Raw genomic sequence first — 41764 nt, 5'->3', positions numbered from 1 at the left:
GGCAAAGACGTCGCGGGCGGTCTTCGGACCTCGACCCTGATACCTACTGACGCGCTGAAGACCGCCCGTCTCCCCCCCATTTCAATGACCAGACGCGTTTTCGCGGGCGTGGTGAGGATTTTGCTTATTCAAGCAACTGGGGCTGAATCACGCAAACATCAAAGTTAAGGTAAGGCGTGAAGAAGCTGCATAATGTCCGCGTCGAGCTCCAGCCCCTCTGCCAAAGCCTGGCGCCTCCGGGCGGCGCCACGCCTCCCTGGAAGGCGCGCACCCGGGTCATCGCCGATCATCTCGGCCAGCATGGAGAGACGCGGCAGCATGTCCCCACCGCCGGACGCTTGCGGATCGATAACGATTATCGTCTGGCCGAGCGCGGGCGGGGGCCCTTTGTCGTCGAGCAGGGATGAGGCTTCATAGGCGAACTGCGCGCCTGTTATGCCGGCCGCAAGGATCTCGACCATCAGCGCCAGAGCTGCGCCCTTCGCCTCTCCGAGCGGCAGCATCGTCCCCTCCAGCGCCATTGCCGCATCCGTCGTCGGATGACCATCCTTGTCGAGGGCCCAATCCGGGGGGATGCCGACGCCCTTCTGCTTGGCTGCAACGATCTTGCCGCGGGCGGCCTTCGAGAGGGCGAGATCGATGACGACGGGGTCAGCGCCGGCCAAAGGGGCGGCAAAGGCAATGGGATTGGTGCCAAACATCGCAGTCCTGCCACCCCAGGGGGCCATGGCCGCGGGCGCATTGGCGACCATCAGCGCCACAAGTCCTTGTTCGGCGAAGCGTTCGACGGTGAGCGCCATGACGCCGGCGTGATGCGAGCGGTGAATGGCTGCAAGAGCGATGCCGTTCCGGCCGGCCAAAGGCGCCAGCTCTGCTACGGCCATATCCAGCGCTGGATAGGCGAAGCCGAAACCGGCATCGATGCGCAGCACGGCCTCGGCCGTCTTCGTGGCGACGGGAATGGCGAAGCCATCCACCTTCCCGGCCAGCGCTTGCGCGGCATAGGCTGGAACGCGACGCAAGCCGTGACCGCTCTGGCCGGCCGCCTCAGCGGCGACAAGAGCCCTGGCGGTGGAACGGGCATTCCCGGCCGCCACCTTGTTTCGGGTGAGGATGGCAACGACCATATCCTCCGCTTCAGAAATGCTCAGACGCATGGGGCACCTATTTTCAGGATCCTAACAGTTGCAGCGCGGCGGCAAGCCCCGGTATGGCCAGTGAGGCTCCCGACGCGCAGAGGAGAACGAAGATGATGAGCTTCAGATGTTTTCCCGAAATCGGCAGCGGCAGGCGGCGGGCAAGCTGCGTGCCGGCCATGACCGGGACGATGGCAAAAAAGGCAGGCCAATAATGACGGTCCGGGAATGTGCCGTCGGCGATCACGACGCCAAGCCGGAGCAGTGCGTTCACGCCAAAGATGGTCACCAGCGTTTCCCGGATTGCCACAAGCGGCAGCGGTTGCCGATAAAGGTGGTAGACAAGCGGCGGACCACTGGTGGAGAACATTCCGCTCATCAGGCCGGAAAAAATGCCGAAGGTGACGAAAGAGCGATCGCTGGCGGGCTGCTTCTCGCGCTTCGGCGGCAAGACGAGTTGTAGCGACGAGACGATGATGATCGCGCCGAGGAGGATTCGCATGAGGACGACGCCGTTCTCGGCAAGGTGCTCGATCAGCAGATAGCCGATCACCAGCGACGGCAGGCTGCTCAGAAGGACGAGCACGAGCGTTTTCTTCAGCACTTCGTTCCAACCCTTGCTCAGCATCATGGAGGCATTGACCAGGGTGAGCACGCTGGTCACCACGGCCGCGTCCTGAAGCGGCATCATCGCGCCCAGTGCAACGGCACCCATCAGAATAAGGCCGAAGGCGAAGCCGGTTAACGCCTGCACGTAGGCGGCAAGGCCCGCCGTCACCATGAAGGCCAGAGCCTGATTGATGGTCAACCTGCTTGCCTCCGCCCGGCGGCCGATGCGCCGGTTCCTGCCTGTGTGCTCATACCTTGCTGTCCAGCGACGCGATCAGGTTGGCGAGCAGAGCCGTTCGCGGTGCCAGGCTGCCGATCAGGATATGTTCCTCGAATGTATGCGCTCCGCCTCCGTCGGCACCCAGTCCGTCAAGGGTCGGAACGCCAAGGGCCGCCGTGAAGTTTCCGTCCGATCCGCCGCCGGTTGTCATGCCTTCCAGTGCAATGCCGAGTTCGCTCGCGATCCTGGCCGCGTGATCGAAGAGGCGGCGTCCCTCTCCGCTCTGGGCGAAGGGTGGTCGATTGATGGCGCCCGAGATGTCGAAGGTGATGTCGGGATCGACCGGCGTCATGTTCCTGATCTTGCCGATGACTTCGGCTGCCGTTGCTGCGTCCGGCAGGCGCAGGTCGAGTTGCAGGCGGCATTCCGCCGGCACGGTATTGCGCCCGGTGCCGCCCTCGATCGTGCCGGTGGTTACCGTGATGCCGCGATCGGGATCATTCAGCGCTTCGAGCTCCAGAACCAGCCGGGCTGCGGCACGAATTGCCGAGCGCCCGTCAAGCGGGTGGACGCCGGCATGCGAGGCGCGGCCGCGCACGACGACGTCGAACATTCCGACGCCTTTGCGCGCAGTGACGATCTTGCCGCCGTCCCGCGCCGGCTCGACGACGAGCGCGTAGGCGGCATTCGTTGCGAAATCCTCGATCACCGGCCGCGAGCTTTTCGAACCCACCTCCTCGTCCGGAACCACGAGCAGCTCGATCGGGAGGTTATGCCCCGCTTTCATCACGAGCGTCATGGCCTCGATCGCCATCAGCACGCCTGCCTTCATGTCATAGATGCCGGGGCCGTAGAGCCGGTCCCCCTCCTGTCGAAGCGGCAACTTTTCGCCGATCGTGCCGATTGCGTGTACCGTATCGATATGCGCGAGAATCAGGACGCTCTTGGCGTTGTAGCCCTCAAGGCGTGGCGTGCGGAGCGCGACGATGTCGCCGAAGCCGAGCGTGCCCGGCCTACGTTCGACGGCGAGGCCTGCTTTGCGGCCCACCTCTTCCAGGCGGTCCGCCAAACGATTGACCGCTGCTGCATCGCTGCTCGGCGTCTCCGCCCTGACCCAGAACCGGAGTTCCTCGAGCAACCGCTCGACATCGACATCGCTGACCGTGATTGGCAGGTTCATTTGCGGGTCACTCCATCATTTCGGCGGGCACGAGCCGGATCAGGTGCGTCGTCGCGGCGTCGACTTTCTCCCGGCTATAGAGCAGCGGCACGTACTCGCCACGCGACCAGCATTCGGAAAGATCGGCATAATGCGACGACCGCGGATCGCCCGACTGGCCGGGTGTATTGACGCAGACGCTGTTGTCCCATTGGCCGACATCCATCACCAGCCGCACGGAGGCGCCGGCATTGACGCCGAAATCGCTGATCCGATACGCCGCATGCATCGGCGTGGAGCGGCTGCCACCGAGCGGCAACGGACCCACGTTCCATTCCGTATCGGTTTCCGGCTTCACACGGCTCGCCGCATGCTCGAAAAGCGCCTGGTGGAGGTTTCCCCACCGCCATGCCGCCGGATCCGGCCCAAGCCGGGCAGCGCAATCTTGCCAGCCCTTCGTCAAGGTCGAAAGGACCAGCGCCTCCCGCTCTTCGACGCTCCAGAACCGTTCGGGCATCTGGAGCAGGGAGAGAAGCCGGTCAAAATCGCCAGGCAGCAGGAGCTGGCGGACGGTCTCGTTCGGCGCGAAGCGCGCCAGCAGGCCGGGCCGCAGGTGCTTCATCCACCAAACTTCAAACAATGCGGCCGGTGCGCTCCCTGCCTCGAGGCGGTAATCCCAGCCCTCGAACAGTTCAAGCCGACTGGCCTGCGCCCCATCCATCTGCACGCGCAATGCAATTTCCCGGAGCACGCCGATGATCAGCTTGGCGGGCCGCGAAAATACATCTGTCTGCAGGGCCATCGATGCGGACAGCGTATGGCTGTGATCACCGCCGAGCACGGCCTTGATGCGCTTTGCCCGGCTGCCTTCCGCCCATTCATGGCCAATGGACGGTGCGCCAGGATCGCGATCCGCGGGCAGGTTCATCTCGTTGGCTGAGGCCACGAAGCCAGCGGCTGGATTGAAGCTGCGCGGAAGCTCCGTCGCCGGCAGGAAGCCCTCCCATTCGTGGCTGCCGTCACCCGGCACCGGCAGGAGACCCTGCCAATTGCGGCGCATCGGCGAGAAGCCAGCGGTGAACCAGCCGATGTTGCCGTCAACATCGGCGCTGACATGATTGACCGAGGGCGTGCCCCAATGGTCAAGGGCATCCGCGAACCTCTGTGTCGAGCGGCTTCGCATGTAGGACAGACTGCCGAGATAGGCGGCCGAGCCAGGAGAATGCCAGACGGTGCGCATGGCGACCGCCCGGCGGCGCGCCCTGTCCTCGTGCAATACCGGTCCATGGCGGGTAAAGCACAGCGTCAGCACCTGCTCTGCACAACCGCGGACGGCGAAAGCTTGCTGGATCCGCTCGATCTGTTCCCAGCCGGTGCCATAGCGGTATAGATCCGGCTCACCCTCCTTCGTCTCGTAGACGTAGATGTCCTCCTGGTCCGCGCCGAAGATGGTGAGGCCGAAGGCGGTGCGCTCGTTATGGCCAATCGAGACGCCCGGTGCGGTTGGCTCGCCCGTGCCGATAATATTGATGCCCGGGGCCTCCAGGTGCACCAGGTAGCGGAGCGAAGGGACAGCATGGGCCCGGTGCGGGTCGCTCGCCAGGATTGGTCGGCCGCTCTGCGTGCGCGAGCCGTGGACCGCCCAGTTGTTGGAGCCTTCCTCGGCACTGCGCTGAACAACCTCGCCGAGATCCGTCACCTCAGACCAACTCCAGGCATCGGCAAGGCTTGCCGACAACCGCTCCTTTTCGAACGTGACCGGCGCCGTCGCAAGCTTGAACAGCCGCACGGCCTCCAGAGGAATATCCGCGTAGGCCAGTCCTTCCGCCAGTTTCGGTTCCACCGGCGGATCGAGCTCGAAGCGCAGCAGGTCGGTTGTCGCATCGGTCATCGCCATGACATTGGCGCGCAGAATCTCGGAGACGCCGTTGCGGGTCAACGCATGGGAGCGTATCCGCACCACGTCCTCCGGCTGCCAGCGAGCAGGGTGCGTGCCAAAGACCGCGAACTCGGGCGGCAGGCGCTCCGCCTCCCGCTCGCACAGGGCGATGTAGGCATTCACGCCGGCGGCAAAGGCAGTACAGATCACCTGCGTGTCATCGGCATAGGCAAGCCACTCGGCTGCCATGTCGCCGCGGTAGAGGAAGTGCCGCGCGGCATGATCCTGGGCGAGATAACCCGGACCGAAATCGGCGGCCAGCAGACCCAGGCCGCGCTTGCGCCACAGGTCGAGCTGCCAGAGCCTGTCGCGTGCGGCATTGAATCCCTGCAGGAGAAAGAGGTCGGCCTCGCTCGCCGCCCGGATGTGGGGGATCCCCCAGCGGTCGATCCGGATTTCCGCCTCGGCCTCCAGCCCGGAAAGTCCAATGGTTTCTTCAGTTGCACGGTCGGTCATGGCGGCATTTTCAAACATGATGGCAGGCGACGCTTGCGCCGTCAGGACGCGGCGTCAGCTCGGGGCGGACTTTCGAACAGATTTCGGTCGCCAGCGGGCAACGCGTATGAAAGGCGCAGCCGGAGGGGATGTTTGCCGGGCTCGGCAGCTCTCCCTGCAGGATGAAGCGCTGCTTGCTCCGCTGAGCTATCGGATCTGCCTCAGGTACAGCCGACATCAGCGCCCGGGTGTATGGATGCTTGGGATTTGCGAAGAAGGTGTCCCGATCTGCCATCTCCACGAAGCGACCGAGATACATCACCACCACCCGGTCGCAGATGTGGCGCACGACACTCAGGTCGTGCGAGACGAAGAGGTAGGCGACGCCCATGCGCTGTTGCAGCGCGACGAGCAGGTTGAGGATCTGCGCCCGCACCGAGACGTCGAGCGCCGAGACCGGCTCGTCGCAGATCAGGAGATCCGGCTCCAGGGCAAGGGCGCGGGCGATCACGACCCGCTGGCGCTGACCGCCGGAGAACTGGTGGGGATAGCGGTCGGCATGTTCTGGTCTCAGGCCAACCTGCGTCAGCAACTCCGCCACGCGGTCTTTCAGCGCCTTGCCCTTGGCTATGCCGCGCACGATGAGCGGTTCGGCGATGGTCGCCCCGATGGTCGAGCGCGGATTCAACGAAAGAGCAGGGTCCTGGAAGATCATCTGCACCTTTCGGCGAATGTCGTTGAGCTTGCGGCGATCAGCCCCGACCACTTCGTCTCCGCCAATCTTCACGCTGCCGGAAACCGGGGCCTGGAGTCCGACGATCGTGTTGGAGAGCGTTGACTTGCCACAGCCCGATTCGCCGACAAGGGCTACAGTTTCCGCCTTTCTGATCTCCAGATCAACGCCGTTGACGGCCTTGACCACCGCCCCCGAGGAACCGAGGAGCCCGGCGCGGCCACCGAAATGCACGGCCACATCTTTCAACTCGAGGACAATCTGCAGGTCATCGATCATGCAGCCACCTCACGGATTTCGGCCATGCGGTCGATGTGCCAGCAGGCGGAGCGGTGCCCGCCGCCGCGATCGAACAATGGCGGCTGTTCGGCACGACATTTTTCGGTCGCCAGCGGACAACGGTCAGCGAAGCGGCAGCCGGCCCCGAACTCGTTCGGCGTGGGCACCCTCCCCTCGATCGTCGCGAGGTCCGCCTTCGGCGCGTCGCTGAGCTTGGGGATGCTGGCGAGCAGGAGCGCCGTGTATGGGTGCTGGGGCTTCTCGAAGAGTATCTGGACGGGAGCAATCTCGGCGATGCGGCCGGCATACATGACCGCCACATCGTCGGCGATATCGGCGACAACGCCCATGTCGTGGGTGATGATGACGATCGAGGTGCCGCGTTCGGCGACGAGCTTCTTCATCAGGTCGAGGATCTGTGCCTGGATAGTCACATCAAGCGCCGTGGTCGGCTCGTCGGCCACCAGTACGCGCGGACTGCAGATCAGCGCGATCGAGATCATTATGCGCTGGCACATGCCCCCCGACAGTTCGAATGGATACTGGTGGAACCGCCGGTCGGGATCGGGAATGCCGACATCGGCAAGCATCCGGCGCGCCCGAGCATGGGCCTCGGCGCGGGGCACGTTGTGATGCGTCCGATAGGCGGCGGCGATCTGGGCACCCACCGTCGTCAGCGGATCGAGCGATGCGCTCGGCTCCTGGAAGATGATCGAGATGTCTTTGCCCCGTGTCTTGCGCATGTCACGCTGCGACAATGCCGTAAGGTCACGATCGTCGAGACGGATGTGACCGCCGGAACGCCGCGCTGCGGGCGGCAACAAGCCGAGCATGGCATAGCACGTCAACGATTTGCCGCAGCCGGATTCCCCGACCAGGGCCATCACCTTTCCCGGTGCGACGGAGAACGATATTCCGTCGACAACATTGGCTCCGGCGATCTCGACCGTCAAACCCTCCACGGAAAGCAATGGGCGCGGGTGTATCTCCATCCGGCGCTCCTCTAGCCTGCGCGTGCCGGTGGGACCGGTTCGGGGCGCTTGTAGTTCCCAATCGAATTGCCGCCGTCGACGCTGAGCACGGCACCGGTAATGAACGCCGCCTGCTCGGAACAGAGATAGGCAATCGCACTTGGCGCATCGTCCGGACCGCTGGAGCGTCCCAGTGGAATGTTCTTCAGCATGTTCTCGACATAGGCCTCGTCGAGGGCCGAAACCTCGCTGCCCGGCGCAAAGCCCGGCTCCACGACATTGACGCGGATTCCATGATGGGCAAGTTCCATCGCAAACCCCTTGGACAGACGCTCGATGGCGGTCTTGGAGGTGCAGTAGGGCACCGAGTTCTGGTTCATCTTGCGGGCAGCGCCGGAAGAGATGTTGACCACCGATCCCTGCTTGCCCTCGGCGATCATCAGCTTTGCCATCTCGCGCGTGAGTACGAAGGGCGCCCGCAGGTTTACGCCGAAGACGCGATCCCAGTCGGAAAATTCCATATCGAGCAGGCTGAACCGGGTGTAGATGCCGGCATTGTTGACGAGGATGTCCGGCGCCTTCCATTCGCGCCGCACCAGTTCGACAAGGTCGAGCATTGATACATCGCTCGTCAGTTCCGTGGCATGCAGCAGGGTGGTGGCGGGATTGAGATTGAGATCCGCCGCCACCTTCTCGAGCGCGTCCATGCGGATGTCGCTGAGGCAGAGCCGGGCGCCGCGCTTGGCGAAATAGGCCGAGGTCCAGCTGCCAAAGATGCCGGCGGCACCCGTGATGACCATTGTTTTATCTTGGAATTCCATGGGATAACCTCAGCGGGAACGGGAGCGCGGGTCGAGCTGGTCGCGCAGCCAGTCACCGAGCACATTTACGGAAAAGACGAGAAGGAAGAGGCAGACGCCCGGGACGGCAACGATCCACCACGCGCGTTCGAGATACTGGCGGCCGACGCTCATGATCGAGCCCCAGCTGGCCGACGGCGGCTGGATGCCGAGCCCGAGGAAGGAGAGACCTGATTCCATCAGGATCATCAGGCCGAACTCCGCGGTTGCCACGATCAGGATCGGGCCGGCGATGTTGGGCAGGACATGATGGAACAGGATGCGGACGGCCCCCGCCCCGGCCAGTTCCGACGCCTTGATGAAGGGGAGGTTCGACACCTGCAGCGTCTGGGCATAGGCGACGCGGGTATAGCGTGGCCAGCGGGTCAGTCCGAGGACGAGGACGAGCTTCAGGAACCCTGGGCCAAGCACGGCAACCGTCAGGACGGCCAGCAGGATGGCCGGGATTGACATCATGATGTCAACGAGACGCATGATGATCGTTTCGGTCCAGCCGCGGAACCAGCCGGCGAGCATGCCGAGCGAGACGCCAACCATGGTCGATACGATGACCGAGAGGGCTGCTACTCCCAGAGAAACCCTGGCGCCGTAGACAGTCCGAGAAAGAAGGTCGCGGCCAAGGTCATCCGTTCCCACCCAATAGGTGACGCCCCGATAGGTGAATCCCGGCGCCTTCAGGCGGGCCAGCAGTGTCTGGTTGTTGGGGTCGGCAGGGGCCACGAGCGGCGCAAAAACCGCCAGGAGGACGATTGCCGCCAGCAAGACGGAAACGACGATCACCGAGGGTGGGACACGGCGAAGGCGCTGGCGGATGGCATGGGCGCTTGCGGTCACGATGATATCCTTACCTTACCAGGCGGATGCGCGGATCAACCACCACGTAGACGAGGTCGGCCAGTACGCTGGTCAGCACATAGACGAATGAAATCAGCAGCACGATTACCTGGACCACCAGGAAGTCGCGCGACTGGATCGATTGAATGGCGAGTTGCCCGATCCCAGGCCAGGCAAAGACGGTCTCTATGATCACGGCGCCGGCAAGCAGATTGCCGATCTCCAGCGCGGCGATGGTGATGACCGGGATTGAAGCGTTGCGCAGGACGTGGCGGAAGACCGTCTGGCCAAGCGACAGCCCCCGGGCAAGCCCCGCCCGGACGTAGTCCTTACCCAGTTCGTCGATGATGGCAATCCGTGTCATCCGGGCAAAGGTGGACATCGAGAGCGCCCCCAGTGCGATCGACGGCATGATCATCGCACGAAGCTCGCTCGCTCCGGAGGTCGGCAACCAGCGCAGGGTGACGCCGAAAATGAAGATCAGCAGGATGGCCGAGAGGAATGTCGGCACGCTCTGTCCCGTCACGACGATGGCGGCAAGAATGCGCTCGATGGCGCTGCCGCGCATGGTGGCCATGATGATGCCGGAAGGAATGCCGATGCCGATCGCCACCATCAGCGCCCCGGCCGCCAGCTGAATCGTATAGGGTAAGCGCGAGGCAACGATGTCGAGGGCGGGCACGCGCTGGACGACGGACATGCCGAAGTCCAGCTGCGTCAGTCCATGGAGATAGTCGATATATTGAACCCAGATCGGCCGATCGAACCCGAGCTGATGCCGCAGTTCGGCGATCATTTCGGCCGAAGCGTCCTGGGGGACCAGGAGAAGCGTCGGATCCCCGGAAAGATGCATGATGACGAAGACGATCGTGAGCACGCCGAAGATTGCAACGAGTGCCTGTATCAACCTCTGGACGGTGTAGTTCAACACGATCCCGCCCTCGCCCTCAATGCTGCCAACTCATGTCCATGACGAACATGGCTTCATTGGCAGACGGCGTCCATTGCAGGTTCTTGGCTGCGCCATAGAGCGCATAGACCTGATAGAGGCCGAGACCCGGGACGTCCTCGCGCAGAATCTCATAAGCCTGGGTGTATAGCTCCTTGCGCTTTCCCTCGTCGAGGATGGCGCGCGCCTGGTCCACCAGCGCGTCGTACTTCTCGTTCTTGTACTTCGCCCAGATGCTGCCGCTGCGGAAAAGCGGAAAGATGATGCCGTCCGCATCCTGGCAGGCGCATGACCAGGCGCCGAAGGCCATACCGCCGGCATTCTCTGCATCACCCTGGCGACGCTTCAGGAAGGTGGCCTGGTCGCTTGAGGAGATCGTAACGTTCAGGCCGACTTCGTTTACCATCTGCTGGATGGCTTCCACGAGCGCGCGCGGATAGGACGGTGAGGTCAAGAACTCGACAGTCGCCCCTTCCGCACCGGCTGCCTTGACGAGTTCGGCTGCCTTCTGCGGATCATAAGGATAGCCTTCGACAGCCTCCGTGTAACCAAAGATGGGTTCGGCGCCGACGATGTTGATAGGCTTGCCGTAGCCCTCCAGCAAGGCATCCACGAGGCCCTGCTTGTCGATCGCATAGGCAATTGCCTGGCGCACGCGCACGTCCTTGGTCGGGCCCGCCTCGGCATTCAGGTAAAGATAGCCGACGCGTTCGGTCTCACCCGTCAGAAGCTTGGTGCTGTCGCTCTCGATGGTGGATGCCTGGTCCGGTGGCACGTCGCGGATGAGATCCGCCTTGCCGGTTTTCAGATCGGCGATGCGCGTCGAAACGTCCGGAACGGCACGGAATACGACCTTCTCGAAGGGCGGCTCGCCGCGCCAGTAATTGTCATAGGCCTCGAGCTCCGTCTGGATGCCCTTCTTCCAATCGGCCATCTTGTAGGGCCCGCTTCCGACCGGATGGAGGTTGAAGTCCTGGTCGCCGACCTTCTCGACATAGGCCTTGGGCACGATCGACAGCTTCACGAGCTGGGCCAGCAGCGCAGGATATGGCGACTTCGTCGTCACTTTCACCGTCGTCGGATCGACAACCTCCGCCGTCGCGATCTGGTCGAACTGGGACAATTGCGGGCTCTTGAGTGCCGGGTCGATAATGCGATTGATCGAAAAGGCGACATCTTCCGCCGTCAACTTCGAGCCGTCCTGGAAGGTCACGTCAGCGCGGATCTTGAAGGTGATGGTTGTATCGTTTTCATAGGTCCATTCGGTGGCGATCTGGGGGACGATCTTGCCCCCGCTGTCGCGGGTCAGGAGATTGTCGAAAATGTTGCGATACACCGTGTAGCTGTCGGTATTCCATTGCAGATGCGGATCGAGCGTTGCCACATCGTTCGGCAGGTCGATAGTCAGCGTCTCCTTGGTCTGGGCAATGGCCGTCGAGGCCATCAGGGCCAAAGCGAGGGACGCGATGAATGCTAGTCCTGGTTTCATGTCTTCACCCTCTCATTATTCATTATTCCAGCGTCATGGAACGAGCGTCATCTGGCAGGTCCGCCAGCGACAAGGCCGCATTCTTGGGCGCAGTAGCGGGCCAGCTCCGCATGGGTGCAGAACCAGACATCGCTTTTCGACTGCGCGAGCCGTATGATTTCCTCCAGAATGAAAATGCGGGAGCGATGACCCACGTGGTGCGGATGCAGAGTTACCTGGAAGAGACCGCCCTCCTCCCAGGCAACCTCCAGTTCGCGCTGCAGTATGTCAGCGACCATTCCAGGGCCGCCATAGGGGCGCGCACCAGTCATCCTGTCCATCGCCACATAGGGCGCATCGTCGCGGATCCACTCGACAGGGATCTCCACCAGGCCGGTCGGCTCACCATCTTCGAGCAACTCATAGGGCTCGTCGTCGGCCATCAGCGAAGAATCGTAGAGCAGGCCCATCTCTCGGGCGATCGCCAGCGTGTAGGGACTGAAATCCCAGGACGCGGTACGCATGCCAACCGGACGGACGCCCGAGAGCTTCTCCAGCACATCGGCAGCCCTCAGCGCCAGGTCCCGCTCGGTTGCGTGATCGAGCCGCGAGTTGAACTCGTGGATCCAACTGTGCATTCCAAGCTCGTGGCCGCCGGCAATGACGGCCTCGACCTCGCGAGGATTGATCATCGCCGACACTGCCGGCATGAAGAAGGAGGCCGGCACGCCATACTTTGCCAAAAGCGCCAATATGCGCGGCATGCCGCAGCGGGCACCGTATTGCCCCTGGCTCAGCCTGCTGATGGAGATGCCGCCATTCCTCAGCTCGAAGGTCTCGTGATCACTGTCAAATGAGATCGCTACAGCCATGCGGGCACCGTGCTTCCATGACGCCGGCTTCAGAGATCGTCCGGCTCTTGCCTTGAATATCTTCTGGTGCCAGATTTCCTCCGCCCACATCCAGGGCCGGTGCTGATCGTGCTCTTGGGTGGCGCTCATTCGTAACCTTCGTCTTCTGGCGCTCTGCGTATCGCCTCTGCTCCAAAAGTGTTACAAGCTCAAGAATTAGTTAGCAAGCGAGGTATTGTTCACATATATGAACTCCGAAGTGAAGAGTGCCGGCCGTATCCTCGACCTTCTCGACTATCTCTCGCGGCGGCGCGAACCGGTGACGCTGTCGCAGATCATCCGGGACCTGGGCTTTCCGAAATCCAGCGCGCACGGCCTCTTGCAGACGCTCGCCGCGCGGGGCCACCTCACGCAGGACACCCGCGGCCGCTACATCCTGATCGAGACGAGCCATGGCTTTCCCTTCCGGCAGCACGAGGAGCCGCTGGTCGTTACCGCGCGACCGTTCATGGAGCGCCTGCGCGACCGGTCCGGCGAGACCGTCCTGCTTTCCACCATGAACGCTCATTGCGAGGTCCGAAGACTCGCCAAGTGCGTGAGCAACCAGCCGATCCGCTATGATGTGAACATGGACGCGGCAATCGCACCCTACTGCACGGCCACCGGTCGCCTGCTGCTTGCCCACGCACACCCGGACGTGCGCGACGATTACCTCTCACGTGTGCAACTGCTAACCTACACCCGCCACACCGTCACGGACCCTCAGCAGTTGCGCAGGCTGTTGAAGAGTATCTGCAATGACGGATATGCGGTGAACGATCAGGAATTCGTCACTGGATCCACTGGCATCGCTGCGCCGGTGCGAGATCGCGATGGAAATGTTGTCGCCGCCCTCAACCTTGGCACCTTGACATCCCGGTTTGTTGAACGCCGCGAACTGCTGATCCTGATGGTGCGCAGTTTCGCCCACGATATCAGCCGCGCCCTGGGCTATCAGGCACCAAGACCAGGGCGGACCTTTGACGAGGGCAGACCTTAGCGAGGATAAAGAGCAGCAGGCCGCAGGGCAGGATCACGCACCCGCGACTTCGCCCGTACCGCTGAACACGCACCCGGCGTTATGCTGTTTTTCAAGAACAGTATAACCGCCGTGAGGATAAACTCGCAGGACGGCTGGGGTGCTGTAACGTTATTGGTGGATTGCCATGAGATCCTGCCTCGATCCAATTGATCTCTGGTCGAGGTAGCCCCTCGACATTCACTGGCCGAGTCGGGCGCGAGCACTTGCCTGTGCCGACCGGATCAGGCCCTGGTACTGGGCGTCCTTGCCCGGATACCAGGGCATACGCCCTATATCGGCGAAGCCCGGGATCGTCTCCATATGCTGCACCATGCGCCGGCGCATCGGCTCATCCGGCAGCGCGCCATACATGGCCTGCACATTGTCCTCCGCATGATCCGGGTTCGAGGTGCCGCACAGCACTGTCGTGACTGCCGGATGCGCCATCACCCATTTGAGGAAGAACTGCGCCCAGGTCACCGCTTCGAACTCCCGGGCAAAATCCGGCAACGGGCGGCCTTCGACCACCTTCATCAGCCGCGCCTTCTCCAGCGGCAGATTGATGAGAACGCCGACACCGCGGTCCGCCGCCGCCGGCAGCAGGCGCTGCTCGGCGCCGCGGTTGAAGATGGAATAGTTCGTCTGGATGAAATCGACGCCGTCGCGCTCGACGATTTCGGCAAGCTGGTCCTGCGCGCCGGTTTCATGATGGGTGACGCCGACATGGCGAATGCGGCCTTCCTTCTTCCAGGCCTGCATCAGCGGGATCACGACCGCCGCGTTGACGATGCTGTGGCACTGCATGAGGTCGATCGAATCGCGCCAGATACGCAGCCTCGACTGTTCGAAGCTCGCAAGCGCATGGCTCTCGTCACCGAGATATTCGCCGGTCGACCAGATCTTGTTGGCGACGAAGATGTCGGCTGCCTCCGGTGCTCCTGCCAGGAACGCGCCGACCGAGACCTCTGCCGATCCGTAGAGGGGCGTTGTATCGACGACCCGGCCGCCGCCGGCGACGTAGCGCCGGAAGACCTCGCCGAGATGGCCACGGTCGTCACCCGGGCGGGCGTCGAAGGTCAGGAAGGTGCCAAGGCCGAGCGTGGTAAGCTTCTGTTCCGTTCGCGGTATGGTCCGTGTCCGTGCCGTTGCCGTAGCCGCCGCAACGGACGCGCCTGGCTCGCCCTGGGCTTGCGCCGCAGTGGAAAGCAGCGGCGTTGCGGCCAGCATGGTGGCGCCGGTCCCCAGAGCGCCGATGAAGCCGCGTCGGCTGACGCCGAAATCCTGTTGTTCGCTCATGTTTCTTCTTTCCTGGGACGGTTGATTTGAATGGCTTGGTGTTTCAGCGGTCAGAACTGCCAGTTGATCGGGACCCAGGCATAGGACGCATCCGTCCTGAGCATTCGGCCGAGGCCGGGGAACGGGTAATGGAAGCCGAGGACGAGAAGCCGGTCCGCCGCCGCCATATCGAAGATGCGGCGGCGGGATGCGAGGGCCGCATCCTTGTCGCGATCCGGCCCCGGCAGCCATGGCCGGTCGATATTGACGATCGGATGGTAGGCGAGGTCAGCGGTCAGCAGCAGCTGGTCGTTGCCGGACTGGACGAGGAAGTTTGCCATCCCGGGCGTATGGCCGAATGCCGGAAGCGTGACGAGGCCGGGAACGATCTCCGCACCGGGTTCATAGAGTTCGATGCCGTTGGTTACCGGTTCGACGCTGCGCTTGATCGCCGCTGCGAAATCGCGGCGGAAATCCTCCGGCACCGGCATATAGGAAAGGTCGGGATCGTTGCGGATGAAGAAGTCCCAATCGGCACGCGGTGCAAACACGATCGCCCGCCGGAATGCCCTGCCGCCATCCGGGGCGCGAAGATTGCCGACATGATCCGGATGCGTGTGCGAAACGACGACGATATCGATGTCGTCAGGCTGCAGGCCAATGGCGGCGAGGTTGGCGAATATGCGGCCACCTTGCGGGCCCATGGTCAGTCCCGCACCGGCTTCGAGCAAAATGCGCCTTCCATTCGTCTCGATGAGAAGCGTATTGAGGTTCAGCGTCAGGCGGTCGGCGGGCAGGAAAGCCTGCCTCAGGACATCCTGCAGTTCCGACTCCGGCGCATCACTGGCATAGACGCGCGGCGGGCCTCCGATCAACCCGTCGCTCAGGACGGTGGCGGAGATATCGCCGATGCGAAAATGATAATGGCCGGCATTTCCACTCTTGATCGGGGGCGAGGCGGTGGGAGCGGCTTGGGCTAGCGCCGCGCCGGTTGGCAGGACCAGCCCTGCCGCGGCCGACGCGGCCGTGAGCATGATCTTCCTGCGGTTCAACGTGATCTCGACCATGTTCCTCATCCCGTCTCGATGCCTCACCGCGGATGATGCGTTGCGCGGCTTCACAAGGGATGACACGGATCGGTCGTACGGATAAGCTAATCAAAATAGATCAGCTTATTAAGCAGGGCTTTGCAATGCGGCCACTACGCCTGGACAGTCTGGAAATATTCGAGGATGTGGTGCGCCGTGGCGGCTTCAGGGCCGCAGCGCTTTCACGGGGCGTATCGTCGTCGGCGGTCAGCCAGTCGATCAGCGTTCTCGAGGAGGCGTTGGGCATCCGCCTGCTGAACCGGACGACGCGCAGCGTCGCGCCCACTGAAGCCGGTGAGCAGTTGCTCGAGCGCCTGCGGCCCGCTCTCCACGATATCCGGACCGCGATCGACGATCTGAACCAGTTGCGCGAGCGCCCATCCGGCACGGTGCGCATCAATGCACCGGGGCCGGCGGCCGACCATATCCTGTGCCCCCTCGCCTTCGCCTTCATGGAAATCTACCCCGACATCAATGTCGAAATCATCAGCGATGCCGCCATCATCGATATTGTCGAACAGGGTTTCGACGCCGGCGTGCGCTTTGGCAACCAGCTTGCACAGGACATGATCGCCATGCCGCTCGGCCCTGCGCTGCGATATGCCATCGTCGCCTCGCCCGATTATCTGCGCGGGCGCGGCCATCCAGAAGTGCCGGGCGATCTCTTGCAGCATGACTGCATCCGTCGCCGTTTCCCCGGCGGGACCATGGCGACGTGGAGATTCGGGCAGAACGGCGAAGAGGTGGAGATCACGCCGAAAGGCCGGCTGACGCTGAGTTCGGCCCATCAGGAATTACAGGCTGCCCGCGCGGGGTCTGGCATTGCCCATCTTTTCGAGGATTATGCCCGCGCCGACGTCGAACAGGGCCGGCTCGTCGAATTGCTCGGCGACTGGAAGCAGGAACTGCCGAGCTGGTATCTCTACTATCCGAGCCGGCGGCACACCAGTGCGGCCATGCGGGTCTTCCTCGACTATGTCCGCCATCATAAATGGCCGTAATCGAGAAGTCATGGCTAGGTGCCCATCAGCATCATTCGATTGGGTAAAGTCAGCGCCGATCGAAGCCCGCAAAAGGCGGGCAATAGTCCTGGAGAATTGGCACCATCCGGTGGCCGGAGGGAAGCCCGTTGCCACGGAAAACCAACGTGACAACGCCAATGTGATGTTTCGCAATTCGTGCCTTTCATTGCAGCACTGGCGATTTTATCGATCTCGTACATTCTTCCAAAAACCATGCCTTGAAGGCCGTCACCACCATCTTCTTGACACTCCGTCGCGGTATGGTCAGGAAATAGGGTTGAGCAAGTTCAAGCGCGTGATTAACGGGTTTGATAAGCGTGCCGGTTTCGACTGGCCTGGCAGCAAACATGCCTTGCGCTAACGCTACGCCCAGTCCGCCCAGGGCTAGATCAAGGGCTGCCCTTGACGAGTTTGTCGTTAGGCCTTTGCGTACATCCCCAGTCGGCACTACCAATGCCGTATCAAACCAACTGCGCCACGACGGAAAACTTGCCGCGGCAGGTCCCCAATCCGTATGGATGAGCGGCACCGTCAACAGGCTCGCAGGCGTGTCCAATGATCCATGCTCGGCCAGGAAACCTGGTGAACAGACGGGATAGACGGAATCTGTCATAATCTCTTCCGAATCGTGGTCCCGATAATGAAAGCGTCCATAGGACAACCGGATATCGATCAGATCACGCTCGAAAGGGACCGGATCCTCCTCACCTTTGAGTGAAATGTCGACCAAACCATGTACCGCAATGAAGTCTGGCAACCGGGTTGAAAGCCAGCCCATTGCGACAGACGGTGGTACCGACACGACCAGCGAGGGTCGTCGTTCACCACCACTCAATTCGCGAGAAACACTCCTTAATTCGTCAAAGGCTATCGCCAGCCGCGGCAGAATTTCCCTGCCCGCTTCCGTGAGTACGGCGCTCCGATTGATCCTGTGAAACAGTTTTCGAGCCACCTGGTCCTCAAGCGCACGAATAAGCTGGCTGATGGCGGCTGGCGAGACCGAAAGCTCCTTCGCGGCCGCTACGAAACTGCCGCAGCGAGCCGCAGCCTCGAAGGCCTCTAAACTACGGAGAGAAAAGGCGCTCATACGAGAGAAATAGATAAGTTCATCTTATCATAATCGCATAAAACGTCGTTTTGGAAAAGGCACCTCGTTGCGTAGGGTCCAATCTCTCGATCTGTTCAACCTGGGAAAGTCCGATGGATCACCGAACCATTATCGCATCATTGACGCCGGAGGAACGCAACCATCTGACCGCCAAGTCAAATATTGCGGGTATTATTCAACTGGCGGGACATTGGGGCGCTATCATTGTCCTCGGCTGGCTAATTGCCGTGCGTGTGCCCTTGTGGCCCTTGCTTGTTCTGCCGCAGGGCATTTTGATCGTGTTCTTGTTCACCCTTCTACACGAATCTGTGCACCGTACGCCTTTCAGGACGCAGTGGCTGAGCGACATTGTCGCGCGGGTGTGCAGCTTCATGATTGTCCTGCCGGCGGACTGGTTCCGCTACTTTCATTTTGCTCATCACCGCTTTACTCAGGATCCGGACAATGATCCAGAACTAGCGGAACCAAAGCCTGAAACCGTGCGGGAATATCTCGTCCACATAAGCGGGATTCAGGTTTGGTACAGCCAGTTGAAGACGCTCGGAGTAAATGCCATGGGATATGGCAGCGAACCATTCGTACCGGCAAAGGGGCGCAACAAGGTCCGCCGCGAGGCACAGATGATGATCCTCGGCTACGCCGTTGTGACTGGAACGTCCATATATCTGCAGACGGCTGCCCTCATCTATGTCTGGATCATACCCGCAATATTGGGGCAGCCTTTCCTGCGCCTTTACTTGCTTGCCGAGCATGGTCGTTGCCCCTATGTCGCCAACATGCTGGAGAACAGCAGGACGACAACGACGACATGGCTGGTCCGTAAGCTCGCGTGGAACATGCCATACCATGCCGAGCATCACGCATATCCAGGGGTGCCATTCTATCGGTTGCCGGAATTCCATACACTCATCAAAGGCCACCTTAAGCAAACCGAGGCCGGGTACGTACGGTTCCACACCAAATACCTGACGCGGACACCATAGGAAAGCGCTTGCTGGGGTCTCGAGACCACGGCCGTTCCGGAGCGCCTCATCCGACGGTTTCCGGTCGATCAGGCCACCAGGGAATTCATCGCCAGGCCAAACCCGACGATCAAGGCCAGGAGCAGTACATCGACAAGCAGTTTGCGAACACCGCCGTAAGCTCTGCTTTGCACGCGGCTCACATAATCCTCGCGGTAATTTTCCATGACGTTACCTCTTATTTCTTGGGTCTTTATCGGCACGACGGCTGGGCCTATCGCGCGTTGCCGACCTCGGTTTCGACTTGAGGCAAGCCTACCGCAACCCTGTCCCAGGAATGTCCCCGGGGCGGTTTGAACTGTAATCAAGTGTAACGAGATGTCGCGGCGGCGGTAGCGAAGTGGAAACTATCGGAGGTTGAGTCCTGACGAATAATCTGCCCGCCCTCAGGATGAGCGGCAGTGCAGGATATGGGCAACAGATAAGCGCTGTCGTCTTCGGCTCTTTGGAACAAGGAGCCGAGAAATCGATCAGGACGAGATTGGGCTTGCCTGTCGTCCGCGGCGGAACCTCGTTGCCGCCGTCGCAAATCTCCAGCGCTTGGGGTCGATGGCATGCCCGCCCTCGCCTTCGTCGTGACGCGGCAGAGAAATAATCGTCTGCATTCCGACATCCTTGGAAACGAAGATGATATCGCCGCCATGTTGACGAGCGACTGCTCGTGCAATCGCAAGGCCAAGCCCGATTCCGCCAGTCTCCTTGTTGCGGGATGTCTCCAATCGGAAGAAGGGAGCAAAGACCTTTTCTCTCATCTCTTCCGGGATACCTGGGCCACGATCCTCGACGACAATATCGACGCTGTTTGCCGTTTGAAGAATGAGTACCTTGGCTTCATCACCGTATCGGACTGCGTTCTCGATGACATTGCGTATCGCACGTCTAAGCCCATCCGGCCGGCACCGATAAGCGATCTTGTCGGCAGGGATCAGGGTTACAGGTCGGCCCAGTTCCTCCTGATCGTCGCATATGCTGCCGATCAACGCCTCCAGCTGGATCGGACGGGTTTCTTCCTCCGTCGATTCGCCTCGAGCAAACGCGATCGCGGCCTCGGTCATGCTCTGGAGCTCTTCGATCGTCATCAGCATCTTTTGCTGTATCTCCACGTCCTTGACGAACTCCGTCCTCAGCCTGAGAGAGGTCAGCGGAGTGCGCAGGTCATGACCAATCGCGGCGAGCATCTTCGTCCTGTCATCGATGAACCGGTGCAGGCGCGCTTGCATCTGGTTGAAGGCAGATGCCGTCCGCCGAATTTCCTCGGGTCCCTTCTCTTCCAACGGAGGCAGGTTCTCCCCGCGCCCCAGTGCCTCCGCGGCTCTCGCCAGACTCTTGAGGGGATGGGCAATGCGATTTCCTATCAGGATACCGATTATCGCGAGCACGACGGCGGTCAGAGCAAGCGAGCTGAAGGATGTCGACGTCCACCAGCTATCCTGTTTCATGTAGAAGGCCGCATTCAAATACCGTCCGTCATCCAGTTTCACGACCATCCCGTATCCACGCGCTCCGTCGAAGTAGGTATATTTGACGGGTTGGGGCAGCGCCCATATGTCTTGATACGGAGTTTTCCAGTCTTCGCCATGATTGGAAGATGCAACCTTCTTGGCGCTGGGTATTTGTGCTACTGCCGTGCCACCTTCGAAGAGCCGGACGAGATCGATATAATTATCGAGCGGACGGGTATATTGCCTGACTGCTTCCATTCGCCATGAGGGCGCGTCTGCAGCGTCGCTATCGCTGATCCAGAATCGCGAATCGCCGGTTTCACTGGCAGAAAGGACCTGCTGCCGAAACTGGGGCACAGCCTCATTGACGAGAAGGGTCATCGTGCGCGCGCGACTGAAGAATTCGCTTTTTGCGGCCGCATCCAGCGCCTTCGAATGCTCTTTCCACGAGATTACGAATGTTATGGCCTGGGCTATAAGCAAAGCCGCGAGCGTGAACCCGATGAACTGCGCAGCAAGGCTTCTCGTCCAGATTCTTATCATTCCAGGGATACCTCTGCCGAAAGGCTGTATCCGCCACCCCAGTGCGTCTTGATGATCGTCGGGTTCTTGGGATTGTCCTCGATCTTCTTTCTCAGGCGGCTGACCTGGTTGTCGATGCTGCGATCGAAGATATCGGCGGTTCGACCGACCGTAAGATCAAGAAGCTGCTCCCGGCTCAGGACAAGACCCGGCCGCCCGATGAAAACTTTCAACAGACGGAACTCGGCTGAACTGAGAGGAATTCCGACGCCATCGTCACCGGAAATCTCCTGGCGCCCCAGATTGACGCGCCAGGGTCCGACGCGGACATTCTTCGGGTTTGCTCCCGTGAACTGCAAAGGCGTATTGCTGGATCTGCGCAGTACCGCCCGAATGCGGGCCAACAGCTCCCTCGGATTGAACGGCTTCACCAGATAATCGTCCGCACCGAGTTCCAGTCCGATGATCCGGTCCGTGTCGTCCGCCATCGCGGTCAGGAAAATTATGGGCGTCCCGCTCGATGCACGCAGATGCCGACAGACCGAGAGTCCATCTTCACCTGGCATCATCACATCAAGGACGATCAGGTCGACGACCTGCTTTTCCAGAAGACGTCGCAGCGCAGCGCCGCCTTCCACGGCGCTGACTTTGTAACCCTGCTGTTCAAGATATTGTTGAACAAGATCTCGAATATCGCCGTGATCGTCAACGACCACGATATGTGCGGCTTCGTCCATGCTGGTACCCTTTTCTCGATGAACGATACATTAAAAAGGCGGGGTTTCGCAGTCGAAAAAGTGTATCAAAGTTTCACAGCCTTTGTCCTTGGGGTCGGTTCCGCATAGCTGCCGCACGCGGCGCGAAGCGAACCTGGCTGCTACTCCGCCGGCGCATCGGCCAGCGGCCGAGAGCGGGGTGACCTCGATGATCCGATGCTGGTCAACGCCCGTGTTGCAACATACACTGCCGGGATCATGAATATGCCGAGAAGCGTAGCGGAAATCATTCCGCCCATCACGCCGATGCCAATCGAATTCTGGCTGCCAGCGCCTGCACCCGACGCGGTCGCCAGTGGCAAGACGCCGAGGATGAAGGCGAATGAGGTCATGAGAATGGGTCGCAGGCGTTGACGCGCCGCCTCTATCGTCGCTTCGATGAGTGTCTTGCCCTTCGACTCCTCCACCGTCGCAAATTCAACGATAAGGATCGCGTTCTTGGCCGTAAGCCCGATCGTCGTAAGCAAGCCCACCTTGAAGTAGACGTCGTTCAACTGGCCAAAATAGCTTGCCGCGGCCAAGGCTCCCAAAATGCCCACTGGAACCGAAAGCATGACGGAGAAAGGTATCGTCCAGCTTTCGTAAAGTGCCGCCAGTGCCAGGAAAACGACAATCACCGAGATGATGTAGAGCTGGAGCGCCTGGTTCCCTGCAAGCCGTTCCTCTGCCGACAATCCGGTCCATTGGTGTGAAAAACCCTCCGGCAGATCGTCGACCATGCGGTCGACCTCTTCCATCGATTGTCCAGAACTCACTCCCGCCGCGGGTGAACCCTGCAATTGCACGGCAGAGACACCATTATAGCGCTCCAGCCTCGGCGACCCGAAGCTCCAATCCCCGGTCGAGAACGACGAAAGCGGGACCATCTCACCTGCATTATTTCGGATATGCCAGCGCTCGAAATCCTCGGGCTGCATGCGAAATTCCGCGCCGGACTGCACATATACGCGCTTCACGCGGCCACGGTCCAGGAAATCATTGACGTATGTGCCGCCCCACGCGGTAGACAGCGTCGAGTCGATATCCGACAGCTCGATGCCCAAGGCACTTGCGCGGTCACGATCTATGGATACGAAAAATTGCGGCGTATCGTCCTGTCCGTTCGGACGCGTGCCGGTCAATCTCTCATTCTGCGTGGCAGCGCCCAGGAGCTGGTTCCGTGCAGCCATGAGGGCCTCGTGCCCGGCATTGCCCGTGTCGCGGAGAAAGAAATCGAAGCCGCTATTGTTTCCGAAGCCGGGGATCGCCGGGGGAGCAAGCGCGACCACGCGGCCATCTGATATACTCCTGAAAGCGGCCATGGCTCGTTGTGCAATCGCCGCCGCCGTGGACTCCGGTGTTCGTCTTTGCTCGAAGTCCTTGAGAGCCACGAACACGGTCGCAACGTTCTGCCCTTGCCCGCCGAAACTGAAGCCAACCGATCCGAAAATTCCCTCGACGTAATCAGCCTCGTTGGTCATGTAGTGTTCGATCACTTGATCGAGGACCCGCCGCGTTCGATCGGCAGTCGCACCGGGCGGCAGCTGAACCGCCGTGACGAGGCGCCCTTGGTCCTCTTCAGGTAGAAAGGCAGAAGGCAGGCTGGTGAACAGAGCGCCAACTCCAGCTGCAATTGCGATAAACAGGATGACACCAATCGCCATGCGGCGAAGAAGGGCCTGGGTCGTCCGCTGGTACATGCCAGTGAAGCTGGCAAAGCCGGCATTGAACCATCGGAATGGTGCGGCCTTGGCGCCCCCATGTTTCGGTTTCCTGAGGAGCGATACGCAAAGAGCTGGCGTGAGAACCAGCGCGACAAGAACCGACAGGACCATCGCCGTGACAATCGTAACTGAGAATTGCCGGTAGATGATGCCGACGGAACCCGAGAAAAACGCCATCGGGATGAACACCGCGGCCAGAACCGTCGTTATGCCGATCAAAGCGCCGCTGATCTCGCCCATCGACTTGATCGTCGCTTCACGCGGGCCGAGATCCTCTTCCTCCATTACCCGCTCGACATTCTCGACAACGACGATGGCATCATCCACCAGGAGACCGATAGCCAGCACCATGCCGAACATTGTGAGCGTATTGATGGAATAGCCGAACAGCCCCAGGACAGCGAACGTTCCGAGCAATACGACCGGAATGGCCAATGTTGGAATGATCGTTGCCCGGATGTTCTGCAGGAACAGATACATGACCAGAAAGACGAGGACGACGGCCTCGATGAGGGTCACCACCACACCTTCGATCGACAATCGGACGAAAGGCGATGTGTCGAACGGATAATGGACGTCCACACTCGATGGAAAATTGACGCGTTGCCGCTCGATCTCGGCGCGTATGCCCTCGGCCGTCTCCAACGCATTGGCCCCGGCCGTCAGTCTGAAACCAATCCCGGCAGCCGGCGTGCCGCTATATGTGCTCGAATTGTTGTAGCTCTCGGCACCGAGCTCAACCTTTGCAACATCGTTCAGGCGGATAACGGAGCCATCTGCGGCGCTATCCAATATGATCTCCTCGAACTGTTCTACCGTTTGCAGGCGGCTCCCTGCCGTGACCGTCGCATTGAGTTGCTGGCCACGTCGTTGCGGCAGGGCACCAAGCTGTCCGGCGGAGACCTGGGTATTTTGCGCTCGCACCGCCTGCGTCACATCGCTGGCCATCAGACCGTGCTGCGCCAGTTTGTCGGGATCGAGCCAGATACGCATGGCGTAACGGTCGGAGCCCAGAAGCCGCGCCTCGCCAACGCCCGGCACCCTTCTCAACGTGTCCATTAGCGACGTATCGATGAAGTCGGCAATATCGTTCCCGTTGAGACTGCCGTCGGAAGATGCGAAAGCGGCAATCAGGAAAAAGCTCGCCGTCGATTTCGAGACCGTCAAACCGCTGTCCAGCACGGCTTGCGGCAACCGCGCCTCGACGAGTTGAAGGTTGTTCTGGACCTGCATTTGCGCCACGTCGGGATCGGCATCATTTGTGAATGTGAGCGTGATCGAAGCTTCACCGGTGGCTGCGGAGTTCGATGAGATGTAGTCGACATTGTCGATCCCGGTCATGCCTTGCTCGATTACCTTGGTAACCGAATCCTCGACCGTTTTCGCATCAGCTCCAGGATAATTTGCTGTAATCCGGACAGCGGGCGGTGCGATTTGAGGGTATTGGGATATCGACAGCGTCGGGATCGACAAAGCGCCAGCCATCATGATCGCTATGGCGAGGACGAAGGCAAAGATCGGTCGTTCGATGAAGAAGCGGGACATGAATGTAGAATCCTATTGAAGCGACGGAGCAGGCGATCTCGCGACGTCCTGGGCCTCGCGCGGCGGTGCAGAAGCTTGCTGCACATCTCTCAATTCCCCCGTCTGATCTTCAACGATCACATCCTTTGTGCGGACCTGCCGCCCCACTCCCGCTCGCTGAAATCCCTCGACAATGACGCGGTCGCCTTCGGCCACGCCGGCAGTGACGAGCCAGCTATTGCCGATGGTGCGATCGACAGTCAGAATTCGCTCCTCGATCTTCATCTCGCCATTGACGAACCTTGCCGTCGCCTGACCGCGGGGATTGCGGGAAACGGCACGCTGCGGCACGAGGAAACTGTTCTCGACAGAACCTTCTTCGATCAGCGCACGCACATACATTCCCGGCATCAGGATGCCGTCGGGATTGGGAAACTCGGCGCGTAACGAGACCATCCCTGTCGATTGCGAGACGGAAGATCCAATGAACTGCAGCTTGCCCGGAATGGGGTAGCGCGAACCATCCTCGAGCTTGAGCTCGACCGTTACAAATTCTTCGTTTGACCTGGCGTTGTTGGATGTGAGCGCCTTTAACGCCAGGAGGCTGGCGCTCGACCGCACAAGGTCGACATTGATGATATCGTGCTGGCGAATTGTCGTCAGGGGCTGCGCCTGGTTCTGGGTGACCAAGGCGCCTTGCGTGACGGTCGAACCATCGACGCGTCCACTGATCGGCGCCACGATCTTCGTGTAGGCGAGCTCGATCCGAGCCGTCTCCACCGCTGCTGTTGCCGCTGCAACGTCCGCCTCAAACTGCAGCAACTGGGTTCGCGCCTCATCAAGCTCCTGCTGGCTGACCACATTGGTGGTGCTCAGACTCTGGTAGCGATCGAACCGCGCGCGAGCGCTTGGAACCGCGCTCTCTGCCCGCTGAAGGGCCGCTTGCGCGTTTCGATAATTGGCCTCGAAGGGCGTCGGATCGAGTTCGTAGAGCACGTCGCCGGCTTCGACGAGACTGCCCTCTCTGAAAACGCGCCGCAGGATGGTGCCCGTCACCCGGGGTCGGACCTCGGAGACAAGATGGGCGCTTGTCCTCCCTGGCAATTCGCGCGTGAGCGTCACGTTTCTTTGCTGCAGTGTCTGAACGCTTACTTCCGGATCTTCAGCCGGCTGCTGGGCAGCTGCCTCGACGTTGGACCCCGGCAAGGCAAGGGCGCAGCTTAGGACGAGACTCATTTGGAGCAGGACGCGTCGGTAACGTCGGATCATTCTAGACACCATGTGAAAAAGTTGTTCCAGGAGGCACACCACGCAACCGTTGCGCCATGGCGATCAACGGAACGTAGCGGGGAGTTGTCGCGCGGGTGTGCCGCAGATCGCCAAAAGTGTATCAATGTGTAATCGAGCTATGGCCGGAGAACCTGGCCAGCCTCTTTTCGGTGCTCCGCGGGTTGTTGCGACCGGACTTCCACAGTTGGACCCGCGTTCTGGGTGCGCAGTTGGCGAAGCAACCGATCGGCGCTTAGCGATTGCTGTTGGGCCAGTTGGAGCAGTTGGTGCGCTGCCCTGAGCGCGGCCTCGTCGCCCAGCTCAAGTCCATTGTCTTCACAGAAACTGGTGAGTGCTTTTTTGAGCTCGCGGAGTTCCCAAAGTCCGATCTGCATCTGCCTTCTCCAAGTCGCTTCACTGGCCGCATATTGCCATCGTGATGTCCCCTGGGTGTGCCGAAGATGTAACGATTGGTGACGACCAGATTACTGGGAGTTTCGGGTCCAAACTCGGACGATCGAAAAGATATGACGGATTTCCAAGCATAGATCGTTTCAGCGGGCATAATTATCGTGTCGCTTGAATTTGGAGGCGACACAGTGATTAGCAACATGATCCATGCCACAGCGGCGAATGCGGCCGGTCGCATCACAGCACCGGCGCTGCTTGCGATCCTCGTGCCTTTTGCCGGACTATTTTATCCGGTTTCCGTCGCTGCGCAGGAGGCGGATGGACAGCGCCTGTTCCAGCAACGTTGTGCCACCTGCCACAGCATGGAACCGGGGCAGCGCAAAATGGGTCCCCAGCTTCTCGGCATCGTCGGCCGGACCGCCGGCAGCGTCGAAGGTGCAAATTATTCCGGCGCGATGCAGTCTTCAGGCATCGTCTGGGACCGCCAGTCGCTCGACACCTTCCTTACCGCGCCGCGCCAAATGATACGCGGCACACGGATGACCGTCAGCATCCCCGATGCGGCGCAACGAGCCGCCATTATCGATTACCTCGAAAGTCAATCACCAGATTGAGGAGAACATGGATGACAGCCTTCACGATCAACGGGAACGCGGTCGATGTCACCGCCGAACCGGATACGCCGCTGCTTTGGATAATTCGCGAGCATCTGAAGCTCACCGGTACCAAGTTCGGCTGCGGAGTTGCGCAATGCGGCGCCTGCACTGTCCATATTGACGGAGAGCCGGCGCGTTCCTGCCAGACTTTCCTGGAGGACGTGGCGGGGCGGCAGGTGACCACCATCGAGGGCCTGTCCCCGAACGCCAGCCATCCGCTGCAAAGGGCCTGGATTGTCGAGCAGGTGCCGCAATGCGGCTACTGCCAGTCCGGACAGATCATGCAGGCGGCAGCACTCCTCGAGCACAACCCCGACCCCACGCGCGAACAGATTGTCGCTCATATGGACGGCAATATCTGCCGTTGCGGGACCTATGTGCGCATCATCAGCGCCATTGAACGCGCCGCGCGGGAGGGCTGAGCCATGAATCGGATATTGAACCCCCAATCCCGCATACTTTCGCGGCGCAGCTTCCTGATGACGGTCGGTGGCGTCGGCATCGCAGTGGCGTTCGGAGGACTGCCCGATCTCGCCTACGGTGCGGCCATGGTCGCCGCCGCCGAAGGCAACTTCCGTCCCAACGCCTGGATCACGATCGCGGCGGATGGCACGGTCAGCATCGTCTCGCCGGCCGTCGAGATGGGTCAGGGTATTACAACGACGCTCCCGCTGCTTGTTGCCGAAGAACTGGATGCCGATTGGAACCGCGTACGGATCGTCCAGGCGCCTTCCGACGCCGAGACCTATGGCAACCCCGGATTCTACGGAATTCAGCTCACCGGCGGCAGCGAGTCGACGCGCGGCTACAATGCACTGCTTCGCCTGACCGGCGCCCAGACGCGGTTGATCCTGCTGGCCGGCGCGGCCGGCATCCTGAACGTGCCGGTGGGGGAACTCGAGACCGAGCCGCACAGGGTTGTGCATCCGTCCTCGGGCCGCTCATTGGACTACGGCGAGATCGCCGCCAGGGCGGCACTCCCTGATCCGCTGCCGCAGGCGACGGAGGCCGACCTGAAGCCAAGCGACAGGTGGCGCTATATTGGAAGCAGAGCAATCCAGCGCATCGACGTGCCCTCGAAGACCGATGGAACAGCAGTCTTCGGTATCGACGTCCAGCTTCCGAACATGCTCTACGGAGCAGTACTGCGTGCGCCGGTGCAAGGCGAGCGGCCCGAAACAATCGACGATGCCGAAGCGCGGGATGTGGCGGGCATCACCCATATCGTGCCTCTGTCTTACGGCGTCGGCATCATCGGCGAAACGGTGGAGGCGACGAAGCGCGCGAAAGACCTGCTCAAGGTTACCTGGAGCCAGACGTCACGGGTCCGCGACTACAACAGTCAGGGCCTGATCGACGAATACCGCGCTATCGGCCGCGACCTCCGGATGCAAGGAGTTCCTGCGCACACCAATGGTGACGCAGAGGCAGCGATTACCGGTGCCGCGACCGTGCTCGAGGTCGATTATATGAGCGACCATGTTGCCCATGCGACCATGGAGCCGATGAATGCCACCGCACTCGTCAACGGCGATACGGTGGAAATCTGGGCGCCTACCCAGGGTCCGACGGGCACACAGGGCTTCGCGGCTGAGGTGGTCGGCACCACGCCCGACAAGGTCAAGGTGCATACAACGCTGCTCGGCGGTGGATTTGGCCGCAAGGCGGAGGCCGATTTCATCGTCGACGCCGTGTCGCTGGCGAAAGCCGTGGAGGGCCGCCCCGTCAAGATGATCTGGAGCCGCGAGGACGACCTCCAGCACGACACGTTCCGGCCACTCGAAGCACAGCATGTCCGGGTGGGGCTCGATGCGGAGGGGAATATCGTCGGCTGGCGTCATCGCATCGTAGCGGACTCGATCTTTGCACGTACGTTGCCGCCTGTCTTCGCGCAGGCAGGGGGCCACGACGACGTCGTAACCGAGGGCGCAAAGTTCAACTACGCCGTGCCAGCACATCAGATCGAATATCTAAGGCAGGACAAGGGTCTCGCAATCGGATTCTGGTTCGCGGTGGGCGTCGGCTACACGAGATTCGCGATCGAATGCGTCATTGACGAGATTGCTGCCGCCCGAGGGGTCGATCCCGTCGCATTACGGCTGGAACTGCTCAAGGACCAGCCCCGCGCACGCAAGGTGGTAGAGACTGTGGCCCGGATGGCTGAGTGGGACCGGGCGCGTGACGGCCGGGGGCTCGGCTTGGCTTACTCCGACGCCTTCGGCTCGCATTGCGCGCAGGTTGCCGAGGTTTCGCTCGATCGCGACACCGGGGCAATCCGGGTGCATAAAGTCTGGTGCGCGATCGATCCTGGTGTCGCGATCCAACCCGTCCATATCGAGGCAATGATGATCACCGGCATCACTAACGGCACCGGCCATGCGCTGTTTGAGCAGATCAACGTCGTCGGCGGTGTGGTGCAAGAGCAGAATTTCGACACGTACCGGGTAATCCGCATGTCCGAGGCGCCCGAAATAGAGGTAGCCGTGGTGCCGACGCCCGGGAGCCCTTTTGGCGGCATTGGTCAAGCAGGCCTTCCTCCCACCGGCCCGGCCATCGCCAACGCCGTGGCGCGGCTCACCGGGGGCGTGCGGCTTCGTCACTATCCGTTCACTCAGGAACGAGTGAAGGCGGCGCTGGGCACTTGACCCTTCAGGCCACGAACGGACCATGCGCGTACTCGTAGGAATGGGCAGCTTTTCTGAAGGATCGCGCGTGTTCGTCCGGAGGAGAAGAGATTACTCTCGGGCAATCGCTGAAATCCTGAGAGTTGTTCATGCCTTACACGCTTTCCGTCAATGGCCAAGATTACCGTGTCGATGATGACGGAGATACGCCGCTTCTCTGGGTGCTGCGCGACACGCTGAAGCTGACCGGTACCAAATATGGCTGTGGGATGGCGCAGTGCGGTGCATGCACCGTGCACGTCGACGGTGTTCCGGCGCGCTCTTGCACGCTGTCGCTAGAGGCGGCCTCGTCCGCAAGGATCACTACGATCGAGGCCGTAGATGGCGCCGAGGCCGGGGCGATCCAGGAGGCCTGGGTTGCGCACGACGTCCCACAATGCGGCTTCTGTCAATCCGGGCAGATCATGAGCGCGATCGCGTTGCTTCGGACCATCCCAAAGCCCACGGACCGCGATATCGATCTGGCGATGAGCGGCAACATCTGTCGCTGCGCCACCTATAACCGGATTCGTGCCGCGATCCATGACGCGGCACTGAAATTGGGTAGCGCCACATGAGCCGGCGTGCATCCGCATTCCGGACCTGGCGTCGCCGACTTAAAGTTGGCCTCCTGTCCATATTTGGACTGATCGTGGTGGCGGGTGCGGGCGGTCTTGCTTATGCGCTGTATCCCAGAACCATGCCGCTGACGCAGCCAATCGAAACCAGACTGCACCCGGTCGAGATCGAACGCCTGCGCCTGGTCGCCGACTTCGCTGTGATCGCCGACCAGGGCAAACGTTCTGTGGCACTGTTCGAGGAAGCCGGGCGCGTTGTCCAGCACCCTCGCTGCATGAACTGCCATGCGGCAACCGATCGGCCAACGCAGACGGATACGCTGCGGCCGCATATGCCGTGGGTATCACGGGGCCCGGATGGGGGCGGCGAACCGACGCTGCGCTGTTCGACCTGCCACGGGGACACGAATTTCGAGCCATCCGGCGTGCCCGGCAATCCAGTTTGGACGCTCGCGCCTATCGAAATGGCCTGGCAAGGCAAAAGCCTTGGCGATATCTGCCGGCAGCTTCTCGATCCGGCACGGTCGCACATGACGCGCGAACAACTGCTTCATCACGTGACGGAGGACGGACTGGTCGGCTGGGCCTGGCACCCCGGCGCAGACCGCAAACCCGCACCCGGCACTCAGGAGCAGTTCGGAGAGCTGATCAAAGCCTGGCTTGAAACCGGCGCAGCGTGCCCTCAGTGAGCCGATTGCGCCCGATAGGAGAATGTCCATGACCGATACCCCCGCCAGGAACCAGCGTTTCCGGATGTCTCGCCGCCGCTTGATCCTGGGCGGATCGCTGGTCGGCGGTGCGCTGATCGTCGGCTATGCTGCCACCAATCCGATGCAGGCGCTGGGCGCCATCCTGCAGGGCGGCGGCAGCGACCCGGAGCCAAGTGCCTTCGGTCCATTCATTCGCATAACCGAGGACGGTTGGGTAACGATCGTCAGCAGGCAGCAGGAATTGGGTCAGGGTATCCATGCCGGGCTGGCTGCACTGGTCGCAGAGGAGCTCGACGCGGATTGGGACAAGATACGCGTCATCGATTCACGCAGCAATTTTCGTGCCTATGGCCCACAGGTCACAGGTGCATCTAACGGTATTGCATCCAATTGGGATCTGATGCGCAATGCCGGTGCCGCGGCACGTGCCATGTTCGTGGGCGCGGCCGCGCTTCGCTGGGGCGTTCCGAGTGGCTCGATCGACGTGCGCGACGGTATCGTGTCACACCCGGCGTCGAACCGCACGGCCACCTTCGCCGCACTCCTTGCCGACGCATCGCGCCAGACGCCGCCGGAATCGCCGGTGCTCAAACAGCCAGGGGACTATCGCCTGATCGGTACCGACAAGGTGCGGCGCAAGGACAGCCTTCCGAAAAGCACCGGCCTCCAGGTTTACACGCAGGACATCCAACGCCCGGACATGCTCGTTGCAATGGTCGCGCATAGCCCACGCTTCGGCGGCAAGCTGTCGCGATTCGATGCGTCCGACGCGCGGAAGGTGAAGGGCGTTGTTGACGTTTTCGCGATCGAGACCGGCGTTGCGGTGGTTGCCGAAACGACCTATGCCGCCTGGCGGGGGCGCGATGCACTTCGCATCGAATGGGACGATGGCGAAGCCGAAAAGCGTTCAACCGAAGAGCTCGTCGACCACTATCACGACCTGGCGGCAGAACGCGGCGATGTGGAACCGAGTACGTTCTTTTCCAAGGGCGAGAATCCAGAGATCGCGTTCAATGGCGGCGACGTCGCGGAGTTCGTCTTCGACTTTCCCTATCTCGCGCATGCGCCCATGGAGACGCTCGACTGTGTCGCCCAGGTGAATGGCTGGGACGTCGCGATTACGTCGGGAGCCCATGCTGCGACGATCGATCAGGTTCTGGGCGCGCTCGCGGCACGGACCATCCCCGGAAAGGTCGACATCGAGATTGTGCCGGCCGGCGGATCGTTTGGTCGCCGCAGCAACATGAGCTCCGACTATCTCGTCGAATGTGTACTGATCGCAAAGCGGACTGCCGGGCGCCCGGTCAAGCTGATGTGGAGCCGTGAGGATGAGATGATGTCGGGTTATTTCCGGCCAATGTCGCATCATCGTGCCTGGGTTGAAATCGGAGTTGACGGCTTCCCCACGCGTTGGCGCGTCCATAGCGTTTGTCAGGCGCTGTTTCCCATTGGGCCGAACAATCTGGCGACGGAAGGTATTACCAACTCGCCGTACTTCTCGACCGCCGCAACCGTCGATGGGAAGATCTTTACCCCGGATTTCCCGGTAGTGGTCGGCCTGTGGCGCTCGGTCGGTCATTCCCATACCGCCCTGGTGATGGAGCATATCGTCGATCAACTTGCCCGGCGGGCCGGTCTCGACCCGGCGGCGTACCGGCGTGTACTCTACGAGAAGGCGGGGGATAAGCGACGGCTGGCGGTGCTTGACGAGCTTTGCCTCAAGGCGGGTTGGGACAGTCCGATCGAGCCCGGCTGGGCGCGCGGGCTCGCCATTCACGAAGCGTTCGGCACCATCGTCGGCCAGGTCGCCGAGGTTCGGTTGGTCGATGGCCGGCCTATCGTCCGCCGCGTCGTTGCCGTTGTCGATTGCGGCATCTCCATCGCAAACGACCAGATCGCGGCGCAGATGGAGGGAGGGATCGCCTTTGGTCTCACGGCCGCTCTCTATGGCGCGGTAACCCTCAAGGACGGCATCGTCCAGGAAACCAATTTCGATCGTTATCCGATTTTGCGGATGAACGAGATGCCGGCGGTGGAAACGCATATCATCAAATCCGCCAACCGGCCGACCGGCATGGGCGAACCCGGCGTACCGCCCATCGCACCGGCGGTGGCGAATGCAATGCTGGCATTGACGGGAACTCCAACGACAAGTCTGCCGTTCCTGAGCGGCAACGCGCTCGGCAACAGCGACATATCTGCACAATCGTAGCTATTGTGCCCGGCGTAGCTATTGTGCACGAGTGCTGCCCCCCCGGAACAGATTGACTTTCTTGTCGCTAGTCTTCTCTGAACGCCCGATTGAACGTGTCGGTAATCGGGCCGGCAAGATAGTCGATGGCGCGACGCGGTTTATGGACGATGAGAATTTCGGCCGGCATGCCGGGGTAGAGCCTGATGGATGGATTGGCGGCCAATGATCGGGCGGAGATTTCGGCGCGTGCGACGAAATAAGCCGTGTCGTTTCTCTCATTGATGAGCTGGTCGGCGGCAACATAGGTGACTTTGCCGTCGAGCGGTGAGAGGGAACGCTGATTGAATGCAGTCAATCTGACCTGAACAGCCGAATCGACCGCCACGCCATCAATATCGCGCGGACTGATCATCATCTCGACGATCATCGGCTCGTTCTCAGGCACAATATCGAGAATTGCTTCTCCAGCCGCAACAACGCCGCCAGGTGTACGCAACCGGATATTGTCAACGATACCTGCTTGCGGTGATGCTATCTCAACCCGGCGCAAGACATCCTTGGCCGCAACAATCCGCTCTTCCGTATCGGCAAGATCGATCTGGTTCGTCGTGATCTCGCCGGCTATTTCCGACTGCAAGTCGCTTTCAATGCCATGAAGAGCAAACTCCGCACCAGCTTTCGCCTGTTCTGCTACTGCCTTGTCGCCGGCATATTCACCGCGGCTTCCGGCCAGTTCGCTCAATCTTGCATCGATCTCGGTGAGCCTGGATTTCTCTGCGAACCCTTTGTCGACCAGACCGGCGACAGCGGCGCGCTGTTCTGTGATCAGGGCGATCTGCCGATCGGCTGCAGCTATTTGCGCCTCTGACGCTTTCGCCTGCTCGGTATGTTGCTCGATGGTTTTCCGCTGCACGTCGATACGGCTTATCTTCTGAAAAGAGCGCTTTTCGAAGAATATCTGCTCTGCCTTCATGGCGTTCCGGGCGGTAACATCATCCCCAGCACCAAATTCCTCCGGAAACTGGATCTTGGCTGCGGTGGCTTGTTCCGCACGCAGGCGGGCAAGTCTGGCAATCAAACCGACCCGGCGACTCTGCAATGCCCGCAGTTCCGAGCGGGCCCTCGTATTGTCCAACCGGAGGAGCGGCTGCCCCGCTGTTACAACATCGCCTTCGCGCACCAGCAGGCTATCCAGAATACCACCCTCGAAATGGCTGATGGTCTTGCGCTTCGAATCAACGATCACCGTTCCAATTGCAATCGCGGCGCTTCCCAGTTCGGCCGAGTAGGCCCAGCTGAAGAATCCGCCAAACGCGATGCCTATCGTGGTTATTCCGGCGATGACAAGCCTGCGCAACGGCGACTTTTCGTCTTCCTGCTCAAGATCCGTCACCCACTCAGGGCGGACCGTGCCAAACCTGGTCGGCAGACTGCTGCCTGTTGAAGCCGTTCGCGGCGCAAGCAGTTCCACGACATGTCTGGGGCGGTCGCTTGTCATGATCGGTTTTCGGCCGCGCGCCATGCGAAACGGACGGCAAATCGCCATCCCAGCGCAAGCAGCACCTCCACTGTGATGAGGAGAACAAGCACCTTGATCGCCAGGGCCGATGCATTGATCCCGGGAACCGCCAGCACGGCAAAGTAGCCGACGGCGATGAACAGGCCATTCCAAAGAGCGATGCCCAATATTGTTCCGCCGGCAAATCGCCGGAAGTTCGCGGGAATAAGCCCGGCGACCAACGGCGCGATCAGGCGCACGGCGGGGATGAGCTGGGAGATGAAGATCAGGCTTCGCTCACGCGCCCGGAATGATGACAAGGTGTTATCGATGCGCGCTGATGACAAACCTAGCAACCTGCCAAACCAGTACAGCAGCCGGGTAGATCGGCTCCGCCCCACGGTTCGAACAAGCAGGTAAAAGGCCAGCCCTCCACTAAAGCTTCCGGCGGTGGTGAAGATGATCGCATCCGGGAGTGACCAGGCGCTGTCCACGGCCGCAATGCCGATTGCGACCAGGACGCCGTAGGATGGCAGAACGGGCACGAAACGCTCCGCGAGGCCGAGCGCGAACAGGCCGAACATGCCATAAGCAGCTATCCAGTTGATGAGGCTTCCAAGCGGGTCCATGCTCAGGCCTCGCCTTTGGCTGCTTGCGCATCTGAATAGCCGATCGTTGGCAGCGCATCGGGTTCGGACATTGGTGATGCCCCTTCTCGGATTGAGTTACGAAGTTTCGCCGCTGGTTGTGCCGGTTGGCTGGTCCCATCAAACTAATGGAAGATTCCAATGGCTAGAATGCCCGAAACCGCGATGAATTTGCCTATTCCTGCAAGCCATCTTCAAGGCCCCGGCTTGGCTCGGAAAGAACGGTGGGCCGGGCGAAGCCCACCGTTCCATGAACAATGACCTGACTGGAGATCGGATCATTATTTTCTCACGCCGCAGTCCTTCTACGGCATGAGGATGGGCCATTTCCCAATGTGGGAATCGGCACAATATTCCGGGGCTTGGTCCCGGAATCCTGCTTCGCGTGTGCTCAGAAGTTCCTTTGGAAGCGGATGATCCCCTCGAAGGCATCGTCTCCGTTGCCGTCGAAATCGTTCCGATCCTGGCGTTCGCCACCGAAAGACGTATAGCTGATTTCCGGCGTGATCATGAAGCCGGGTACCAGTTCGTAGGCGACGTTGGCGGCAGCATTGAATGTACCGTCCTCTTCATAGGCGCCCTGCACGTTGAAAGTTGCCTTCTCGGAAAGTTTGGCCGCAAGACCGCCCCACACGGCATAGTCGCCGTGCCATGCACCGAAATAGTTGTTCTCGAACTCATCGCCATTGGACTTGTAGCCGCCCATGACCCAAGCCGAGATTGTATCGGTGAAGCTCACATCCAAACGGATCTTGCCGGCCCATTCTTCGGAAACAGAATCATACCCGGCAACGCCGGAGACTTTGCCCCAGGCCTGTTCGTATCGCGCACCGACAACAATGTGAGGCATGTAGTCATCGATGCGGTAGTCGACATCGCCGTAACCCTGGTCAGCCTCCATGCCCTGTTCTGCACCGATCATCGCTGAGAAACCGTTGCCACCAGCCCAGGTATAGCTGATCTGATTGGTCACATACTGACCCGCCAGGATGACGTCATCGTTTATGATGTCGCCCATATAGCCAGTCCATGCCATGAACTGCGAGTCAGTGGCACCGACACGGAAGCCACCGAGTTCGATGAAGCCGTTGTTCAGCTCGACAGATTCGTCGTCATTGCCGTTGTTGAAGTTGAAACGCAGTTCGACATAGGAACGCAACGTACCGAGTTCCGTTTCGTTGCGTGCGTCAACACGAAGGGAAACACGCGAGCGCTGGGAATAAGTGTCACGCTCTTCGCCATTATACGCACTGTCACCGGCACGCGCGTCGTAACGCATGTAACCGCTGATCTTCAGGCAGGTCTCCGAGCCTGGAATGTAGAAGAAGCCAGCACCATAGGTGTCGCAAACGCGGACATATTCCGCCGGTTCCGGTTCCGCAACGATAACTGCATCTGCGGCACGAGCGCCCGATACCACGACAAGCGCGGCAGCGGAGCCCATTAGCAAGCTCTTAATGTTCATCATAAATCTCCAATGATGTTCTGTTTACGCCATGACTAAGCTCGCAATATTCAACAGTGTCAAAGCTATTTTTTACGCCGACGATCCATCGTTTTTATCGCGTTGCAGTTGAGCAACAGCCAATCCAATGGCAATCCGAGATAGCATTAACTCATTGTTTTTACGCAATTTTTGTAGCTGCCATTTGGACAAAGCTTCGCATTTCGACAAGAACAGGCTCGAATAATCTTTAGCCGACTGCGTTACTAATGCACGGCTTCGTCAAAGATCATTCTGCGACCTGTTCTCGCCAATTATATTCTGATAGCGACATGGCTTCTCGAACCTTGCCGTCATGTTTAACGCTGTTGTGATCTACTGCAGACTGTGCTCCTCAGCTCTCGATGCATTTCATTGTCTGACGCATCAGAAACGGCTGGAACTAACCTAAACCAAGGTTGTCCCACAGTTGTCCCGGCGAATGATTGAATTGTAGCCAAATGTGCCAGAATGGGTCCCCGGTTACACATTGTTGCGCCGCTGCCGTAACAGACCGCGCCCTGCCTTTGCCGTCATGAGAGGCGCATAGCTTCTCCGACCATTCGTGGAGCTCCCGCGCCACCGTCCATCGCTCCTCGCATGGCGATTTCGCCGCTTAAGGAAGGCTCGACGATCTGCAGGGCTTCCAGCAGCGGCAGCTCGAACTTTAGAAATTTGCTGGCCGCGATCCCGATCTGCTTGAGGTTTTCATCCTTGGATTCAATCCTGCTGCCTTCATTCAGCAAGCGTTCGCCAATGCTGTCCAGAAAGTCCCAGACATAATCAGCCAATGAATCGGGACTGACCCGCCCTTCGTTCCAGGCGCGAATAAATAGTTGCGTCATGTGCGGCATCGCGATCCCGCCGCCGGTCACCGGTGACGCCATGTGATGCAAATCCATGCCGACGAGGGCGCGTTCCAGGATATGCCTGTTCAAGGCCCTGCATTGCTCGATTACCTTTTGGGAGGGTTGCTGTGCTGGACCCATGAACCCTGCACCGGTGAGAACCGTCAGCACTTCAACGACGTCTTTGGGTTCAAGCCGTTGAAGTTTCGGATGCCTCAATAGTTCATCGACGCGCTTTGGCCTATATCCGTCATCGGACAAGGCCTCGATGACAGGATCATATTTTTCGGTCGGCAGTTCCACTTCCCCGCGACCGCACGGGATCTTCTTTGGAATATCGGCTATTGGCTTCAACAAGACGAAGACCTGCGCGTGCCATGCATCGCGATGTTCCGAGTCCGACAGTTTCCGAGGTCCCTTGATGAAGATGTCGCTTCTGAACCGTCTGTTCAGCAGATAGTCGCGCACCGTCTCCCGCATGATCGGATGGCCGATTTGCGCGACGAGCTTGCGGCCCGTTTCGCTGAGCCTGAGCGCATCCACGCCGCTCAAAAGACTGGCAGATCCAACGAAGGAGAGCTTGGCGTCCTCAAGGCTGCGGACCATGTCGGAAAAATGCCCCAGATGCCAGTCGGCGTTCAGAAATTCATGTGCCAGATAGTTGCGGCCTTGCTTCATCAGATGTTCGAGATGCTGTCCAGCGACAGGATTCTCCTGAAAATAGATGGAACCGGCCTTCGCGATGTCCGCGGAGAACTTGAGCGCACCTTCGATCATTCCCACAGGTCCCGACATTATGCCGTCGCCATAGTCCTGATAGAGGGACAACAGCTCCCGGATGGGAATAACCGGGGCCCACCCGGGCAGGCAGTTGTAGCTTATGTAGGCAATCCCGCCCGGGCGAAGCTTCCGCCTGATAATATCCACGATGATTTTTCGGTTCGCTTCAGAAATCCAGCTCCAGATGCCGTGAAGCGCAATGATATCAAAGTCTGGAAGATCGTTCCGGCTCGACAGCTCTTCGAATGAGTCGTCGAACAGACGAAGGTCGGCGCCGGAAGCTGCGGCGAGCCTGCGGGCCTCGACCGTCTGGGTGGGGTTGAAATCGGTTCCCCAATAGGATCCAGCGGATCCCGCCGCATGCATGTTGATTGAGACGCCTTGTCCGAAACCAAGTTCGAGATAGATCGGCTTCTCGCGCAGCTGCGGCTCAGCCGCTTGGCCGAGACAGGCAAGGCGCAGCATTGCCGGGTTCATTTCCGAGTAGTAGCCATAGGAATAGTTCAGATCAGTATAGTACCCGTAGGACCATGCCATCGGTGAGACTCCACGACGCGTTCAGGGCTCGGCCCCGCCGTCCGTTGTTGCTGGATTGAAGGCGATATCGGTATCGCCGCGCGCCGGGACCAGCGGGACCTCAATATCTGTCCCGACACGGTCCGCTTGGCATTTTCATATCAATAGGGTCAGGTAAGCTGGAGCTCCATGCCTGAACGCGCGAAAAACTTGCCCATTCCTGCGTTGATCGCTTAACCGATAAGCGACCTCAATCAGGCTGTGATCGCTCCAGAGCCGGCAACGGTATCGCGCCGGTTCGTCATGGCTGGTCTGACCTCCGCGTCTACCTTGTGCCCACGCCCATATTGCCTAGGCGAGCAGCCCATGACGCGTTTGAAGGCCGTGCTGAACGCGCTTTCCGATTCATAGCCGAGCGAAGCGGCTATCGCCGAGACGGGATCGCTTGAGTTTTCGAGCCTGTCGGAGGCGAGCAGCATCCGCCACCGCGCCACATATTGCATTGGCGGCTCGCCCACCCGCTCCCTGAACCTGAGCGCGAATGTCGAACGCGACATTCCGGCTATCTCACCCAGCTCTTGCAGCGTCCATTGATATGCCGGATCGGCATGGATCGCCTTGATCGCGGCACCGAGTTGTCCGTCCGCCAGAGAAAAGAACCAGCCGACGCGCTCGCCGCCATCCGTGTCGAGATGTATACGCAGAGCCTGCATCAGCATCAGGTGGGCCAGGTGCTGCACGACAAGAGCGTTCCCCGGCTGCTGTTCGCGCAGTTCCTTCATCATCTGTTCGACCGACCAACGCAGGGTTGCCTGTTCGGGCTGCTGGCGAATATGGACGATCGGCGGAAGCAGTCCCAGCAGCATGTCGGCGTGATTGCCCTTCACGCCGAAACGGCTTCCGATGAGAAACAGGCCGCCGCCGCCGTTAAGCGTGACGACACCACCCCTTCGTGCCACCGGAAATATCTCCGCGGCCCCGACCGCTGGTCCATTGATGCTGCTGCCAAGACGGAAGCGGCGACCCGTCGGCAGCACGAAGCAATCGCCGGCCTCAAGCCGCACTGCATCACTGACTCCGTCGACGGTGAGCCAGCAGCCACCCGACATGACAGCATAGCATTTGATGAGCTTGTTCTGATCGCCGAACTGAACAGCCCATTCGCCGCCGGCGTCGAAACCGGAAGATACATAGGCATGGGGTTTCAGCAGCGAAAGGACGTCGGACAGCGGATCCATGGGCTCATCCCGGACGATTGCAAAGATAACCCGATCATACAGGGCAGATCGCCTGTCGCAACTCGGCACTTTGCGCCCTAAACTAACCAGCCTCAACGTGGGCGGGAGTGGGGGCGCAGCGCGGGCCCCGGTCTCACACGAATGTCACGTTCGTCAATTTAAGAGACGCGTCCCAGAGACGTGCGGCCACTGAGGTATCGAGCGCCGCCTTTGGCGGCGTCTCCTCGGTCGGATAGCCGCGCGTCCCGCTCAACCTGTCAGGCCCATAATAGGTGCCGTCGCGCGCCGCCGGGTCGGTCGCTGCATAGAGCGTCGGTAGCGCGCCCTGCCACACGGGCTGGAACAGAAATGGCAGGAAGCGGCGCGCCATCCCAGCCGCGCTCCACCGGCCCGCTCCGTTCGGAAGCAGGTCGGTGCGGGTGACGCCCGGATGGGCGGCGAGGCTCTCGATGCCCCATCCGGACGCCTTGCTGCGCCGGCTCAGTTCCAGGGCGAACATGACGCAGGCAAGCTTCGACTGGCTGTAGACCGGTCCCGGCTCATAGCCGCGCTCTGCCTGCAGGTCGTCGAAGTTGATCGCGCCTTGTCGCGCTGCAATGCTGCCGAGGGTCACGACCCGGGGGTTCTGCGCTTTCTTCAGGAGCGGCAGCAGATGCGCCGTGAGCGCGAAATGGCCGAGATAATTGGTGCCGAACTGCAACTCGAAGCCGTCACTGGTCTCACGACGCTTCGGCGGCGTCATGACGCCGGCATTGTTGATCAGGAGATCGAGGCTGTCCTGCTCGCGCGCCAGTTGCGCGGCGAATTCGGCGATCGACGCGAGGTTGGCGAGATCCACCTTGCCAAACCGCACTTGCCCGTCGGGCACGGTTTGTCTGATCGCGGCCACCGCTTCAGCACCCTTCTGGGGATTGCGCCCGGCGATCACGACATTCGCTCCGGCCCGCACCAGGGCAAGTGCGTCCTCGTAGCCTAGTCCCCCAGTGCCGGTCACGACAGCTGTGCGACCCTGCTGCGATGGAATATTCTTGCTCGTCCACTTGGTCATTTAGGAGATCCACGTCTTTCCAAAAGTTTAGCGAGGCTATGAGTGACGAATGTCGCGACGCGCCCGCTTTTGCCCTCCTAATAGAAACGCCGTCGCTCCACCTCCATGTCCAAACCAACAATAAACATGCCTATTCCTACATTACTTCAGTTGGCACGATATCCAAAGGAGGGGAAATATTTGTCCTGCCATGCCGGATCCGGGACCGCACCGCATCCATGCCCAACCCGGTCAGTTGCA

Annotated in this window: 36 protein-coding genes (1 of these 36 cut by a window edge); 9 read left to right on the top strand and 27 right to left on the bottom strand. The window is 60.6% G+C overall.

The window, feature by feature from the left end; genetic code table 11:
• Positions 1-164: 164 nt before the first annotated feature.
• The 11 genes from OSJ75_RS10890 to OSJ75_RS10840 form a co-directional block, all read right to left on the bottom strand.
• Entirely contained in the window at positions 165-1157 is a 993-nt protein-coding gene (locus tag OSJ75_RS10890) for an Ldh family oxidoreductase (protein WP_267228019.1), read from the bottom strand.
• A gap of 13 nt (positions 1158-1170) precedes the next feature.
• Positions 1171-1917 (bottom strand): sulfite exporter TauE/SafE family protein, encoded by a 747-nt coding sequence (locus OSJ75_RS10885; protein WP_267228018.1) that lies wholly within the window; start codon positions 1915-1917, stop codon positions 1171-1173.
• A gap of 76 nt (positions 1918-1993) precedes the next feature.
• Positions 1994-3145, bottom strand: coding sequence for a M20 family metallopeptidase (locus tag OSJ75_RS10880; RefSeq protein ID WP_267228017.1), 1152 nt, complete (start codon positions 3143-3145; stop codon positions 1994-1996).
• A gap of 7 nt (positions 3146-3152) precedes the next feature.
• Positions 3153-5519 (bottom strand): penicillin acylase family protein, encoded by a 2367-nt coding sequence (locus tag OSJ75_RS10875; RefSeq protein WP_267228016.1) that lies wholly within the window; start codon positions 5517-5519, stop codon positions 3153-3155.
• A 10-nt stretch (positions 5520-5529) separates the two neighbouring features.
• Positions 5530-6510, bottom strand: coding sequence for an ABC transporter ATP-binding protein (locus OSJ75_RS10870; RefSeq protein ID WP_267228015.1), 981 nt, complete (start codon positions 6508-6510; stop codon positions 5530-5532).
• Positions 6507-7502: an ABC transporter ATP-binding protein gene (locus tag OSJ75_RS10865; protein ID WP_267228013.1), complete on the bottom strand. Its 996-nt coding sequence runs from the start codon at positions 7500-7502 to the stop codon at positions 6507-6509. Before OSJ75_RS10865 ends, OSJ75_RS10870 begins: the two co-directional genes overlap by 4 nt.
• A gap of 11 nt (positions 7503-7513) precedes the next feature.
• Complete coding sequence (locus tag OSJ75_RS10860) at positions 7514-8281, bottom strand: SDR family NAD(P)-dependent oxidoreductase (RefSeq protein ID WP_267228012.1); 768 nt, start codon at positions 8279-8281, stop codon at positions 7514-7516.
• Between the two features lie 30 nt (positions 8282-8311).
• Entirely contained in the window at positions 8312-9175 is an 864-nt protein-coding gene (locus OSJ75_RS10855; RefSeq protein ID WP_250015483.1) for an ABC transporter permease, read from the bottom strand.
• A gap of 10 nt (positions 9176-9185) precedes the next feature.
• A complete protein-coding gene (locus OSJ75_RS10850) occupies positions 9186-10106 on the bottom strand; it encodes an ABC transporter permease (RefSeq protein WP_267228011.1) in 921 nt (306 codons plus the stop codon).
• A gap of 16 nt (positions 10107-10122) precedes the next feature.
• A complete protein-coding gene (locus OSJ75_RS10845; RefSeq protein ID WP_267228010.1) occupies positions 10123-11613 on the bottom strand; it encodes an ABC transporter substrate-binding protein in 1491 nt (496 codons plus the stop codon).
• Between the two features lie 47 nt (positions 11614-11660).
• Positions 11661-12593 carry a polysaccharide deacetylase family protein gene (locus tag OSJ75_RS10840; protein ID WP_267228008.1) on the bottom strand — a complete coding sequence of 311 codons (933 nt, stop codon included), beginning with the start codon at positions 12591-12593 and terminating at the stop codon, positions 11661-11663.
• A gap of 97 nt (positions 12594-12690) precedes the next feature.
• Between OSJ75_RS10840 and OSJ75_RS10835 the strand changes: the two genes are divergently transcribed.
• Entirely contained in the window at positions 12691-13482 is a 792-nt protein-coding gene (locus OSJ75_RS10835) for an IclR family transcriptional regulator (RefSeq protein WP_267228007.1), read from the top strand.
• A 219-nt stretch (positions 13483-13701) separates the two neighbouring features.
• Here OSJ75_RS10835 and OSJ75_RS10830 read toward each other — a convergent pair whose 3' ends face one another.
• Positions 13702-14799: an aldo/keto reductase gene (locus OSJ75_RS10830; protein ID WP_267228006.1), complete on the bottom strand. Its 1098-nt coding sequence runs from the start codon at positions 14797-14799 to the stop codon at positions 13702-13704.
• Positions 14800-14849: 50 nt separating this feature from the next.
• Positions 14850-15812 carry an MBL fold metallo-hydrolase gene (locus OSJ75_RS10825; protein ID WP_267228056.1) on the bottom strand — a complete coding sequence of 321 codons (963 nt, stop codon included), beginning with the start codon at positions 15810-15812 and terminating at the stop codon, positions 14850-14852.
• A gap of 92 nt (positions 15813-15904) precedes the next feature.
• Between OSJ75_RS10825 and OSJ75_RS10820 the strand changes: the two genes are divergently transcribed.
• Positions 15905-16867 (top strand): LysR family transcriptional regulator, encoded by a 963-nt coding sequence (locus OSJ75_RS10820; RefSeq protein WP_416362546.1) that lies wholly within the window; start codon positions 15905-15907, stop codon positions 16865-16867.
• 184 nt (positions 16868-17051) lie between these two features.
• On the opposite strand, the gene OSJ75_RS10815 is transcribed toward OSJ75_RS10820, so the two are convergent.
• Positions 17052-17975: a LysR substrate-binding domain-containing protein gene (locus OSJ75_RS10815; protein WP_267228002.1), complete on the bottom strand. Its 924-nt coding sequence runs from the start codon at positions 17973-17975 to the stop codon at positions 17052-17054.
• Positions 17976-18088: 113 nt separating this feature from the next.
• Between OSJ75_RS10815 and OSJ75_RS10810 the strand changes: the two genes are divergently transcribed.
• Positions 18089-18979, top strand: a complete 891-nt coding sequence (locus OSJ75_RS10810) for a fatty acid desaturase family protein (protein ID WP_267228000.1) — start codon at positions 18089-18091, stop codon at positions 18977-18979.
• 68 nt (positions 18980-19047) lie between these two features.
• Here the strand turns inward: OSJ75_RS10810 and OSJ75_RS10805 are convergent, their stop codons facing one another.
• The 6 genes from OSJ75_RS10805 to OSJ75_RS10780 all read right to left on the bottom strand — a co-directional run bounded on the left by OSJ75_RS10805 (position 19048) and on the right by OSJ75_RS10780 (position 26649).
• Positions 19048-19185 (bottom strand): hypothetical protein, encoded by a 138-nt coding sequence (locus OSJ75_RS10805; RefSeq protein ID WP_250015500.1) that lies wholly within the window; start codon positions 19183-19185, stop codon positions 19048-19050.
• Positions 19186-19488: 303 nt separating this feature from the next.
• Positions 19489-21003 (bottom strand): ATP-binding protein, encoded by a 1515-nt coding sequence (locus OSJ75_RS10800; protein WP_250015501.1) that lies wholly within the window; start codon positions 21001-21003, stop codon positions 19489-19491.
• Positions 21000-21719 carry a response regulator gene (locus tag OSJ75_RS10795; protein WP_267227998.1) on the bottom strand — a complete coding sequence of 240 codons (720 nt, stop codon included), beginning with the start codon at positions 21717-21719 and terminating at the stop codon, positions 21000-21002. The genes OSJ75_RS10800 and OSJ75_RS10795 overlap by 4 nt, the downstream gene beginning before the upstream one ends.
• Positions 21720-21859: 140 nt before the next feature.
• Complete coding sequence (locus tag OSJ75_RS10790) at positions 21860-25006, bottom strand: efflux RND transporter permease subunit (protein ID WP_267227997.1); 3147 nt, start codon at positions 25004-25006, stop codon at positions 21860-21862.
• Positions 25007-25018: 12 nt separating this feature from the next.
• Positions 25019-26221: an efflux RND transporter periplasmic adaptor subunit gene (locus tag OSJ75_RS10785; RefSeq protein ID WP_267228055.1), complete on the bottom strand. Its 1203-nt coding sequence runs from the start codon at positions 26219-26221 to the stop codon at positions 25019-25021.
• Positions 26222-26391: 170 nt separating this feature from the next.
• Positions 26392-26649 carry a hypothetical protein gene (locus OSJ75_RS10780; RefSeq protein ID WP_267227996.1) on the bottom strand — a complete coding sequence of 86 codons (258 nt, stop codon included), beginning with the start codon at positions 26647-26649 and terminating at the stop codon, positions 26392-26394.
• A 177-nt stretch (positions 26650-26826) separates the two neighbouring features.
• Here OSJ75_RS10780 and OSJ75_RS10775 point away from each other — a divergent pair, with 177 nt between their 5' ends.
• The 6 genes from OSJ75_RS10775 to OSJ75_RS10750 all read left to right on the top strand — a co-directional run bounded on the left by OSJ75_RS10775 (position 26827) and on the right by OSJ75_RS10750 (position 33484).
• Positions 26827-27279, top strand: a complete 453-nt coding sequence (locus tag OSJ75_RS10775; protein ID WP_323748358.1) for a c-type cytochrome — start codon at positions 26827-26829, stop codon at positions 27277-27279.
• 11 nt (positions 27280-27290) lie between these two features.
• A complete protein-coding gene (locus OSJ75_RS10770) occupies positions 27291-27743 on the top strand; it encodes a (2Fe-2S)-binding protein (RefSeq protein WP_267227993.1) in 453 nt (150 codons plus the stop codon).
• Positions 27744-27746: 3 nt separating this feature from the next.
• The gene (locus OSJ75_RS10765; protein ID WP_267227991.1) at positions 27747-29966 is read left to right on the top strand and encodes a xanthine dehydrogenase family protein molybdopterin-binding subunit; all 2220 of its coding nucleotides are present in this window, start codon (positions 27747-27749) and stop codon (positions 29964-29966) included.
• Between the two features lie 128 nt (positions 29967-30094).
• Complete coding sequence (locus tag OSJ75_RS10760) at positions 30095-30562, top strand: (2Fe-2S)-binding protein (protein WP_267227990.1); 468 nt, start codon at positions 30095-30097, stop codon at positions 30560-30562.
• Positions 30559-31251, top strand: a complete 693-nt coding sequence (locus OSJ75_RS10755; protein ID WP_267227989.1) for an Isoquinoline 1-oxidoreductase subunit — start codon at positions 30559-30561, stop codon at positions 31249-31251. The genes OSJ75_RS10760 and OSJ75_RS10755 overlap by 4 nt, the downstream gene beginning before the upstream one ends.
• 28 nt (positions 31252-31279) lie before the next feature.
• Positions 31280-33484: a xanthine dehydrogenase family protein molybdopterin-binding subunit gene (locus OSJ75_RS10750; RefSeq protein WP_267227988.1), complete on the top strand. Its 2205-nt coding sequence runs from the start codon at positions 31280-31282 to the stop codon at positions 33482-33484.
• Positions 33485-33551: 67 nt separating this feature from the next.
• On the opposite strand, the gene OSJ75_RS10745 is transcribed toward OSJ75_RS10750, so the two are convergent.
• From OSJ75_RS10745 to OSJ75_RS10715, 7 genes are all read right to left on the bottom strand, one after another.
• Positions 33552-34964 (bottom strand): HlyD family type I secretion periplasmic adaptor subunit, encoded by a 1413-nt coding sequence (locus OSJ75_RS10745; RefSeq protein ID WP_267227987.1) that lies wholly within the window; start codon positions 34962-34964, stop codon positions 33552-33554.
• Positions 34961-35593, bottom strand: coding sequence for a DedA family protein (locus OSJ75_RS10740; RefSeq protein WP_267227986.1), 633 nt, complete (start codon positions 35591-35593; stop codon positions 34961-34963). The genes OSJ75_RS10745 and OSJ75_RS10740 overlap by 4 nt, the downstream gene beginning before the upstream one ends.
• Before the next feature lie 409 nt (positions 35594-36002).
• Positions 36003-37076: a porin gene (locus tag OSJ75_RS10735; RefSeq protein ID WP_267227984.1), complete on the bottom strand. Its 1074-nt coding sequence runs from the start codon at positions 37074-37076 to the stop codon at positions 36003-36005.
• A 551-nt stretch (positions 37077-37627) separates the two neighbouring features.
• The gene (locus tag OSJ75_RS10730; protein ID WP_267227983.1) at positions 37628-39259 is read right to left on the bottom strand and encodes a class I SAM-dependent methyltransferase; all 1632 of its coding nucleotides are present in this window, start codon (positions 39257-39259) and stop codon (positions 37628-37630) included.
• A gap of 233 nt (positions 39260-39492) precedes the next feature.
• Entirely contained in the window at positions 39493-40476 is a 984-nt protein-coding gene (locus tag OSJ75_RS10725) for an AraC family transcriptional regulator (RefSeq protein WP_267227982.1), read from the bottom strand.
• 133 nt (positions 40477-40609) lie between these two features.
• Positions 40610-41524 (bottom strand): SDR family oxidoreductase, encoded by a 915-nt coding sequence (locus OSJ75_RS10720; protein ID WP_267227981.1) that lies wholly within the window; start codon positions 41522-41524, stop codon positions 40610-40612.
• A 136-nt stretch (positions 41525-41660) separates the two neighbouring features.
• On the bottom strand, positions 41661-41764 hold the final stretch of the coding sequence (locus tag OSJ75_RS10715; protein ID WP_267227980.1) for an SDR family oxidoreductase. The gene runs 886 nt beyond the window's last position; only the last 104 of its 990 coding nucleotides appear in the window; the start codon falls outside the window, past its right edge — the gene reads right to left on this strand; it ends in the stop codon at positions 41661-41663.

This window comes from Phyllobacterium sp. 0TCS1.6A (genome assembly GCF_026420825.1).
Classification (GTDB): domain Bacteria; phylum Pseudomonadota; class Alphaproteobacteria; order Rhizobiales; family Rhizobiaceae; genus Phyllobacterium.
The sequence above is the reverse complement of the archived record's forward strand: the minus strand, read 5'-3'. Positions and strand labels throughout refer to the sequence as shown.

Bases quoted from the DNA above. Each gene is read 5' to 3' on its own strand.
- OSJ75_RS10875 (WP_267228016.1), bottom strand. From the start codon at position 5,519: ATGACCGACCGTGCAACTGAAGAAACCATTGGACTTTCCGGGCTGGAG.
- OSJ75_RS10825 (WP_267228056.1), bottom strand. From the start codon at position 15,812: ATGCTCACGGCCGCGTCGGCCGCGGCAGGGCTGGTCCTGCCAACCGGC.
- OSJ75_RS10830 (WP_267228006.1), bottom strand. From the start codon at position 14,799: ATGAGCGAACAACAGGATTTCGGCGTCAGCCGACGCGGCTTCATCGGC.
- OSJ75_RS10765 (WP_267227991.1), top strand. From the start codon at position 27,747: ATGAATCGGATATTGAACCCCCAATCCCGCATACTTTCGCGGCGCAGC.
- OSJ75_RS10750 (WP_267227988.1), top strand. From the start codon at position 31,280: ATGACCGATACCCCCGCCAGGAACCAGCGTTTCCGGATGTCTCGCCGC.
- OSJ75_RS10760 (WP_267227990.1), top strand. From the start codon at position 30,095: ATGCCTTACACGCTTTCCGTCAATGGCCAAGATTACCGTGTCGATGAT.
- OSJ75_RS10740 (WP_267227986.1), bottom strand. From the start codon at position 35,593: ATGGACCCGCTTGGAAGCCTCATCAACTGGATAGCTGCTTATGGCATG.
- OSJ75_RS10885 (WP_267228018.1), bottom strand. From the start codon at position 1,917: ATGGTGACGGCGGGCCTTGCCGCCTACGTGCAGGCGTTAACCGGCTTC.
- OSJ75_RS10725 (WP_267227982.1), bottom strand. From the start codon at position 40,476: ATGGATCCGCTGTCCGACGTCCTTTCGCTGCTGAAACCCCATGCCTAT.
- OSJ75_RS10860 (WP_267228012.1), bottom strand. From the start codon at position 8,281: ATGGTCATCACGGGTGCCGCCGGCATCTTTGGCAGCTGGACCTCGGCC.
- OSJ75_RS10820 (WP_416362546.1), top strand. From the start codon at position 15,905: ATGACACGGATCGGTCGTACGGATAAGCTAATCAAAATAGATCAGCTT.
- OSJ75_RS10795 (WP_267227998.1), bottom strand. From the start codon at position 21,719: ATGGACGAAGCCGCACATATCGTGGTCGTTGACGATCACGGCGATATT.
- OSJ75_RS10745 (WP_267227987.1), bottom strand. From the start codon at position 34,964: ATGACAAGCGACCGCCCCAGACATGTCGTGGAACTGCTTGCGCCGCGA.
- OSJ75_RS10720 (WP_267227981.1), bottom strand. From the start codon at position 41,524: ATGACCAAGTGGACGAGCAAGAATATTCCATCGCAGCAGGGTCGCACA.
- OSJ75_RS10815 (WP_267228002.1), bottom strand. From the start codon at position 17,975: ATGAGCGCCTTTTCTCTCCGTAGTTTAGAGGCCTTCGAGGCTGCGGCT.
- OSJ75_RS10890 (WP_267228019.1), bottom strand. From the start codon at position 1,157: ATGCGTCTGAGCATTTCTGAAGCGGAGGATATGGTCGTTGCCATCCTC.
- OSJ75_RS10790 (WP_267227997.1), bottom strand. From the start codon at position 25,006: ATGTCCCGCTTCTTCATCGAACGACCGATCTTTGCCTTCGTCCTCGCC.
- OSJ75_RS10780 (WP_267227996.1), bottom strand. From the start codon at position 26,649: ATGCAGATCGGACTTTGGGAACTCCGCGAGCTCAAAAAAGCACTCACC.
- OSJ75_RS10755 (WP_267227989.1), top strand. From the start codon at position 30,559: ATGAGCCGGCGTGCATCCGCATTCCGGACCTGGCGTCGCCGACTTAAA.
- OSJ75_RS10770 (WP_267227993.1), top strand. From the start codon at position 27,291: ATGACAGCCTTCACGATCAACGGGAACGCGGTCGATGTCACCGCCGAA.
- OSJ75_RS10835 (WP_267228007.1), top strand. From the start codon at position 12,691: ATGAACTCCGAAGTGAAGAGTGCCGGCCGTATCCTCGACCTTCTCGAC.
- OSJ75_RS10810 (WP_267228000.1), top strand. From the start codon at position 18,089: ATGGATCACCGAACCATTATCGCATCATTGACGCCGGAGGAACGCAAC.
- OSJ75_RS10735 (WP_267227984.1), bottom strand. From the start codon at position 37,076: ATGAACATTAAGAGCTTGCTAATGGGCTCCGCTGCCGCGCTTGTCGTG.
- OSJ75_RS10785 (WP_267228055.1), bottom strand. From the start codon at position 26,221: ATGAGTCTCGTCCTAAGCTGCGCCCTTGCCTTGCCGGGGTCCAACGTC.
- OSJ75_RS10845 (WP_267228010.1), bottom strand. From the start codon at position 11,613: ATGAAACCAGGACTAGCATTCATCGCGTCCCTCGCTTTGGCCCTGATG.
- OSJ75_RS10865 (WP_267228013.1), bottom strand. From the start codon at position 7,502: ATGGAGATACACCCGCGCCCATTGCTTTCCGTGGAGGGTTTGACGGTC.
- OSJ75_RS10840 (WP_267228008.1), bottom strand. From the start codon at position 12,593: ATGAGCGCCACCCAAGAGCACGATCAGCACCGGCCCTGGATGTGGGCG.
- OSJ75_RS10800 (WP_250015501.1), bottom strand. From the start codon at position 21,003: ATGATAAGAATCTGGACGAGAAGCCTTGCTGCGCAGTTCATCGGGTTC.
- OSJ75_RS10870 (WP_267228015.1), bottom strand. From the start codon at position 6,510: ATGATCGATGACCTGCAGATTGTCCTCGAGTTGAAAGATGTGGCCGTG.
- OSJ75_RS10805 (WP_250015500.1), bottom strand. From the start codon at position 19,185: ATGGAAAATTACCGCGAGGATTATGTGAGCCGCGTGCAAAGCAGAGCT.
- OSJ75_RS10880 (WP_267228017.1), bottom strand. From the start codon at position 3,145: ATGAACCTGCCAATCACGGTCAGCGATGTCGATGTCGAGCGGTTGCTC.
- OSJ75_RS10730 (WP_267227983.1), bottom strand. From the start codon at position 39,259: ATGGCATGGTCCTACGGGTACTATACTGATCTGAACTATTCCTATGGC.